The following is a 57,671-nucleotide window of genomic DNA, read 5'->3' on the forward strand; positions in this document are numbered from 1 at the left end:
AAACTCTCTGCGTGACCGCTCCCTGCGTCCGTGCTGCACGCTGTGGAATGCACCCGTTTCCGTACCCGTAAAACGCGCGTCCGCCTTCTCTTTCGGCCCCGCTACGGCTCCCGGACCTTTTGCCGGACGTTGATAATGCGGCCGTGGCCGCCGACCTTATTTTAAAACGGTCAGAAAAGCGGCCGCCGCCGGCCCTCTGCGGCGCGATCCCGTCCCCACGTCTATTCAGCCCCGGCTCAGCGCCAAACTGAACAGTAAAAAGCCCCGGTAAAATACCAGGGCTTCGGTCTTCGCATCAGATTTGCACGGCTAAGCCGGTCGTTGTCAGTATCGGTTTTAATGAATAACCTGCGAAAGAAAAGCCCGGGTTCGCTCCGATTTTGGTGCGGAGAAGAACTCCTGCGGCGGTGCCTGCTCAACGATTTCCCCACGATCCATAAAGATCACCCGATCCGCCACGGTGCGGGCAAAGCCCATCTCATGCGTCACGCAGAGCATGGTCATGCCGTCTTCCGCCAGACCAATCATGGTATCCAGCACTTCTTTTACCATTTCGGGATCCAGCGCGGAAGTCGGCTCATCAAACAACATGATTTTGGGCTTCATGCAAAGCGAACGGGCAATAGCCACACGCTGCTGCTGACCACCAGAAAGCTGGCCGGGAAACTTGTGCGCATGTTCCGCAATGCGTACGCGCTCCAGATAGTGCATCGCCAGCGCTTCAGCCTCTTTCTTTGGCGTTTTGCGTACCCAAATCGGCGCCAGCGTGCAGTTTTGCAGCACGCTCAGGTGCGGAAAAAGGTTAAAGTGTTGAAACACCATGCCGACTTCCGTTCGCACACGCTCAATATTGCGTAAATCATCGTTCAGGTGGATGCCATCCACAACAATACGACCCTGCTGATGCTCTTCCAGATGATTGATACAGCGGATAGTGGTGGATTTTCCGGAGCCGGAAGGGCCGCAAAGAACGATGCGTTCGCGTGCTTTTACCTGCAAATTAATGTCTTTCAGCACATGAAACTGCCCATACCATTTGTTAACTTTTTCCAGCGTAATCATCATCGCTTCATCCGATTGAATCAAAGAATTAGTCATTGTAAGCCTCAGTGCGGCGTGCGCCCGGTGTGAAAACGCCTTTCCAGATACTGGCTGTAGCGCGACATGCTAAAACAGAAAATCCAGTAAACCAGCGCGGCAAAAACGTACCCTTCGGTGGACATACCAAGCCAGGCGGGATCGACCGTAGCCTGCTGGACGCTGCTGAAGAGATCGAAAAGCCCGATGATAATCACCAGGCTGGTATCTTTAAAAAGCGCGATAATCGTATTGACGAGGCCGGGGATGACCATTTTTAGCGCCTGGGGCAGGATAACCAGCCCCTGCGTTTTCCAGTAGCCCAGCGCCAGCGACTCGGCGGCTTCATACTGTCCTTTCGGCAGCGCCTGTAAACCGCCGCGTACCACTTCTGCTACATAAGCCGACTGGAAAAGGATCACGCCTACCAACGCCCGGATTAGTTTATCGATGCTGCTGCCTTCCGCCATAAACAGCGGCAGCATTACCGAGGACATAAACAGCACCGTGATCAGGGGAACACCTCGCCAGAACTCGATAAAGATAATCGACAGAGAGCGCACTACTGGCATCGTGGAGCGGCGTCCCAGCGCAAGCAGGATACCGAGCGGCAGTGCGCCAGCGATACCCACGGAGGCGATAATCAGCGTCAGCGTGAGTCCGCCCCACTGGCGCGTTTCAACGCGTTCAAGCCCAAAGAAGCCGCCATAAAGCAGAACCCATACCACCACAGGATAAACAATTGCCCATACGGCGATATAACTTCCCCGGCGCGGGAGTGACTTAATAAACATCGGGATGATGCTGAGCAGGCCGATAACCAGGGCCAGATTAATGCGCCAGCGCAGCTCATGAGGATAAAGACCATACATAAACTGGCCAAAGCGGGCATGGATAAACACCCAGCAGGCGCCATCTTTGGTACAGTCCGCGCGGGTAGTGCCGATCCAGTTAGCCTGAAAAATCAGCCAGTTCAGCGCTGGCGGTATCACACTCCAGATCACCCACAGGCAGAACAGCGTCAGCAGCGAATTGCCCCAGCTTGAGAACAGATTTTTTCTGGCCCATTTCACGGCTCGCGTAAAAGAACTTACCGGCACAGGCTGCGTATCATGCGTGGCTAAAGTCATAGTTATTCCGTTCTCTTAACGCTCAATCAGCCGTATTTTGCGGTTATAGATATTCATCAACAGCGAAATCAACAGGCTGATAATCAGGTAAACGCCCATAGTGATCGCGATGGTTTCAATGGCCTGTCCCGTCTGGTTCAGCACCGTGCCGGCAAACAGCGACACCATATCGGGATAGCCGATTGCCGCCGCCAGCGAGGAGTTCTTAACAATGTTCAGATACTGGCTGGTCAACGGCGGGATAATGACGCGCATCGCCTGAGGAATAATAACCTGACGTAGCGTGACCGGATTCGGCAGACCAAGCGAGCGAGCTGCTTCACTTTGCCCGTGCGGTACGGACTGGATCCCGGCACGGATCACCTCAGCAATAAAAGAAGAGGTATAGATAGACAGCGCCAGCGTCAGCGCCGCCAGCTCCGGGATCAGCACAAAACCGCCGCGGAAATTGAAGCCGCGCAGCAGCGGTACATCCCAGTGCATCGGCACGCCAAAAGCCAGATGAGCGAGCAAAGGGAAAACAATGAACATGGCCAGGATGGCAGGCCAGCTACGTCTCAGCTGGCCCGTTTTCAACTGATAGCTACGGTTATAACGGAACAGCGCAACGCTGCATGCCGCAGCAAGCAGCAGGGAGAGAAGAAAAGGCCATGTGCCAGGGGCGTATGCCGGCCAGGGAATGTAAAGGCCGCGATTACTGATGAAGGCCAGATCGAAGGCGTTCATCGCCTGGCGTGGGCCCGGCAGGTTGCGCAGCACGGCAAAGTACCAGAAGAAGATTTGCAGCAGCGGCGGAATATTGCGGAAGATTTCGATATAGATGGTTGAAAGCTTGCGCAGCAGCCAGTTATCCGACAGGCGGGCAAGGCCAATGAAAAAGCCCAGCAGAGAGGCGAATACAATACAGAGCGCGGAGACCAGCAGCGTATTGGTCAGGCCGACCAAAAAGACGCGGGCATAGGTATCGGCTTCGCTGTAATCGATAAGATGCTGAACGATGCCGAAGCCCGCACTGCGCTCCAGGAAGCCAAAGCCGGAGGTGATGCCGCGGTTGGCCAGGTTAATCACCGTATTGTGGATAAGATAGCCAGCTACGGCCAGCACCAGCACCACGGCGATAATCTGGTACAGCCAGGCGCGCACCGCAGGATTGCTAAAGGAGATATCCCTTTTTACGGACGGGCGTTGAGACATGTTGAAACCTCAGTCACGAAAATTCTGACGAAGGCGCCGATTGGCGCCCTGTTGCAGCGGGAATTAACGTACCGGTGGCGCGTACTGAATGCCGCCTTTGTTCCACAGCGCATTCTGACCACGTGCGATTTTCAGCTGGCTGTCTTTACCGACGTTACGATCGAATACTTCCTGATAGTTGCCTACCTGTTTAATGATATTGAAAGCCCATTTGTTATTCAGCTTGAGATCCTTGCCGAAATCGCCTTCTGAACCCAGCAGGTGCGCCATATCCGGCGTGGAAGGCTTAGCGGCCATCTGGTCAACGTTCGTTGAGGTGATGCCCATCTCTTCCGCGTTCAGCATCGCAAACAGCGACCACTTAACGATGGTGTACCAGTCATCATCGCCACGGCGAACCACCGGCCCTAAAGGCTCTTTTGAGATCACTTCCGGCAGCACGATAAATTCGTCCGGCTTGCCTAACTTGATGCGCAGGGCATACAGCTGCGACTGGTCAGAGGCCAGCGTATCGCAGCGGCCGGTATCCAGTGCTTTTGCCGATTCGTCAGAGCGATCGAAGGTCACAGGCGTGTACTGCATTTTGTTGGCTTTGAAATAGTCGGCGACGTTCAGTTCGGTATCCGTTCCCGCCTGGATACAAACCGTGGCGCCATCCAGCTCTTTCGCGCTTTTAAGGCCCGCTTTCTGGTGAGTCAAAAAACCAATACCGTCATAGTAATTTACGCCGGCAAAAATAAAGCCCATACCGCCATCGCGCGAGGAGGTCCAGGTAGTATTGCGGGAAAGGATATCGACTTCGCCGGATTGCAGAGCGGTAAAGCGCTCTTTAGCCGTTAACGGGGTGTATTTTACTTTTGTCGCATCGCCAAACACGGCCGCCGCTGCGGCACGGCAAACATCCACATCGATACCGCTAAATTTACCGCTGGCATCCGCAAACGAGAAGCCAGGCAGGCCGTCACTGATCCCGCACTGCACAAACCCTTTCTTTTTAATCGCATCCAGCGTAGCACCGGCATGGGCCTGATTAGCGACTGCAAACAGCGCTGCAGCGGCCACCAAAGTGGAGAGCATCATTTTTTTCATAAAGCATCCTGTGTGGCGTAAGCGTTTTGTTATGTTTTAGTGCACGCTGCGGTGCACTTTTCCTGTCTGTGGCAAGAGCCATCCACGACACTGCAAAGGCAATGCCAGATTTGCAGCATCCTGAATTTCATGGAAAGGTTTGTTAATAATCGGAAGCGTATAGAAAGTTTGCCTAATATTGCGCACCAAACAGAGGCAAAAGCCGCGCGGCTGGTCACAAATGGTGCGAAATGTTTCTTAAAATTTATGCGGTGTGAGCAAAAGCGCGATTATTGTTGCGCCAAGCAGCAAGCAGCAAGCAGCAAGGAGCAAGGAACAAGGAACAAGGAACAAGGAACAAGGAACAAGGAACAAGGAACAAGGAACAAGGAACAAGGAACAAGGAACAAGGAACAAGGAGTAAGCAGCAAGCAGCAAAGAGCAAAGAGCAAAGAGCAAAGAGCAAAGAGCAAAGAGCAAAGAGCAAAGAGCAAAGAGCAAGCAGGAAGGACAAGCCAGAAGCAGGAAGCGGCAAGTTGGTAGCTGCAGGGGAAGGCAGAAACGCAGAAGCAGAAGCAGAAGCAGAAGCAGAAGCATAAGCAAAAGCGGAAGACAGAAGTTGAGGGCAGAAGAAGGCAGAAGGCAGAAGGAAGCAGGCAGAAGAGAGGCAGAAGGCAGAAGGCAGAAGCAGGCAGAAGAGAGGCAGAAGGCAGAAGACGCAAGCAAAAGAGAGGCAAAAAAAACCAGCCGCTGCGGGCTGGTTCATAAACGTTAAGACGCCTCAGTAAAGTGGCTGTGCGCCATCAGGACGCGTTTTAAAGCGGCGGTGCAGCCACATATACTGCTCGGGCGCACGCATGATCTCCGTCTCAATCACCTTATTCATATAGGCAGCAGCCTGCTGCTCATCGGCAATGGGGTAATCTTTCAGTTCAGGTTGGATCACCAGTTCATAACCGCTGCCGTCGTCATTACGGATCAGCACAACGGTGATCATGGCTGGCTTAGCCATGCGGGCCAGCATCCAGGTGCCGCTGGTGGTAGCCGCCTGCGGTACGGCAAACAGCGGCGCGAACACGCTGCCCTTCGGGCCGTAGTCCTGATCGGGCGCAAACCAAACGGCTTCACCCTGTTTCAACGCCTGCACCATGCCACGCAGATCGCGGCGGTTAATCATCGCCTTATTGGAACGCATCCGTCCTTTGGTCTGTACCCATTCCATCAGCTTGTTGTTATGCGGGCGATACATCGCCATCATCGGCTGACACAGGCCCATGGCCCTGCCGCCCAGCTCCAGCGACATAAAATGCACGCCGATAATCAGCGCGCCGCGGCCTTCTTGTTGTGCCGCCTGTAAATTGTGCAGGCCGTTAACGGTAAACCAGCGCTTCACCCGGCGATCGGACCAGAACCAGGCCATACCGGTTTCCAGCAGGCCCATTCCCAGCGATTCAAAATTGCGTACGATACGCTGCTCGATTTGCGCTTCCGGCATATCCGGGAAGCAGAGCTCAAGGTTACGACGGGTAATGCGGATACGGCGCTTTAAAAACCGCATTGAAGTACGGCCCATCCAGGTTCCCAGCTTTTGCAGAAGCGGAAACGGCAGCTGAACCAGTAAAAACAGCAGTCCCAGACCAGCCCAGGTGATCCAGTAACGAGGGTGCATCAGGCTGCGGGTAAAGCGGGGGGATACCTTCATATATCTCTCTTTATGCGTGCATGGAAGATGTAGCGCATAAAGACGTTAATCCGTAGCGGTACAGGGTATAGGACAACGAGATTGGCAGGAAGTTGAGGTAAATGTCTGTTATTTACACAATCAAGACAATTTTGTCTGAACGGCGGCCATTAAAAAAGGCGCTAACAGTACGTAGCGCCTCCGTCACAATGAACCGAAACTTAGTTCATGCCGTATTTTTTCAGTTTCTTACGCAGCGTACCGCGGTTGATACCCATCATCAGGGCTGCACGGGTCTGGTTGCCACGGGTATATTGCATCACCATGTCCAACAGTGGCTGTTCCACTTCAGCCAAAACCAGCTCATACAGGTCATTAACATCCTGACCATTCAGTTGAGCAAAATAGTTCTTCAGTGCCTGTTTGACCGAGTCACGCAGAGGCTTTTGAGTCACCTGATCCTGGGAGTTAACGGTTGAAACGGTCAGTACGTCAGAATTTACGCGTTGTTCGAACATAGTTCTGTCAGCTCTTTATTTCTATTATGCAAGTTTTTCGAAGTATGCCTCCAACGCCTCCAGCTGTTCGCTGGCATCCTCAATGGCGTTGAATGTGCGCCGAAACTGGTCGTTTGGGGCGTGCTCCTGGAGATACCAGGAGACGTGCTTCCGGGCAATACGGTATCCTTTGCGGTGACCATAAAAGTCGTGCAGTTCCCGTAGGTGCCCAATGAGCAAGCGCTTTACTTCAGCCAGTGGCATTGGTGCCAGCAGCTCCCCAGTGTCCAGATAATGCTGGATTTCCCGGAAGATCCACGGTCTTCCCTGAGCCGCGCGTCCTATCATCAGGGCATCTGCCCCCGTATAGTCAAGCACGGCTCTGGCTTTATGCGGGTCAGTAATGTCTCCGTTCGCGATTACGGGGATAGAGACACTCTGCTTAACTGTCCGAATGCTGTCATATTCAGCTTCGCCGTTGAACAAACACGCGCGTGTGCGTCCGTGAATGGTCAGGGCCTGAATGCCACAACGTTCAGCCAATTGGGCAATCTCAACACAATTGCGGTTGTCCACGTCCCAGCCGGTGCGAATCTTTAGCGTAACGGGCACATCCACCGCATTGACCACCGCTGAAAGGATAGACCTTACCAGCTCTGGATGCTGCAGCAGGGCAGAGCCCGCCATTTTCCGATTCACCTTTTTAGCCGGACAGCCCATGTTGATATCGATAACCTGCGCGCCCGATAAAGCGTTAATGCGCGCGGCTTCAGCCATCTCATCAGGATCACAACCGGCAATCTGCACGGTACGAATACCGGGCTCATCACTGTGTACCATACGCAGTCGGGATTTGTCGCTGGCCCAGACTTCCGGGTTTGACGACAGCATCTCCGATACGGTCATACCAGCGCCCATTGCGTAACAAAGCGTCCGGAAAGGCCTGTCGGTAATTCCGGCCATTGGTGCTGCAATCAGGCGATTGCGAAGCTGGTGGTTTCCTATGCGCATGAAAAAAAAGTGACCATAGTGTGTTCGCAAGGCGGCGTATATTACGCATTTTTTTAAGAAGATGAAAGGCCAAACTTTGAACAATTCCCCCTTCAAACCGGCATTGTCGGCCTGCGGAGACGGTGAGACGAATAAATATCCTTATTTAACAATAGATTGAATTTTAACGATTAAATGATGAACAAATATTTTTCTTTTTTTGTGAGGCAGTTAACACTATAAATTGCGGCGCTTCAGGCTCTAAGCGCGACAAGCGCCGCCATACGCCTGCAAAAAAAGGCGAAATAGCGTACTGCTATTCGGCAATTATTCGACCGTGCAGAGGCTGCAAGGGGCGATTATTAGCATGTTTAAGCGCGTGCTCAAAAACCGCCAGCTGGGCCGGAGAGAGCGTAACGGGCTGCTTCAGAATCAGCCAGCGCACGCCTTCCGTGCAGGGCGGCGTAGTCAGCGAACCGCTAAAGCGGTAGTAGTGTTTCCCGGCGGGAAAAAGCGTGGCGAGATCCATGCTTTGCTTCATGGTTTCAACCTGGTTTTGCTGTGCGGGCAGGGACGCGAGCAGCGGCTTAAGCGCGCTGTTTTCAGCGCCGGTTTCAAACATAACGGCCAGCACGGCCAGCTCGCCTTGCTTGTTGGCATGAACAAAATGCGCTTCAAGCGGAAAGCTTTTGCCGAAAAGGTGATTTTCGCTGGGCGCGTGAAAATGGAACTGTTTAAGCACGAATGCGTCATTATCAAGCTGAAAATCGTCGCTGTCCTTCACCGTAACCTGGATAGTGTGGCCATTGTTAACAATGGTTTTGGTATCGGTATGAAAGTTTATGCCCAGCGGCGGCAGCTTGCCGTCAATAACCCGGGTAATATCGACGGGGGACTGATACTGGCCGGTTTTACAGGTTTGAAACTCATCACCCAGCTCGGCCCAGTGTTCAGGCGAGCCCTGGCCTTCATAAGACCAGTGAATAGCCGGTTCAGCCATGACGGGCAAAGCGGCAAGGCAGGAGAACAGCAGAGCATATCTTCTCATCTTCATTATCCCTTGAAGTAGCCGGCACAGGCCGGCGCGATTAAATAACCCTGCTGATAATAAGCCTATGGTAGAGGAAATCTATCTGAATCCGTCCCTGGAAACCGATAGTTTAGCGACGCACGCCGGTAATGCGGCACCACTCTTCTTTTTCCGCCACCGGATCGAGCACGAACTTATCCGCATAGGCTTCGCACACGCCGTCCGCCTGGCTCGCCAGCACGCCGGAAAGACCCAGATGACCGCCGGAAACCGGCAGCACGCTGATAAGCGGCGCCAGCTCACGCAGCGGGCCGGCAAGGATATTAGCGACCACGACATCTGCGCTGAGGTTCTCTGGCTGCTCGTGAGGCAGGTAAAGCGACAGACGTTCCGACACGCCGTTGCGCTCGGCATTGTCACGGCTGGCCTGGATCGCCTGCGGATCGATGTCGATACCAATAGCCTGTGCCGCACCCAGCTTCAGCGCCGCGATAGCGAGAATGCCGGAGCCGCAGCCAAAATCGATCACGGTTTTACCGGCCAGATCCAGGCCGTCCAGCCAGCTCAGGCACATCGCCGTCGTGGGATGGGTGCCGGTGCCAAACGCCAGGCCGGGATCCAGCATCACGTTGACCGCATTCGGATCCGGCACGTCGCGCCAGCTTGGGCAAATCCACAGGCGCTGACCAAAACGCATCGGATGGAAGTTTTCCATCCATTCCCGCTCCCAGTCCTTGTCTTCTATCTGCTCAATTTTGTGGTGGAAGCCGGCGCCCAGCAGCGGATGCTGTTCCAGACTGGCAATCACGTCCTGCATGTCGGTTTCGGCATCAAACAGGCCGATCGCATCGGTATCGCCCCACAGGCGCGTTTCGCCAGGCAGCGGTTCAAACACCGGATTGTCGTGCGTATCCTGAAACGTGACCGAGACAGCCCCGTTCTCGATCAGCGCGTCGCCCAGCTCTTCAGCCTGGTCGCCGGTGGTGTTGATTTTCATTTGTATCCAGGGCATTGCGATTCTCTTTAGTCAAACAAATAAAGGCTAAGGCCGGACAGGGCGGCCAAAACGGTTGCCGATTACGAAGGCAATCAGGCTCAGCAGTAGCGAAGGCACAATCGGGTGAAACCCCCACGGCTGCAGTGAAAAGCTGGCCAGCAGGGTATAGCAGCCCGCGCCGCCGATCATGCTGCTGAGTGCGCCGGCAGCATTGGCTTTCTCCCAGTATAACCCCAGCACCAGCGGCCACAGAAATACCGCTTCCAGACCGCCGAAAGCCAGCAGGTTAAGCCAGATCAGCATATCGGGCGGATTCCAGGCCGCCACCAGCAGCAGCAGGCCCAGCACCAGCGTGACCGTCGCGGAGATCTTTCTGAGCAGCGGCTCGTTATCCAGCTGCTGCGGGCGCACGCGCAAAAAGAGATCCTTGACGATCGTGGCGGAAGACTGCAACAGCTGCGCGTTGATCGTCGACATAATGGCGGCCATCGGCGCGGCCAGGAAGATCCCGGCGGCCAGCGGCGGCAAAACGTGGATCATCAACGTCGGGATCACCAGATCCGGCACGGTCAGGCCCGGCATCACGACGCGACCCAGCGCGCCGGCCAGATGCATGCCGAACATCAGTACGGTCACGACCACGGTGCCCAGCAGGATGCCGCGATGCACGGCCTTGCTGTCTTTATACGAGATACAACGTACGGCGGTATGCGGCAGGCCGATCACGCCAAAACAGACCAGCACCGAGAAAGAGGCCAGAAAGGTCGGGCTGAGGATATTATCCACGCCGCCTGGCGAAATCAGCTGCGGATCGATCTGCTGCAGCTTCTGTACCGCGCTGTGCATCCCGCCTGCGCTATGGATCACCGCAAACAGCAGGATAAAGGTGCCAAGCAGCATAACCACGCCCTGTAAGGCATCGTTCAGCACGCTGGCGCGGAAGCCGCCGAAAGCGGTATAGAGCGCAATAGCGCCGCCGAAAATCAGCAGGCCGCTGCTGTAAGGAATGCCCGCTGCGGTTTCCAGCAGCCGCGCGCCGCCGATAAACTGCACGGTCATCGCGCCAATAAAGGCGATCAGCAGGCTGAGGCTGGCAAACCAGACCAGCAGCGGGCTGCGATAGCGGGCGTAGAGCATATCGTTAAGCGTCAGCGCGTTATAGCGCCGGGCCAGAATAGCGAACTTCTTGCCTAAAACGCCCAGCGACAGCCAGACGGCGGGCACCTGCACCATCGACAGCAGCACCCAGCCCAGCCCATATTTATAGGCGGCGCCAGGCCCGCCGATAAAGGAACTCGCGCTGATATAGGTGGTAGTCAGCGTCATCGCCAGCACAAACCCGCCCATCGAGCGGCTGCCGAGAAAATATTCGGTAAGAAAGTTGCCTTCGCGCCGTTTACGCATCGCGTAGACGGAAAGCGCCGCCACCAGCAGCAGATAGGCGATAAGGGGCAGAATGATCCCGGCCTTCACGGCGTATCCTCCAGCGAAATATCACGAAAGATCCGTTTGATCATCAGCCAGCAGAAAAAGATAAACAGCAGCGGCACCAGCAAACAGGCCATTTCGAACCAGTGGGGCAGGCCGGTGATGCCCGGCTGATTGCCGCCAAAAGCGGCCGTCAGCGACCAGGCGGCCACATAGGCGACCGCCAGCCAGAACGACCAGCGCGCCTCGCGATGCGCCTGCACAAAGCGTTTTTCCATTTTTCCTCCCGTAACAGGCAAAGAAAAAGGCCGGTCAGACCGGCCTTCCTTTATTACCTCTGGCGGATCAGGTTTCCTGAATGCCGAGTTTTTTCTCCAGATAGTGGATGTTGGTGCCACCGATCTGGAAGTTTTCGTCGCTCATGATCTTCATCTGCAGCTCGACGTTAGTCTTGATGCCGTCGATGATCAGTTCCGCCAGTGCGTTCTTCATACGGGCGATAGCCACGTCACGCGTCTCACCGTAGGTGATCAGCTTGCCGATCATGGAGTCATAGTACGGCGGTACGGTATAGCCCGCGTAAATATGAGACTCCCAACGCACGCCGAAGCCGCCAGGGGCATGGAAGCGCGTGATTTTACCCGGGCTTGGCAGGAAGGTGTTCGGATCTTCCGCGTTGATACGGCACTCGACCGCATGGCCGCGAACCACTACGTCTTCCTGTTTGATCGACAGCGGCTGACCGGCAGCGATACGCAGCTGCTCTTTGATCAGATCGACGCCGGTGATCATCTCGGTAACCGGATGCTCAACCTGGATACGGGTGTTCATTTCAATGAAGTAGAACTCGCCGTTCTCGAACAGGAACTCAAAGGTGCCCGCGCCACGGTAGCCGATATCGATACAGGCTTTCGCACAGCGATCGCCGATAAAGCGGCGCTGTTCTTCCGTGATGCCTGGCGCTGGCGCCTCTTCCACCACTTTCTGGTGGCGACGCTGCATGGAGCAGTCGCGCTCGGCCAGATAGATGGCGTGGCCCTGGCCGTCAGCCAGTACCTGAATTTCGATATGGCGCGGGTTCTCGAGGAATTTCTCCATGTAAACCATGTCGTTGTTGAAAGCCGCTTTGGCTTCCGCCTTCGTCATGTTGATGGATTGCTCAAGATCCTTGTCGTGGCGCACAACGCGCATCCCACGACCGCCGCCGCCGCCGGAAGCCTTAACGATAACCGGATAACCGATACGTTGAGCGATGGCGCGGTTTTTTTCCATATCGTCGCCCAGCGAGCCGTCAGAACCTGGTACGGTTGGCACGCCGGTTTTTTTCATCGCGGTGATGGCGGAAACTTTATCGCCCATCAGACGGATGGTGTCGGCTTTAGGGCCGATAAAGATAAAGCCGGAGCGCTCCACCTGTTCGGCAAAATCGGCGTTCTCAGAGAGGAAGCCGTAGCCTGGGTGGATAGCCACCGCGCCGGTGATCTCTGCGGCAGAGATCAGCGCCGGGATGTTCAGATAGCTTTTAACAGATGGCGCAGGCCCGATACAAACGGTCTCATCGGCCAGCAGCACGTGTTTCAGATCGCGGTCGGCGCTTGAATGCACGGCCACGGTCTTGATGCCCAGTTCTTTACAGGCGCGCAGAATACGCAGCGCGATTTCACCACGGTTAGCAATTACAATTTTTTCCAGCATGGTTCGCCTCGTTATTCGATGACTACCAGCGGCTCGTCAAATTCTACTGGCTGACCGCTTTCGACCAGGATCGCTTTTACCACGCCGGACTTATCGGCTTCGATCTGGTTCATCATTTTCATCGCTTCAACGATGCACAGGGTGTCGCCAGCGTTAACTTTCTGGCCGACTTCGACAAAGGCTTTCGCGTCCGGGCTTGGCGTGCGGTAGAAAGTACCGACCATTGGTGAACGTACGATGTGGCCACTGATCTCGGCAGCGGCAGGCGCTTCCATCGCTGGCGTGGTGGCTGGTGCCACGGCGGTTGCCAGCGCTGGCTGCGGCTGCATTGGGGCAGCCCAGGCCTGCTGCATCATTGGGTAGCCTGAATTGGCCGGGGAACGACTGATGCGAACGGACTCTTCACCTTCAGAAATTTCCAGTTCAGCAATGCCTGATTCTTCAACCAGTTCGATCAGTTTTTTAATCTTACGAATATCCATTAGTGTGGTTCCGTACTCTGTTTAATTAGATTGTGACAGGCGTTTAACCGCCGTCTGTAAAGCCCAGGAATAACCGTCGACGCCAAGTCCACAAATTACGCCAGCAGCAATATCAGAAAGATAAGAATGATGGCGGAAAGGCTCGCGGGCATGCACATTGGACAGGTGCACTTCAATAAACGGGATGCTGACTGCAAGCAGGGCATCACGAAGCGCCACGCTGGTATGCGTATAGGCCGCCGGGTTAATGACGATATAATCGACATTGCCTCTCGCCTCATGAATGCGGTCAATTAACGCGTGTTCCGCGTTAGACTGCAGATGACTCAGCTTCACATTGAGCGCGTCAGCCTGCGCAGTTAGCCCGCTGACGAGATCGGGAAGGGTCGTGCTGCCGTACTTCTCCGGCTCGCGAGTGCCAAGGAGGTTCAGGTTGGGACCATTCAAAAGCAGTATGTGAAACTTTTCAGCCATCTTGCTGCTATCTCCTGCGATAATTGAGGCATCGCACAAAATACAATGCGAAAAGCCATTTGTCACCTTTCACGGTGAAATTTGGCCCCTGCACGGGTTTAAAACCGGGCATTATAACGATTTCAACGCAATTCGCAGCTAAATACTGGTCGTATCAGCGAAGATAATCCACCGGACGCCTAAGAAAGCATCCGGTTATGCGCGGCGGCGCACGTTTTATCGCAGCCACTGACGGAATTTCTTATAGCGCCACAGCAGCAGGATCAGCGCCAGAGACGCGTAGATCCAGGGCTGGGGCGAGAACGTTTTAACCGACCACAGATAGTGGACAGGTGCCAGGATCAGGACGAGATAAATGGCGTTGTGCAGCTTTTGCCAGTTTTTGCCCAATTTTCGCTGCGCTTTCTGAAAAGAGGTCAGCGACAGCAGCAGCAGGATAAACCAGCTGATAATCCCCAGCGTCAGGTAGGGACGCGAGATCAGCTCCGAACCCAGCAGGCTGAGGTTAGCGATACCCAGCTCCAGCAGCGAATAGCTGACCAGATGCAGCGTGGCCCAGGCAAAACACCACAGTCCCAGCAGGCGACGGACGCGGATAAGCAGCGGCTGCCTGCCGTAGCGCGCCAGCGGCGTGACCAGCAGCGTGCCGAGCAGGAATTTCAGGGCCATCCGGCCGGTAAAATGCTGGATATCCTTTGCCGGATCGGCGCTCAGCCAGCCCTGGTTAATAGACAGGATCAGCCAGAGAAAAGGTAAAAAACCGGCCAGATGCAGCAGTACTTTCAGGCCGGTGATCTGCTTGCCCGTCAGACGCACTAGAAGTTCTCCCGCAGATCTAATCCCTTATAGAGGGAAGCCACCTGGTCGGCATAGCCGTTAAACAGCAGCGTGGGCTGACGCTTGACGTCCAGAATGCCGCCGGAGCCGATAAAACGCTCCGTAGCCTGCGACCAGCGCGGATGATCGACATGCGGATTCACATTGCCGTAGAAGCCATACTCGTTCGAGGCCAGCAGGTTCCAGGTAGTCGGCGGCTGCGCCTTGACCAGGGTAATTTTCACGATGGACTTGATGCCCTTAAACCCGTATTTCCACGGCACGGTCAGGCGGATCGGCGCACCGTTTTGCGGCGGCAGCGCTTTGCCGTAAACGCCGGTGGTTAACATGGTCAGCGGATGCATCGCTTCATCCAGCCGCAGCCCTTCCACATAGGGATAATCGATGCCGCCGCCGACAAAGCGATCGCGCTGGCCCGGCATCTCTTCCGGCGCGTAAATCGTTTGAAAGGCGACATAGCGCGCATTGCTGGTCGGCTCTGCGGCTTTTAACAGCTTGCCCAGCTCGAACCCAATCCAGGGCACCACCATCGACCAGGCCTCTACGCAGCGCATCCGATAAATACGCTGCTCTAACGGAAACCGCTTAAAGATATCGTCCATATCCAGCGTCATCGGCTTCATTACTTCGCCGCCGATCTCGATTTTCCAGTCGGCGGTTTTCAACGAGCCGGCGTTGGCCGCCGGATCCGCTTTATCCAGGCCGAATTCATAAAAGTTGTTGTAGCCCGTTACCTTATCTTCCGGCGTCAACGCTAAGTCGGCCTGATACTGTGCGGGCTTGCTGAAGTCGAGCGGTTTACCGGCCGGCGCTTTCTGGCTCTCTTTGCCTTTTCCCTGTAGCCAGGAAAGCACGTCGGCGCGGGCCGTCGGCACCGACAGCGCGGCGGCGCTAATCCCCAGCGCTTTCATTACCTGGCGACGCCGGGCGTTGAAAATGCTTTCCGGGGTAACATCGTTTTCAGTGAGTTTATCAACGGGCTTCATGGCTGTGTCTCCAGAGACGGTCACTTTTTAGCATGACCAAAAAAAGCGAATTCAGCGAATAAAAAAGCGGCTGGCGCGCAGAATATCAGCTCCGTAAAACCGTTAAGAGAGCAGGAAGTGTAATCAGTTATGTGAATGTTGAAGAAAGGTAAATATAAGGCGGGTTCGCTACGCCGGGCGGCAAGCGGCGCGCGATAAAAACCACCTGGCGGGATCGGCACGCCAGGTGATATAACGCGCTAGCGAATTTTTACCAGCGTCCGGCCCGTAATCTCGTTATTAAGCAGTTTGGCCGCGCTGGCAGCGGCATCGACCAGCGCAATTTCCGTTGTCGCCTGCTGATAAAACGCGTCTGGCAGCGTTTTAACCAGCCTTTTCCAGGCCGCAAGGCGACGCTCTGCGGGTGCCGTAACGGAATCGACGCCCTGAAGGCGCACGTTGCGCAGAATAAAAGGCATTACGGTGGTTGGCAATGCAAACCCGGCCGCCAGGCCGCAGGCCGCTACCACGCCGCCGTAGTTCATCTGCGCCAGCACGCTCGCCAGTACCTTATCACCAGCGGTATCCACCGCGCCGGCCCAGCGCTGTTTTTCCAGCGGTCGGCTGTCGGCGCTGAAAGCCTCACGCGGCAGGATCTCGCTGGCGCCCAGCTGGTGAAGATAGTCATGGGTGGAGGGTCTGCCGCTTACCGCTGTCACCCGATAGCCGAGCGAGCTGAGCAGGGAAACCGCCGTGCTGCCCACGCCGCCGCTGGCGCCGGTCACTATCACCTCGCCGCTGTCAGGCCGCACGCCGCCTTCCTCCAGCGCCATGATGCACAGCATAGCGGTCAGGCCGGCCGTGCCGATAATCATCGCCCGACGGCCATCAAGCCCTTCCGGCATCGGCGTCAGCCAGTCGCCTTTTACCCTGGCCTGTTCCGCCAGGCCGCCCCAGTGATTTTCCCCTACGCCCCAGCCGGTCAGCAGCACCTGTTGTCCGGTATGAAAGCGCGGATCTTCGCTGTGGCGCACCTGGCCTGCAAAATCGATGCCGGGCACCATCGGAAACTGCCGGACAATTTTCCCTTTGCCGGTAATCGCCAGCGCATCTTTGTAGTTCAGGCCTGACCAGCTGACATCTACCGTCACCTCGCCCGGCGGCAGGGCGTCCGGGCTGAGCTGTTTTACCGTGGCCAGGGTTTTGCCTTCGGACTGTTCGAGAACCAGTGCGTGCATGAGAATCTCCTGAAAATGGAACGGAAAGGTATAATAAAAGTCTGACCTCACTATACTCCCGGCAATCAGTAAAATTTTGTTTAAGATGCATAAAAGCATGAGGAAGGTCTCTGCAAAGCCATTCGCCGTTACTGCTTTTTGCTACGGCGTCTCTTTCACGGTAGCCAAAGAGCACAAGGATGCGATTAACCACCAAACTCTCCGCAATGATTACCTTTGTCAGCGCACTGGTCATGCTTGTCATGCTGGTGGGCGGCGTAATGAGCTTTTATTACCTTAGCGATTTGCGCGCTGAGCATCGTCTGCAGACGATGGCGGACGACATCGACAGGGCACTCGACCATCAATCTCCTGACCAGATAGCCCCGGGGCTGTCGCAGGTGATGGGGCCTTTACAGGTTGTTCGCATCACTTTCATGGTAAATAATCAGCCCGTTAAAACCCTTTCCCGCCATCAGGATGCGCTGATGGAAGATGAGCCTAACCGCTATCGCGACAGCGTTATCCCTCTGAGCAAACATGCCCGGTACGTGCTGCATATCGTCTGGATAGACAGCGCGAAAACCTGGCTGATGTCCTTTATTGGCGCGTCCATCTTAAGCCTGCTGGTGCTGGCGCTCGGCATCCTGCTGCTGATCCTGTTTTTCTCGCATCGCTGGCTGTACCGGCAGCTTGAAGGCATGGAGCGGCTGGAAAATCGCGCGGCAAAAGTGCTGAGGGGCGAAAGAGAAACCGTGCGCCCGGGTTCCGTACTGGAGTGGCCGCCCAAGGCCAGCAGCGCGCTGGATCTGCTGCTCGGCGATTTGCAGGAAGCCTCCGAGCGCCGCAATCGCGTTGATACGCTGATCCGGGCTTTCGCCGCGCAGGATCCCATGACCGGCCTGCATAACCGCCTTTTCTTCGACAACCAGCTGGCCACGCTGCTGGAAGATAGCGAAACCGCCGGCGCGCACGGCATGGTAATGATGATCCGCCTGCCGGATCTCGACACGCTGCGTGACAACTGGGGCCATGCGCCCGTGCAGGATTACCTTTTCGGCCTGGTGAACCTGCTGTCTACCTTCGTGATGCGCTATCCCGGTGCGCTGCTGGCACGCTATTTCCGCAGTGATTTCGCCGTTCTGCTGCCGCATCGCAGCCTGAAGGATGCCGACAGCATCGCCTCCCAGCTGATCAAAGCCGTGGATGCGCTGCCGCCCACGCGCATGCTGGATCGGGAAGATATGATCCATATCGGCATCAGCGCCTGGCAAAGCGGGCAAACCACGCAGCAGGTCATGGAAAACGTCGAGCTGGCCACGCGGCACGCGGCGCTGCTGGGCGGCAATAACTGGTCGGTCAGCGAAAAACCGGCGCCGGAGCTGAGCCGGGGCAGCGTCAAGTGGCGCACGCTGCTGGAAAATACCCTCAGTCGCGGCGGGCCGCGTTTGTATCAGAAACCGGCGGTAACGCGGGAAGGGCGGCTGCACCATCGCGAAATCATGCCGAGGATCTTTGACGGCAAAACCGAGCTGGCGGCGGCTGAATATCTGCCGCTGGTGCAGCAGCTGGGCATGGCCGAAGGTTATGACCGAATTTTAATAAGCCGCATCCTGAGCTTTATCCAGGCCTGGCCGGAGGAAACGCTGGCGATACCGCTGACGATCGATGCGCTCCTGCAGCGTCCTTTCCAGATTTGGCTGCGCGATATGCTGCTGCAATACACTAAATCACAAAGAAACCGTATTTTATTTGAACTTGCGGAAGCGGATGTAGGTCAACATCTCTGCCGCTTGCACGGCGCCTTTCATTTACTGAAAGGTTTTGGCTGCCGTATTGCCATTATCCAGGCAGGGTTAACGCTGGTCAGTACGGTCTACATCAAGGTGGTGTCGCCGGAACTGATCAAGCTGCATCCCGGTCTGGTGCGCAATATTGACCGTCGCAAGGAGAATCAGCTGTTTGTGCAGAGTTTGCTCGAAAGCTGCAAGGGTACGTCAACGCAGGTTTTCGCCGCAGGCGTAAAAACCCGAAGTGAATGGCAAACCTTAACGGAGTCAGGGATAAACGGCGGCCAGGGCGATTTTTTTGCTCCTTCGCAGCTGCTGACAGGCGATATGAAAAAATATTCGCAAAGATATCGAGTTTAGTCTGCCGTTAAGCCGGATTTCACGTAGAATAGCCGCGCAGCTGTGGTGCCGGCTACGTTTGACGGGCGGTAAAGCAGTGCCTAAATATGTAAAAATTCATGTACGTTATGTCCGTAAAACGGCCTTAAAACAGGGGCGATGCGCCTGAACTCAGGCATTCTGCTCGCGTAGTTTTTTGGGTTGTGACTCAGGCGAGAGATAGCGTGATTTTTCACCGAAGTAGAGCGTTTTTGCGCCTTGTCGCTGCTTCGTGTGGTTGGTAAAGTAAGCGGATTTTATTATCCGCCCCCAGCTAGCAGGATTATCCTTCAGTATGTTTAAAAAATTCCGTGGCATGTTTTCCAACGACTTGTCCATCGACCTGGGTACCGCCAATACCCTGATTTATGTGAAAGGACAGGGCATCGTTCTGAATGAGCCTTCCGTCGTTGCTATTCGTCAGGATCGTGCCGGTTCCCCAAAGAGCGTCGCGGCAGTAGGTCATGACGCCAAGCAGATGCTGGGTCGTACCCCCGGCAATATCGCTGCTATCCGTCCAATGAAAGACGGCGTGATCGCCGACTTCTTTGTGACCGAAAAGATGCTGCAACACTTTATCAAACAGGTTCACAGCAACAGCTTTATGCGCCCAAGCCCGCGCGTGCTGGTGTGTGTGCCTGTCGGCGCGACCCAGGTTGAACGCCGTGCGATCCGTGAATCCGCACAGGGCGCAGGCGCGCGTGAAGTTTTCCTGATTGAAGAGCCGATGGCAGCCGCTATCGGTGCTGGCCTGCCGGTTTCGGAAGCGACCGGTTCAATGGTGGTCGATATCGGCGGCGGCACCACGGAAGTTGCGGTGATCTCTCTGAACGGCGTGGTTTACTCCTCTTCCGTGCGCATCGGCGGCGATCGCTTTGACGAAGCCATTATTAATTACGTGCGCCGTAACTACGGCTCGCTGATCGGCGAAGCCACCGCTGAACGAATCAAACATGAGATCGGCTCCGCTTATCCGGGCGACGAAGTGCGTGAGATCGAAGTGCGCGGTCGTAACCTGGCGGAAGGCGTGCCTCGCGGCTTTACGCTGAACTCCAACGAAATTCTGGAGGCGCTCCAGGAGCCGCTGACCGGCATCGTTAGCGCGGTGATGGTTGCGCTGGAACAGTGTCCGCCAGAGCTGGCCTCTGACATCTCCGAGCGCGGCATGGTGCTGACCGGCGGCGGTGCGCTGCTGCGCAACCTTGACCGTCTGCTGATGGAAGAAACCGGTATTCCGGTGGTAGTGGCTGAAGATCCGCTGACCTGCGTCGCACGCGGCGGCGGTAAGGCGTTGGAAATGATCGACATGCACGGCGGCGATTTGTTCAGCGAAGAATAATTTGCCATGAAGGCGCGCGGGTCCCGCGCGTCTTGTTAATGATGTCGAGGAATACGCCGAGTTTATGAAGCCGATCTTCAGCAGGGGCCCATCCCTGCAGTTACGCTTGTTTCTGGCAGTTGTGGTAGCGATAGGCGTGATTATCGCCGACAGCCGTATGGGCGCTTTCAGCCAGATACGCACCTACATGGATACGGCGGTCAGCCCATTCTATTTTCTGGCCAACGGGCCACGTCAGATTCTGGACAGCGTTTCCGACACGCTGGCCTCTCGCCAGCAGCTTGAGCTGGAAAACAAAGCCCTGCATCGCGAGCTGATGCTGAAAAACAGCGAGCTGCTGATGCTGGGGCAATTTAAGCAGGAAAACGCGCGTCTGCGCGAGCTGCTTGGTTCGCCGCTGCGTCAGGACGAGCACAAGATGGTCACCCAGGTCATCTCTACCGGCACGGATCCCTATACCGATCAGGTGGTAATCGACAAAGGCAGCGTAAACGGCGTTTACGAAGGCCAGCCGATTATCAGCGATAAAGGCGTGGTCGGTCAGGTCGTCGCCGTCGGCAAAATCACCAGCCGCGTCATGCTGATTTGCGACTCCTCTCACGCGCTGCCGATTCAGGTATTGCGCAACGATATCCGCGTGATTGCGGCGGGCAACGGCTGTACGGAAGATCTTCAGCTTGAGCACTTGCCGGGCAACACCGATATCCGCGTGGGCGACGTGCTGGTCACTTCCGGCCTCGGCGGTCGCTTCCCGGAAGGCTACCCGGTCGGCGTGGTGTCCTCCGTGAAGCTCGATACGCAGCGCGCCTATACCGTGATCCAGGCGCGTCCGACGGCGGGCCTGCAACGCTTGCGCTATCTGCTACTGCTGTGGGGCGCGGATCGCAACGGCACCATGCCGATGGCGCCGGATGAAGTGCACCGCGTCGCCAACGAGCGCCTGATGCAGATGATGCCGCAGGTGCTGCCGGCCGCCAGCGAAATGATGGGGCCGCCTGCGCCGGATAACGCATCGACAACCGGCCAGACAACGCCTGCGGCTCAGGCCGCGCCTGCCGCTGCCGCGCCCGCCTCGCGCAGAGGCCAGCCTTGAGCAGCTATCGCAGCCATGGTCGCTGGGTTATCTGGTGCTCGTTTCTGGTGGCGCTGGTGCTGCAAATCATGCCGTGGCCCGATCAGCTCTATATGTTCCGGCCTTCCTGGCTGCTGTTGATCCTGATTTACTGGGTGCTGGCGCTGCCGCATCGCGTGAATGTCGGCACGGGTTTTGTGATGGGATCTATAATGGATCTGATTTCAGGCTCGACGCTGGGCGTGCGTGCGCTGGCTTTCAGCATCCTTGCTTACCTGGTGGCGTTTAAATTCCAGCTATTCCGCAATCTGGCGCTCTGGCAGCAGGCGCTGATGGTGATGGTGCTGTCGCTGGCGATGGATGTCATTGTCTTCTGGGCGGAATTTTTAGTTATTAACGTCTCGTTTCGTCCGGAAATCTTCTGGAGCAGCGTAATAGACGGTATTCTGTGGCCCTGGCTGTTCTTGCTGATGAGAAAAATACGTCGCCAGTTTGCCGTACAATAAGGAAGAGTATGATATCCCTTTACCTGGCCTCCGGTTCTCCCCGTCGTCGTGAATTACTTACGCAGCTTGGTCTGCGTTTTGCGCGTTTAAGCACGCAGGTTGAAGAGCGGCAGCAGCCCGGCGAAATGGCGGAAGCCTACGTCCGGCGTCTGGCGCTGGAAAAAGCGCAGGCCGGCGTGGCGGTGGCGGAGCAGGATCTGCCGGTGCTGGGCGCCGATACCATCGTGGTGCTGAACAACGAAGTGCTGGAGAAACCGGCAGACGAGGCCGCCGCCGCCGCGATGCTGGCTAAACTTTCCGGCCAGACGCATCAGGTGATGACGGCCGTCGCGCTGGCCGATCGGCAACGGCAGCTGGCGTGCATGGTGGTAACGGAAGTCACTTTTCGCCTGCTGAGCGAGGAGGACATTGCGGCCTATATCGCCAGCGGCGAGCCGATGGATAAAGCGGGCGCCTATGGCATTCAGGGACTGGGCGGGAATTTCGTCAGAAAAATCAATGGAAGCTATCACGCGGTGGTGGGGCTGCCCCTGGTGGAAACGGCTGAGCTGCTGAGCCAGTTTCACGCGCTGCGTGAGGTAAGGGAACAAGATGACGGCTGAACTTCTGGTAAATATTACCCCTTCGGAAACGCGCGTCGCCTATATTGACGGCGGCATTCTGCAGGAAATTCATATTGAACGCGAAGCGCGCCGGGGCATTGTCGGCAATATCTATAAAGGGCGCGTCAGCCGGGTTCTGCCGGGCATGCAGGCTGCCTTTGTCGATATCGGGCTGGAAAAAGCCGCCTTTCTGCACGCTTCCGACATCATGCCGCATACCGAATGCGTAGCGGGCGACGAGCGTAAAAACTTTTCCGTACGCGATATTTCCGAACTGGTTCGCCAGGGACAGGATCTGATGGTGCAGGTGGTGAAAGATCCGCTGGGCACTAAAGGCGCGCGTCTCACCACCGATATCACGCTGCCTTCGCGCTATCTGGTCTTTATGCCGGGCGCGTCGCACGTTGGCGTTTCGCAACGTATAGAAAGCGAAGCGGAGCGCGAGCGTCTTAAGTCCGTGGTGGCCGCCTACTGCGACGAGCTGGGCGGCTATATTATCCGCACCGCCGCCGAAGGCGTGGGCGAACAGGAGCTGGCTTCCGACGCCGCGTTTCTAAAACGCCTGTGGACTAAGGTCATCGAGCGCAAAAAGCGCAATAAAACCCGCTGTCGTCTTTATGGCGAGGTCGCGCTGTCGCAGCGTATCCTGCGCGATTTCGCCGGGGCCGCCCTGGATCGTATCCGTATCGATTCGCGTCAGACGTGGGAACATCTGGTGGAGTTCACCAGCGAATACATTCCTGAAATGACGGCAAAGCTGGAGCTGTACACCGGCAAGCAGCCGATTTTCGATTTGTTCGATGTGGAAAACGAAATCCAGCGCTCGCTGGATCGCAAGGTGGAGCTGAAATCCGGCGGCTATCTGATCATCGACCAAACCGAGGCGATGACCACCATCGATATCAATACCGGCGCCTTTGTCGGCCATCGCAATCTGGATGAAACCATCTTTAACACCAACGTCGAGGCGACGCAGGCGATCGCCCGCCAGCTGCGTCTGCGCAACCTCGGCGGCATTATCATTATCGACTTTATCGATATGAATAACGAAGATCATCGCCGTCGCGTGCTGCACTCGCTGGAGCAGGCGCTGAGTAAGGATCGGGTCAAAACCGGCATCAATGGTTTCTCGCAGCTTGGGCTGGTAGAGATGACCCGTAAACGCACGCGGGAAAGCATTGAGCATGTGCTGTGTCAGGACTGCCCGGTCTGCAAAGGACGCGGCACGCTGAAAACCGTGGAAACCGTCTGCTATGAGATCATGCGCGAAATAGTCCGCGTTCATCACGCCTACGATTCGGACCGTTTTTTGGTTTACGTTTCGCCTGCGGTTGGCGAGGCGCTGAAAACCGACGAATCCCATGCGCTGGCGGAAGTAGAGATATTCGTCGGCAAGCAGGTGAAAGTACAGATTGAACCGCTCTATACTCAGGAGCAGTTTGACGTGGTGATGATGTAAGCCATCGGCTATCCCGTTCAGAACAAAGCCAGCGCGCCCCACCGGGGATAAATACAGTTATTGCCCGCAGTGACGGGCATCAAGGAGAGGTGTGTGAGGCAATTGCCGAGGATCTTGCTACTGACCGGCGCAATAATCGTCGTTATTATTGCGCTGATAGTCAGCGGCCTGCGTCTGGCGATGCCGCATATCAACAGCTGGCGCACGCCTCTGCTGCAGCGCCTTTCCAGCGCTATCGACATGCCGGTAGAAGCCGCTTCCCTTAACGGGCGTTGGGAGAATTTCGGCCCGGTGCTGGAAATCAAAGCCCTTAATATCGGCCTGAAGGACGGCGGCTCGCTGAAGGTCGATCGCGTTTCGCTGGCCTTTGACGTCTGGCAATCGCTGCTGCATCTGCGCCCGCAGTTTCGCAATCTCGTCTTCTGGCGACTGGATCTCGTCACCAATACGCCGCTCACCGCCGGCGACAGCGGCAAAGTAGAGCTCAAGCCGGGCCAGTTCAGCGATCTCTTTCTGCGTCAGTTTGACCACTTCGATTTGCAACAAAGCCAGATCAGTTTTCTGACGCTTTCCGGGCAGCGCGCCAGGCTGGATATGCCGCAGCTTACCTGGCTGAACGAAAAAAACCGTCACCGTGCGGAAGGGCTGGTCAGTTTGTCCAGCTTTACCGGCCAGCACGGCGTGGTACAGGTGCGTCTCGATCTCAGCGACACCAATGGCTATCTCGATACCGGGCGCGCCTGGATGCAGGCGGACGATGTGGATGTCAAACCCTGGCTGGGCCAGTGGATGCAGGACAACACCACGCTGAAAAGCGCCCGCTTCTCGCTGGCTGCCTGGATGAGCCTTGAAAACGGCGAAATCCACAGCGGCGATATCTTATTAAAGAAAGGCGGCGCGGAATGGCAGGGCGAAAACGAGGCACACCACTTCACCGTGGATAACCTCGCCGCCCATATCAGCCGCGTTGAGCAGGGCTGGCGTGCCGAAATGCCGCGAACCAGCCTGCATACCGACGGCATAGCCTGGCCAAAAGGGCGGGTATCGCTGCTCTGGCTGCCGCAACGTTCGTCCAGCCCGGAAGAGCTACGCATACGCGCCACCCATCTGGCGCTTGAGCGTATCGATGCGCTGCTGCCGCTGTTTTCCAAAGTGACGCCGACGCTGCTGACTAACTGGCGCACGCTGCAGCCGCACGGCGAAGTTCAGGCGCTGGCCGCCGATATTCCTTTACAGCAGCCGGAGAAAACCCGCTTTCAGGCCCGCTGGCAAAATCTGAGCTGGCAGCACTGGGAGCTGCTGCCGGGAATGCAGCATTTTAGCGGCTCGCTTACCGGCAGCGTCACGGACGGCAAGCTGAATTTCAGGCTGAAAGATGCCTCGCTGCCCGATGGCACCATGTTCCGCGCGCCGCTGCAAATCGCGCAGGCCAGCGGCGCCTTCAGCTGGCGGAGCGACGAGCAGGGCGTCACGCTGGCCGGACGGGATCTGGATGTGCAGGCGCGCTCGCTGTGGGCGAAGGGCGACTTCACCTGGGCGCAGGTCAAAGAGCAGGCGCCGCGGCTGGATATTCTGGCCGGCATTAACCTGACCGATGCGGCAGACGCCTGGCGCTACTTCCCGGAACCGCTGATGGGCACCAAACTGGTCGACTATCTCAGCGGCGCCATCAAAGGCGGGCAGGCGCAAAACGCCACGCTGCTGTTTGCGGGCAATCCCCAGCTTTTCCCTTTCAAACACAACGACGGTATGTTCCAGGTTTGGGTGCCGCTGCGTCAGGCGACCTATCGCTTCCAGCCCGGCTGGCCGGATCTGGAAAAGCTGGATATCAACTTGAACTTTATCAACGACGGCCTGTTTATGAAGGCGGATCGGGCAATGCTGGGCAACGTGCAGGGCAAAAACGTTGCCGCCGTTATTCCTGACTATATGAAAGAAAAGCTGATTATCGACAGCGATATCAGCGGGGCGGGCACGGAAATCGGCCGCTACTTTAACCAGACGCCGCTGAAGCCAACGCTGGGCGCGGCGCTGGACGAGCTACAGATCGGTGGCGATGTAAGCGGTCGCTTACATTTGAATATCCCGCTGGATGGGCAGGAAGTTAAAGCCAGCGGCGATGTGGCTCTGCATAATAATTCGCTGTTTATTAAACCGCTTAACAGCACCATCAAACAGCTGAGCGGCCGCTTCACTTACGACAACGGCAATCTGCAAAGCGAGCCGCTGACCGCCAGCTGGTTCGGGCAGCCGATGGGCGTCACGTTTACTACCCAGGAAGGCGAAAAGCATTACGCTATCGGCGTCGATCTTAAAGGCGACTGGCAGCCGGGCAAAATCGACGCGGTGCCGAAGGCGCTGCGCGAAAAACTGAACGGCAGCGCCAGCTGGCAAAGCGCGGTCGCCATTACGCTGCCGCACGGCGGAGGCGCGAACTACAAGGTCTCGCTGACCGGCGATCTGAAAAATGTAAGCAGTAACTTACCTTCGCCGCTGGATAAAGAGCGGGCTGCGCCGATGCCGATCCGCGTTCAGGCGCAGGGCGATCTGTCGGCCTTTACGCTGCATGGCGCGGTAGGTGAAAAGCACCGTTTCAACAGCCGCTGGCTATTGGGTAAGCCACGCGTCGATCGCGGCATCTGGGAAAATGACGCCACGCAAACGCCGCCGCTGCCGGCAACGTCAGGCATGACGCTTAATCTGCCGCCGCTGGATGGTGAAGCCTGGCTGGGGCTGCTGGCGGGCGGCACAGGCGCAGGCGGCGGACAGGCTTATCTGCCGGGCGATATCACGCTGCGCACGCCGGCGCTGACGCTGGGCGGGCAGCGCTGGCACGATCTGGAGGCAACGCTGAGCCAGACGGTAGCGGGCGAAAACGTGGTGCAGGCCAAAGGACGCGAGATCGACGGCAAGTTGGTAATGAGACAGCACGCGCCGTGGCTGGGCCAGCTCAGCTACCTCTATTACAACCCGCAGTGGCCAGCGGCCAGCGGCTCCACGCCGTTTTCCGGCGAGCAGGCCAGCGGAATTGATTTCAGCAGCTGGCCCGCCGTTAATCTGAGCTGCAACGAATGCTGGCTGCGCGGCCAGCGCTTCGGCCGGATGGCGGCGGATCTGAGCCACACCCGCGATACCTTAAAGCTGCAAAACGGCCTGATCGATATCGGCAGCGCAAAACTGAAGGTGGCAGGCGAATGGGTCAACCAGCCGGGCGCGCAGCGCACGGCGCTGAAAGGCTCGCTCAGCGGCAAAAAAGTTGACGATGCCACCAACTGGTTCGGCATGAATTCGCCGCTGCGGGATGCGCCGTTTAACATCGATTACGATCTTCACTGGCAGGCCGCGCCGTGGCAGCCGTCGGTGGCGACGCTGAGCGGTGTGCTGAAATCGCACATGGGCGCCGGACAAATTGCCGATGTGAATACCGGCCGCGCCGGCCAGCTGCTGCGGCTGGTCAGTTTCGATGCGCTACTGCGCAAGCTGCGCCTTGATTTCACCGACACTTTCAGTCAGGGCTTCTATTTTGATTCCATTAACGGCACTGCCTGGATTGAAAAGGGCGTGCTGCGTACCGATAACCTGCTGGTGGATGGCCTGGAAGCCGACATCGCCATGCAGGGCAAAATCGACCTGGTGAAACGGCAAATCGATATGGAAGCGGTAGTCGCGCCGGAAATTTCCGCGACCGTCGGCGTCGCCGCCGCGTTCGCCGTTAATCCGGTGGTCGGCGCAGCGGTCTTTGCCGCCAGCAAGGCGCTGGCGCCGCTGTGGAATAAGATCTCGGTGCTGCGCTACCATCTTTCCGGGCCGCTCGATAAGCCGCAAATTGACGAAGTGCTGCGCAAGCCGCGAGAAAAGAGCGCGAAGTGAATTTGACGTGACCGGGGAATTGCCTCAGGCTATAGAGATTACGACGCCAGCGGCGACTGGCTCCCAAACAGAGCGAGAATACATGAGTCTGAATCTGGTAAGTGAACAGTTACTAACTGCTAATAATATTAACCAACAGGATCTCTTTTCCCTTCTCGGTCAGCTCTCGGAACGCAAGCTGGACTACGCCGACCTCTATTTTCAGTCCGGCTACCACGAATCCTGGGTGCTGGAAGACAGGATTATCAAAGACGGCTCCTGGAACATCGATCAGGGCGTCGGCGTGCGCGCCATCAGCGGCGAAAAAACGGGCTTCGCCTACGCCGATCAGATCACGCTGAACGCTTTGACGCAAAGCGCCACGGCGGCGCGCAGTATTGTGCGCGAGCAGGGCAACGGCAAATCGCACACGCTGGGCGCGGTAATGAACCGCCCGCTTTACCCAACGGCCGATCCGCTGCAAAGCCTGACCCGTGAAGAGAAAATCGCGCTGCTGCATCGCGTGGATTCTGCGGCGCGTGCGGCGGACAAGCGTGTACAGGAAGTCAGCGCCAGCCTGAGCGGCGTTTACGAGATGGTGCTGGTGGCGGCCACCGACGGCACGCTGGCGGCCGACGTGCGTCCGCTGGTTCGCCTGTCGATAAGCGTGCAGGTTGAGGACAACGGCAAGCGCGAGCGCGGCTCCAGCGGCGGCGGCGGCCGTTTCGGCTACGAATTTTTCCTGGCCGACGAGTCTGGCGAAACCCGCGCGGAAGCCTGGGCGCGTGAAGCGGTGCGGATGGCGCTGGTCAACCTGAGCGCCGTCGCGGCGCCGGCGGGCAGCATTCCGGTGGTGCTGGGCGCGGGCTGGCCTGGCGTGCTGCTGCACGAAGCGGTTGGTCACGGTCTGGAAGGCGACTTCAACCGTCGCGGCACCTCGGTGTTCAGCGGCCAGATTGGCCAGAAAGTGGCGTCCGATCTCTGCACCGTGGTCGATGACGGCACCATCGAAGGCCTGCGCGGGTCGCTGGCGGTGGATGACGAAGGCGTGCCGGGCCAGTACAACGTGCTGATCGAAAACGGCGTGCTGAAAGGCTATATGCAGGACAAGCTGAACGCCCGCCTGATGGGCGTTAAGCCTACCGGCAACGGCCGCCGCGAATCCTATGCGCATCTGCCGATGCCGCGCATGACCAACACCTATATGCTGGCAGGCAAGTCGACGCCGGAAGATATCATCGCCAGCGTCGAGTATGGCCTCTATGCGCCAAACTTCGGCGGCGGTCAGGTGGATATCACCTCCGGGAAATTTGTTTTCTCGACCTCGGAAGCCTATCTGATTGAGAACGGCAAAGTGACCAAACCGGTGAAAGGCGCCACGCTGATCGGTTCCGGTATTGAGGCGATGCAGCAAATCTCGATGGTAGGCAACGACCTCGCGCTGGATAAAGGCGTGGGCGTTTGCGGCAAAGAAGGGCAAAGCCTGCCGGTCGGCGTTGGCCAGCCGACCCTGAAGCTGGATAAGCTGACCGTGGGCGGCACCGCCTGACGGATAGCGACCACGAAAAGGCGAGCCATAGCGGCTCGCCTTTTTTATTTCTGCCGGTACTCCTGGTACACGTCCGCCACCTTATGGAAGTAATCCGTCAGATAATTGATACACACCTGTACCTTCAGCGGCAGCTTGTCCTTCTGCGTATAAACCGCATAAACCGGCCGGGGATCGGACTGATAGTGCGCAAACAGGATTTCAATTTTACCGGCGTTGATCTCGTCGATGATCCACATCAGCGGCACGTAGGCGATGCCCGTTCCGGCCACCAGCCAGCGGATTAGCGTTTGCGAATCGTTGGTGGCGAAGCGTCCCTGCGGCGAAAGGCGAATGGCGAGGCCTTCCGGCGACGTCAGCTCAAAATCGTTGTCGGGCCGCACGCTGTACTCCAGCCAGGAAAAGTTGCCGATATCCGAAGGCTTTTCCGGCGTGCCGTGCTGCACCAGATAGCTTTTGGCGGCGCAGACCACCATCGGCATTGAGCCAAGGCGGCGAGAGAACAGGCTGGAATCGCGCAGCGCGCCAACGCGGATCACCAGATCCAGCCCGTCGGCGATCAGGTCGGGCGCAGGGATGCCGGTCACCAGATTCACCGTCAGGCCAGGATATTCTTTCAGCATCTCGGCGGTCATATTCGCCAGCACGTTCTGCGCCATGGTCGAAGAGCTGCCGATGCGCAGCGTGCCGATCGGCGTATTGTTGAAGGCGTACAGCTGCTCGTGCACCTGCTGCGCTTCCGACATCATCCTGCGGCAGCCCTGGAAATAGATTTTTCCGGCTTCGGTCAGGCCCAGGCTGCGCGTGCTGCGGTTCAGCAGCTTGACCTGTAGCTCATCCTCCAGCTTCGCCACGATCTGGCTGACGGCGGAAACGCTCATTTGCAGATGGTTGGCGGCCGCGGTAAAAGAGCCCAGCTCCACCACACGCGCAAACACGGACATGCCCTTCATTCTTTCCATTATTAACTCTGGCTTAAAAGTGATTTAGATCACATTTGGTAGAAAACAGATAGTCAGCCGCGTTACTATAGCATCGCCGGGTTACCATTCCGTAACTCAACTCGCCGAAATGCTGACGCCTGAATACGCTATTATTCATACAGCGCCGGTTTTTGATAAGACCGTCTGCGGTTAATCTGACATCATCATCCGTAGAGCAGCAGCCACCCTGTCCGGGGCGGCCGTTTTTTTGTGGCGGAGCGCCCGGTAAACCCGACAAGGATAAGAGATGAGCGTGCTTCCGGTTATTGTGATATTTGGGCTCTCCTTCCCGCCCATATTTTTTGAGATTATCGTGTCATTGATGCTGTTCTGGCTGGTGCGTCGTTTGCTTACGCCCACCGGGATCTATGACCTGGTCTGGCATCCTGCGTTATTTAATACAGCACTCTACTGCTGCCTGTTCTACCTGGTTTCCCGATTGTTTGTCTGAGGTCACAGTGAAAGCGTTAACAAGAAAAATTTCCCGGTTTGCCATCACCCTTATCCTGGTGGTCATTGCCGTTGTTGGTATTTTCCACGTCTGGGTTTACTACACAGAATCGCCGTGGACGCGCGACGCAAAATTCACGGCGGACGTGGTCGCTATCGCGCCAGATGTCAGCGGCCTGATCACCGACGTGCGCGTGCGGGATAACCAGCTGGTGAAAAAGGATCAGGTGCTGTTCGTGGTCGATCAGCCGCGCTATCAGCAGGCGCTGAACCAGGCGGAAGCGGACGTGGCCTATTACCAGGCGCTGGTCAGTGAAAAACGCCGTGAGGCAGGCCGCCGCAATCAGCTCGGCGTCTCTGCTATGTCGCGTGAGGCTATCGAGCAGGCCAACAGCGATTACCAGACCACGGAACACCAGCTGGCGAAAGCTGTCGCCACGCGCGATACCGCGAAGCTGGATCTGGAGCGTACCGTGGTCAAAGCGCCGGCGGACGGCTGGATCACTAACCTGAACGTCTATCGCGGCGAATTTATCACGCGCGGCTCTACCGCCGTGGCGCTGGTGCAGCAGCACACCTTCTACGTGCTGGCCTATATGGAAGAAACCAAGCTGGAAGGCGTGCGTCCCGGCTATCGCGTGGAGATCACGCCGCTGGGCAGCAACCGCGTGCTGCAGGGCACCGTTGACAGCGTGGCCGCTGGCGTGACCAACAGCAGCAGCACCGTCGACAGCAAAGGCATGGCGACCATCGATTCCAACCTGGAGTGGGTGCGTCTGGCGCAGCGCGTGCCGGTACGTATTCATCTCGACCAGCAGCAGGGCAATCTTTATCCTGCCGGCACGACGGCAACCGTGATTGTGACGGGCGCTCAGGATCGTCAGCCGCAGGAGATGTCGCCGGCGATGAAGCTGATGCACCGCCTGCGTGAGTTCGGCTAAGCGCCATGTGGTATCAACTGCGGTTTCCGATCAAGCTGACCTTCGCCATTCTGCTGGCGTTGCTGATCGGCTTTCACTTTAATCTGGAAACGCCGCGCTGGGCGGTAATGACCGCCTGTATCGTCGCAGGCGGCACGGCCTTTGCCGCAGGCGGCGATCCTTTCTCCGGCGCGCTGCGCCATCGCGGGATGCTGCGTATTATCGGCACCTTTATCGGCTGCCTGGCCGCGCTGACGATTATGATCGCCACCATCCGCGCGCCGGTGGTGATGCTGCTGCTGTGCTGTCTGTGGGCCGGTTTCTGCGTCTGGCTTTCCTCCTTAATCAAAGTTGAAAACTCCTATGCGCTGGGCCTGGCGGGCTATACGGCGCTGATTATCGTGGTCAGCCTGGACGCTAACGGCTCGGTGCTGCTGGCGCCGCAGTTTGCCGTCGAGCGCTGTAGCGAAATCATTATCGGCATCGTCTGCGCCATTCTGGCCGACATGCTGTTTTCGCCGCGCTCCATCAAACAGGATATCGATCGCGCTATCGACGGGCTGCTGGTGGATCAGTACAAGCTGATGCAGCTTTGCGTGGCGCACGGCGACAAAGAAGAGGTCGACAAAGCCTGGACCGATCTGGTGCGTCGCACCACCGCGCTGAACGGAATGCGTACCCATCTGATGATGGAGTCAGGCCACTGGCAGCGAGCGGACAGGCGACTGCGCGCGTTAAATACGCTGTCGCTGACCTTGATTACCCAGGCCTGCGAAACTTTTCTGATCCAGAATACTCGTCAGGAATATGTGCCGCCGCAGTTTCACCTTTTCTTTGAAAAGCCGGTTGAGAACGTCGCCGATATCCATAAGCGCATGAAAATTATGCGCCGCGTGATCACCGCCAGCGGCAGCAAAAATACGCCGGTCACCGTCAGCAACTGGGTCGGCGCGGCTTCACGCTATTTGCTGCTGCTGAAAGGCATAAAAACCAACAGCAGCATCAGCGGCATGGAAGAAGAAGTGCTGGATGGCGAGCCGGTGGTAAAAATGCGCTCGGCGGAAACGCGCCACGCGCTGATCAACGGCGTGCGCACTTTTGTCGCCACGGCGGTCGGTTCGCTGTTCTGGCTGTGGAGCGGCTGGACATCGGGCAGCGGCGCAATGGTGATGCTCGCGGTGATCACCGCGCTGGCGATGAGGATGCCGAACCCGCTGATGATGGCGAAGGATTTTCTGTACGGCATGATGGTGGCGATCCCCTTAGGGGCGCTCTATTACATGGTGCTGATGCCCGCCACGCAGCAAAGTATGCTGCTGCTCTGCCTCTGCCTGGGCGTGATGGCCTTTATCGGCGGCATCCTTATTCAGCGCCGTCAGATCGGCACGCTGGGCGCGCTGGTCGGCACCATCAATATCCTGACGCTGGACAATCCCATGACCTTTAACGTCAGCGCCTTTCTGGATAACGCGCTCGGTCAGGCGATCGGCTGTTTCCTGGCGCTGCTGGTCATTTTGCTTATTCGCGACACCTCAAAAGCGCGGACCGGACGCACGCTGCTGAACCGCTTTATGTATTCCGCCGTGGCGGCCATGACCACCAATCAGGCCCGCCGTCGCGAGAACCATCTGCCGGCGCTGTACCAGCAGCTGTTTATGTTGCTGAATCTTTTTCCGGGCGATATCAACAAGTTTCGTATCGCGCTGACGTTGATTATCGGACACCAGCGCCTGCGCGATGCCGATATCCCGGTTAACAGCGATCTTTCTGCTTTCCACAAGCAGCTGCGGCATACGGCGGATCGGGTTATTTCGGCAGGCAGCGACGCCAAACGACGCCACTACTTCGAGCGGCTGCTGGCGGAACTGGCTATCTATCAGGAAAAGCTGGTGCATTACGAGGCGCCGCTAAGCGTCACCGAGCCCGTGCAGCGCCTGGCGAGCATGTTGAAAAAATATCAGACCACGCTGCTGCAAATCTGATTAAGAGATCTCCGCTTCTTGCCCTTCTTGCGGCCTGTCATGCAGGCCGCCATCTATACTTATCCCAACGGTAATCCAATGGGAGAACAGTATGAGCAACTCGCTTCAGGACAACGACTTATTTCAGACCGGCTTTTTTATCGACGGTCAGTGGCAGCAGGGCGGCGCAACCTTTGACGTACTGAACCCGGCCACCGGTGAAGTCATTACTCAGGTCGCGCGCGCCGGTAAAGACGAAACCGAACGGGCGATTGCCGCCGCCGCCAAAGCCTTTCCCGCCTGGCGGGCGAAAACCGCTAAAGAGCGTAGCGAAATCCTTTACCGCTGGTATCAGCTGATTATCGACAACAAAGCCTGGCTGGGCAAACTGATGACGGCGGAGCAGGGTAAGCCCGTAAAAGAAGCCGAGGGTGAAGTCGAGTACGCCGCCAGCTTTATTCAGTGGTTTGCCGAGCAGGCAAAGCGCGCTAACGGTGAAATCATTCCGCCGGCCAAAGCGGGATCGCGCATTCTGGCGACGCGCGAACCCATCGGCGTGGTCGCTGCTATTACGCCCTGGAATTTCCCGATGGCGATGCTGACGCGCAAGCTTGGCCCCGCGCTGGCCGCAGGCTGCACCGGCATTATCAAACCCGCTAATAACACGCCGCTGTCGGCTTTTGCTCTGGTGGCGCTGGCGAAAAAAGCGGGCGTGCCGGACGGCGTGCTGAACGCGGTGGCGGGCGATACCAAAGCCATCAGCGAAGCCATTATGGCCAGTTCGACGGTCAGGAAAATCTCTTTCACCGGTTCAACGGAAGTCGGCAAGCTGCTGATGCGTAACGCCGCTGAGACGATGAAAAAAGTGTCGATGGAGCTGGGCGGCAACGCGCCCTATATCGTCTTTGAGGATGCGGATATCGACGCCGCCGTTAAAGGCGCCATCGCCAACAAGTTCCGCAACGCGGGCCAGGTTTGCGTCAGCGTTAACCGCTTCTTTATTCACAACAGCGTTTACGACCGCTTTGTCAGCCAGCTGGCGGAAGAGGTAGGCAAGCTGAAGGTGGGTAACGGCATGGAAGAAGGGGTGATTGTCGGGCCGCTGATTGAGGCTTCTGCCGTAGATAAGGTGGAAGAGCATGTTAAAGACGCCAAAGCGAAAGGCGGCAAGATTGTCGTCGGCGGCGACCGGCACGCGCTCGGCGGCAATTTCTGGCAGCCGACGGTGATTGCCGAAGCCAATGAAAACATGAAGCTGGCCAAAGAGGAAACGTTCGGCCCGGTCGCCGCCTGTTTCCGCTTTGACAGCGAAGAAGAGGTAATCCGCCGCGCCAACGATACCGAATTTGGTCTGGCAGCCTATTTCTATACCCGTGATGTCCAGCGCATCTTCCGCGTAGCGGCGGCGCTGGAAAGCGGCATGATCGGCATCAATGAGTGCGCGGTATCCACCGAGCTGGCGCCTTTTGGCGGCGTGAAAGAGTCCGGGCTGGGACGGGAAGGATCGGTGCTGGGACTGGAAGAGTTTTTAGAGGTCAAAGCCCTGCATATCGGGGGACTGTAACTCACCGGGCGGCCACGCGTCGCCCGACCGTTTTCCTGTGGAGCGGCAGTATGAGAACAGAAATTTTTGATTTTAATGAAATCGTGGATCAGGCGCATTTCTTCCGACAGTTCAGCGATCGTTTTTCACTGGGCGATCGGCTTATTACCGATTTGGACAGCCTGTGGGAAGTGGTGAGCGACAGATCGCTGCCGTTACCGCTGGAGATCGAATTTGTGCATCTTGGCACAGGCCAGAGACGGCGCTACGGCGCGTTGATCCTGCTGTTTGACGAAGCGGAGGAAGAGCTGGAAGGGCAGCTACGATTTAATGTGCGCTGAAACGAAAAAAGGCCCCGGCGAACGGGGCCAAAAGGTTCGTCATATAACCGTCAGGGTAACGGTGACGAGGAATTACTTATACAGCTCGGCGGTGACGTGCCAGGTGTTGTCGTTGCGCGCTTCGATAACGCGATAGGCGCTGGCGCCTTGTTCATCCGCTTTCTGCGACAGCTGCTGACGAATATCCATCGGTGCGCCCGCCACGCCGCCTAATGAAATGGTGCCGGCGGATTGTAGATGCTGCGATTGCTCTGCGTTAACCAGCTGTGCAGCTGAAGCGCCGAAGGAAAGTACGGAGAGCAGGCTTAATACGGCTAAAGTTGTTTTCATGATTTTCTTCCTCATTGTCCTCAACAACCCGCGTCTGAAACCTGTCAGGTCGTCGATATAGCGGCAGGCTTTACGCCTGCCCGTCGCCCATCTTATTTATAAAGTTCTGCGGTCGCGTGATAGTTGCCGTTGTTGTAGGCCTCAATCACCCGATACGATTTCGCGCCCTGTTCGTCGGCTTTCTGTGAAAGCTGCTGACGGATGGTGGTTGGCGCGCCGTCGATGCCGCTAACGCTGATGGTACCCATAGACTGCAGATTTTCGTTGGCAACCTGCTGATCGGTTACCAGGTTGGCAGCGCTGGCGCCGAAAGAGAGAACGGAAGCCAGGCTTAGTGCGGCGATAGTAAATTTCGTGTTCATAACAGATGCTCCAGAAGTAGGGCGATAACCGAAAGGGCTAAAAAACTTTTATTATTCTTGGGGTTATCGTCAGAGTTAGGTTGATTATTTGTACAGCTCAGCCGTAGCGTGATAGTTGCCGTTTAAATAGGCCTCGACCACACGGTAGGCTTTAGCGCCCTGAGCGTCGGCTTTCTGGCTCAGCTGGGCATTGATATCCATAGGGGATGCGCTGACGCCGCTCACGCTAACGGTGCCGATCGATTGCATGTTTTGCGCCTGATCCGCGTTAACAGATTCAGCTGCAAAAGCACCAAAAGAGAGCAGAGAGAGCAGGCTGGCGGCAGCCACGGTAGTTTTTACGTTCATGAAAATTTTCCTCGTCATTATTTTTATCGTGTTGTTAGTGTGATTCACATCACGAAAAGGATTATAGATCTGATAACGTAAAATATTAATAGCAGGCTAATAATGTTTTGTTGCGATATTTAAGCCGTTAACCACTTTTTAATAACGTTCAGTTATAAAAAACGCTTATAAGTTGCTCTGGCTGCGTTAAATATGCGTAAAAACATTGAGATAGATCAATTTAACTATTTGTGCGCTTCTTTGTGGCAGATCACACTGCGAGACGGGAGTCCATAAAGTTTAACGGCGATGTCAGCGCAATAAGCCAGTGGATTATGCTGTTTTTAACGGAGTGGAGAGAGAAAAGACAACGCGCCAACGGTCGCCGGCGCGCGGGGAAAACGATAAAGAACTGCATAAAAACCGGCGGCTTATAGTTCCTGATCGAATAATTTCAGGACGGAATCACGCAGGTGTCTGATGGTAACGTGGCGGGCTGGGGTAATGAAAATCGTGTCGTCACCGGCGATGGTGCCGAGGATGCCTTCGGGCTTGCCCAGCGAGTCCAGCATGCGGGCAATCAGCTGCGCCGCGCCAGGGCTGGTATGGATCACAATCAGCGCGTCATTATAATCGATATCAAGCACCAGATTCTTGAGCGGGCTGCTGGTGGTCGGCACGCCCAGCTCGGCAGGCAGACAGTAAACCATTTCCATTTTGGCGTTGCGCGTGCGCACGGCGCCAAAGCGGGTCAGCATCCGCGAAACCTTGGACTGGTTGATATTATCAAAGCCCTGTTCCTGGAGCGCAGTGACGATCTCGCCCTGCGAGCTAAATTTTTCTTCTTTTAATAAGGCCTTAAACGCCTTAATCAGATCTTCTTGTTTTGCTGGATTACGCATAGTTTTTCGCTAAAGGTCGCAAGAGAATTCCCGGCTGGGATAACTTCTTATTATGCACTTTTTTGCATTTTTATGCAAATTAAGCCTCTTTTTTACACCCTGTTAACGTTCGTTGCCAGATCGCGGCCGTGAAAAATTCGCCTTATTCCGCGACGTCGCGCACAATAAGTGAACAGATTGTTATAAAATTGATGTTGTTTGGCTAAGTATTAACGGTGTAGTGTAACGTTGACCGCGTTGCCTGCAGCCTCGAATGGCCTTACCGGGCATATTGCGGTCAGTCTCTGTCGCTTTATCCTGTATGATGCGCCGTCGTGCATGAGGGTAAATGCTGTCGCTCAGGCCTCGCAGGTCAGATATGCTCATAAGCAAATGATTCCACGGCACTTCCCCCTCAAAATAATAAGGAGTTTAGGATGAAAGTTGCAGTTCTCGGCGCGGCTGGCGGCATTGGCCAGGCCCTTGCTCTTCTGCTTAAAACCCAGCTTCCGGCAGGTTCAGATCTCTCACTGTACGATATCGCTCCCGTGACGCCCGGCGTGGCTGTCGATCTGAGCCACATCCCTACTGCGGTGAAAATCAAAGGCTTTAGCGGTGAAGACGCGACGCCAGCCTTGCAGGGCGCTGACGTAGTCCTGATCTCCGCAGGCGTAGCGCGTAAGCCTGGTATGGACCGCGCAGACCTGTTTAATGTTAACGCCGGTATCGTGCGCAATCTGATTGAGCAGGTCGCCGCTACCTGTCCAAAAGCGCTGATCGGCATCATTACTAACCCCGTTAACACCACCGTGGCTATCGCCGCCGAGGTGCTGAAAAAAGCGGGCGTCTATGACAAGAACAAACTGTTCGGCGTGACCACGCTGGATATTATCCGCTCCAATACCTTTGTCGCCGAGCTGAAGGGCAAAGATCCGGCGGCGCTGAACGTGCCGGTGATTGGCGGCCATTCCGGCGTCACTATCCTGCCGCTGCTGTCGCAGGTGCCGGGCGTAAGCTTTACGGATCAGGAAGTGGCCGATCTGACTAAACGTATCCAGAACGCGGGTACAGAAGTGGTTGAGGCAAAAGCCGGCGGCGGCTCTGCCACGCTGTCAATGGGCCAGGCCGCAGCGAAATTTGGTCTGTCGCTGGTGCGTGCCCTACAGGGTGAAAGCAACGTGGTGGAGTGCGCCTACGTTGAAGGCGACGGCGCGCATGCTCGCTTTTTCGCTCAGCCGCTGCTGCTGGGGAAAAACGGCGTTGCGGAGCGTAAGCCCATCGGCGCTTTAAGTACGTTTGAAGAGCAGGCGCTACAGAACATGCTGGAGACGCTGAAGAAAGATATCGCTCAGGGCGAAGAGTTCGTGAAGTAAGCCACTCAGGGCCAGCTTTCGCTGGCCCTTGCCGTTTAGCTGCCCGGATATTCCAGTACGGTAATTTGCAGCGTCATCTTGCGATCGTTACGCAAAATATCCACATCAATCGCCGTTCCCGGACGGATTTCCGCCACCTGGTCCATGGTTTCCAGCGCGGAAACCGCAGGCTTATGGTTCACGCTGACGATGACGTCGTTCACCTGCAGGCCTGCTTTCGCCGCCGGCCCGCCCTGCGCCACGTTGGTCACCACAATGCCCTGAACGTGATCGATGCTGCCGTTCTGGCCATGCATTTGCGGAATTTCACGTCCGCTGATGCCGATAAACCCACGGATAACGCGGCCGTCGCGGATAAGCTTGTCCATGATTTTCGCCGCCAGCGCGGTAGGGATGGCAAAACCGATGCCTTCCGGCGTTTCGCCATCGTTGCTTTTATCGAACGACAGCGTGTTAATGCCCATCAGTTCGCCCAGTGAGTTAATCAGCGCGCCGCCGGAGTTGCCTTTATTAATAGAGGCATCGGTTTGCAGGAAGTTCTGATAGCGGGAAGGGCTGAGGCCTACGCGGCCGGTCGCGCTGATGATGCCCTGCGTAACCGTCTGGCCAATGTTGTAAGGGTTGCCTATCGCCATCACCAGATCGCCGATATGCGCCACTCGCTTAGGATTAACAGGAATAACCGGCAGGCCGGAAGCGGTGATCTTCAGCACGGCCAGATCGGTCAGGCTGTCCGAGCCTACCAGCATGGCTTCAAAAATTCGGCCATCCTGCAGCGCGACGATAATCTGATCGGCATCGTTAATCACATGCTTGTTGGTCAGGATATAGCCCCGCCCGTCCATAATCACGCCCGAGCCCAGCGTGCGGATTTCCAGGTTATGGGCCGACGCGTTGGCGCTGCGATTATAGACGTTCACCACCGCAGGCGCGGCGCGGCGCACGGCGTCGTTATAGCTGACGGGCTTCTGGCTGGCGCTGTCATCTTTTAGCGTAAAAAAATTATTGCCGATGCGCAGCGCGGGCAGCGCGACCAGCAGCAGGCCCGCTACCACCAGGCCAAGAAGCACTGAACGCATAAGTTTAGGAAACATGGCTTTAACTGATGAATGAATAGACGATGGGCAGGATAACATGAGTCGGGCGGACGCGCAGGTGTCCGCCCGAAGTTTTAGCGTAAAAGCAGGTAGAGGCTTTCGCCGTTGCGGATAACATTCAGCGCCAGCAGCGAAGGTTTTGCCGCCAGCTGCTTGCGCAGGTCGGCAAGATTTTCAACGCGGGTGCGGTTAAGCCCGACGATAATATCGTCTTTTTGCAGGCCGAACTGCGCGGCCGGCGTGCCTTTATCGACGCTGTCCACGCTGACGCCTTTGGTGCCGTCTTTCGCCGCGCCGTCGCTCAAGGTCGCGCCCTGTAGCGCAGGGTTCAGCAGCTCTGTGCTGGCGGTTTGGGTGCTGTTATCCAGCTTCACGGTCAGCGTCTGCGGCTTGCCGTCGCGCAACAGGCCTACCTTCACCTCTTTGCCCGGCGCGGTGGTGCCAATTTTCACCCGCAGCGCGGCAAAGCTTTCCACCGGCTTGTCATCCAGCGAGGTAATAATATCGCCCGCTTTGATGCCGGCTTTAGCCGCCGCCGAGCCTGGCAGCACTTCATTGACGAAAGCGCCGCGCTGGGCGTCAACGTTAAAGGCTTTCGCCATCTCCGCCGTCATCTCCGTGCCTTTAATACCCAGCTGGCCGCGTTTCACCTCGCCAAACTCGATCAGCTGCTGCGCCAGATTCATCGCCATATTGCCCGGAATAGCGAAGCCGATACCGATATTGCCGCCGGCAGAAGAGAGAATAGCGGTGTTAATGCCGATCAGTTCGCCGTTAAGATTAACCAGCGCGCCGCCGGAGTTGCCGCGATTGATCGCCGCATCGGTCTGAATAAAGTTTTCCAGCCCTTCCAGATTCAGCCCGCTGCGTCCCAGCGCCGACACGATGCCGGATGTGGCCGTCTGGCCAAGGCCGAACGGATTGCCGATCGCCACCGCGAAGTCGCCGACCTTCAGCTGGTCGGAATCGGCCACTTTCACCTGCGTCAGGCCTTTGGCGCCGCTGACCTGGATCAGCGCGATATCGGTCTGTTCGTCGTGGCCAATAAGCTTAGCGTCAAATTCCCGGCCGTCGCTCAGCTGGACGCTGATTTTATCCGCGCCGTTAACCACATGATTATTGGTAAGGATATAGCCCTTTTCGGCGTTAATGACCACGCCGGACGCCAGGCCTTCAAAAGGCTGGCTGCTGTCGCCGCCGTCCTGACCTTCCTGCCCGAAAAAGCGTTTCAGCTGCTCGGGAATTTCCTGCGTTTGCGTCGGCTGCGTGCCCGCCACGTGGACGCTGACCACCGCAGGCAGCACTTTTTCCAGCATCGGCGCCAGGCTGGGCAGCGGCTGCCCCTGAATTTGTGCCGGCAGCGTGGCCTGCGCCGCCGGAGCTGAACCCATGCTGATACTCAGGGCTAATGCGCTCAACAGTAATGATTTCTTCATCGCTAAGACTCGCAAAAAGTGGGGGAGAGCATCCGGGACGAAGCCAGGACACAAGGGTCAGAAGAGTAAAAAGGGGCGATTAACGCCCCCTTTACCACAGGACGCGTCCGTTCTATTTCTCGTGCGCCGTACGCTCGCCGCGCAGCAGGCCGGTAGCGCTGTCAGGGTAATCACGCGGCATCTGCACCGGCACCTGATCGTTATCCGCTTCCGATTCGGTCAGCTGATAAGCAAACGGATTTTTTTCGCCCGGCAGGTTCGGCAGCAGGTCGTTGGAACCTTTCGCCATATGCTGATAAAGCTGGCGGTAGTCGCGCGCCATATTATCCAGCAGCTCGGCGCTCTGCGCGAAGTGGCTGGTCAGCTCTTCGCGATAATCAGCCAGTTCGGCTTTGGTTTTTTCCAGTTCGTACTGCTGGCTGCGCTGCTCGCGCAGTTTCTTGTTACCAAAACGCATCGCCAGCGCACCGATAATTACTCCCGCTACCAGGCCAATAAGCGCGTATTCCCAGGTCATAATAACTCCCGTGTTGTCTTCATCGTTCCGTAAAAACCTCTGGCCTTATGCCAGTCCGTTAACAGCCACTATAACCGCTAATCTCATGGAAGTGGAATCCTGCGGCTGCATCGCTTAGTGTAGAACGGCCTTTTTTTCGACAATCAATCACCTGACGCACCGAATAATTCAGGGAATGGGAATCTATGCAAACGAAGTCTCCTCTTGCGCTTTACCAACGGGCGCTGGAAAACGGCGAGTATCAACCTGATGATATTCAACGTGAAGCCGTTACCCGCCTGGATGGGATTTATCAGGCGCTGAGCCGGCGCGAACCTGCCGCCGCCGCCCCAACCAAAGGGCTGTTTGGCCGGCTGAATAAGCTAATGGGAAAAGGCAAAAACGAGCCGCAGACGCCTGTTCGCGGCCTCTATATGTGGGGCGGCGTCGGCCGGGGCAAAACCTGGCTGATGGACATGTTTTTTCAGGCAATTCCTGGCGAGCGCAAGCAGCGGCTGCACTTCCATCGCTTTATGTTGCGCGTGCATGAAGAGCTGACGGGCCTTCAGGGCCACAGCGATCCTTTACAGATCGTGGCTGACCGCTTTAAAAGCGAAACGGATCTGCTCTGTTTCGATGAGTTCTTCGTTTCCGATATCACTGATGCCATGCTGCTGGGCACGCTGATGGAGGCGCTGTTCGCCAGAGGGATCACGCTGGTCGCCACCTCTAACATTCCGCCGGACGATCTGTATCGCAACGGCCTGCAGCGGGCACGCTTTCTGCCAGCCATAGAGATGATAAAGCAACACTGTGACGTGATGAATGTGGATGCGGGCATCGACTATCGCCTGCGCACGCTGACGTCTGCCCATCTGTGGATGATGCCGCTGAATGAGGCGACCACGAAAGAGATGGACCGCATGTTTGTTGCGCTGGCCGGCAGCGATCGCAGCGATAAGCCCGTGCTGGAGATCAACCATCGTAAGATGCCGACGCTGGGCGTGGCAGAAGGCGTGGTGGCGATGGATTTCCTGACGCTGTGCGGCGAAGGGCGCAGCCAGCACGACTATATTGAGCTGTCGCGCCGTTTTCACAGCGTGCTGCTGTTTAACGTGCCGGTGATGATCTACAAAACCGAAGACCAGGCGCGACGTTTTTTAGCGTTGGTGGATGAGTTTTACGAACGGCATGTTAAGCTGGTCGTCTCGGCGGAGGCTACGCTGTACGAAATCTATCAGGGCGCGCGGCTGAAGTTTGAATATCAGCGCTGCGTTTCGCGGCTGCAGGAGATGCAAAGCGAAGAGTATCTCCGACTGCCGCACCTGCCATGAGTCGTTAAATTTCCCGGCGTCGGGACGCATTTAATTGTAAAAAGGGGTCGCGCTTTGCGGGCGACTTCTCTATAATCTTGCGACCCCACGTTACAGCAAAGGTTTTTTTCCCAAAACTCTTTGTGTTCCAGTAACTCTATCCGAAGGGGTGGGCTTGCTGGTCGAGATGGTCGTGTGAGCCTCAACCGTTTATTCAAGCGTTTGGGATTTCACCAACGTGTAACTTAATTTGGGTAAGCTTTTAGATGAAAACTTTTACAGCTAAACCAGAATCCGTCCAACGTGACTGGTATGTTGTTGACGCAACGGGCAAAACTTTAGGTCGTTTAGCGACTGAGCTGGCTCGTCGTCTGCGCGGTAAGCATAAAGCGGAATATACTCCGCACGTAGATACCGGTGATTACATTATCGTTCTGAACGCTGACAAAGTTGCTGTAACCGGCAACAAGCGTACCGATAAGATTTACTATCATCACACTGGCCACATCGGTGGTATCAAGCAAGCGACCTTCGAAGAGATGATTGCTCGCCGTCCTGAGCGTGTGATTGAAATCGCGGTTAAAGGCATGCTGCCAAAGGGCCCGCTGGGTCGTGCTATGTACCGTAAACTGAAAGTTTACGCGGGCAACGAGCACAACCATGCGGCACAGCAACCGCAAGTTCTTGACATTTAATCGGGATTACAGGCAATGGCTGAGAATCAAAACTACGGCACTGGTCGCCGCAAAAGCTCTACCGCTCGCGTATTTATCAAGCCGGGCAGTGGTAACATCGTTATCAACCAGCGTTCTCTGGAACAGTACTTCGGTCGCGAAACTGCCCGCATGGTAGTTCGCCAGCCGCTGGAACTGCTGGACCTGGTCGGTAAATTCGATCTGTACGTCACCGTTAAAGGTGGTGGTATTTCTGGTCAGGCTGGTGCGATCCGTCACGGTATCACCCGCGCGCTGATGGAATATGACGAGTCACTGCGTGGCGAACTGCGTAAAGCAGGCTTCGTTACCCGTGATGCCCGTCAGGTTGAACGTAAGAAAGTCGGTCTGCGTAAAGCACGTCGTCGTCCACAGTTCTCCAAGCGTTAATTTATTCTGCGCTTGCAGAATCGATTATCGAAAAACCCGGTGCCTGCACCGGGTTTTTTCTTGCCTGATTTTCGGCCTGGCTCGTAAAAACGCGACGGGCTCTGTCATTTTCCCGTCAAATCCGTATTCCTGCCCCACAAGCTGGCTAAAATCTGGTAAACTGAGTGACACTTTGTGCCTATTAGCCGGGCGGCTGCACAGACGAAGCGTCGTCCGGGTTAGCCGGGGCAATTTAGCCGTCTGGTCGCCGTGTGGCGGGCTTGCGCAGTAATTTTCTGGATAAACTTGGAGGTTTACATGGCTGTCGCTGCCAACAAACGTTCGGTAATGACGCTGTTTTCTGGTCCGACTGACATTTTTAGCCATCAGGTGCGTATTGTGCTGGCGGAGAAGGGTGTCAGCGTAGAGATCGAGCAGGTAGAAATGGATAGCCTGCCCCAGGATCTGATTGACCTCAATCCGTACCGTACCGTTCCTACGTTAGTCGATCGTGAACTGACGCTGTATGAATCCCGCATCATCATGGAATACCTTGATGAGCGTTTCCCGCATCCGCCGCTGATGCCTGTCTACCCGGTCGCACGTGGCGAAAGCCGCCTGATGATGCATCGCGTCGAGCAGGACTGGTACAGCCTGATGCGTAAAGTGGAAAACGGCACGGCGCAGGAAGCGGAAGCCGCGCGCAAACAGCTGCGCGAAGAGCTGCTGGCGATTGCGCCGCTGTTCTCTCGTACGCCTTTCTTTATGAGCGAAGAATTCAGCCTGGTAGACTGCTACCTGGCGCCGCTGCTGTGGCGTCTGCCGCAGATGGGCATCGAGCTGATCGGCGCCGGCTCGAAAGAGCTGAAAGGCTATATGACGCGCGTGTTCGAACGTGATTCCTTCCTGGCTTCTCTGACGGAAGCAGAACGGGAAATGCGCCTGCATACGCGGGGCTGATATGGAAATGTCGCAACTTACCGCACGTCGTCCCTATCTGCTGCGAGCCTTTTACGAGTGGCTGCTGGACAACCAGCTGACGCCTCATCTGGTGGTGGATATCAACCTCCCCGGCGTGCTGGTGCCGCTGGAGTATGCACGCGACGGTCAAATCGTGCTGAACATTGCGCCTCGTGCCGTAGGCAATCTGGAGCTGGGTAACGACGAGGTGACGTTTAACGCGCGCTTTGGCGGCGTCCCGCGTCAGGTTTCGGTGCCGCTGGCGGCCGTGATGGCTATCTACGCGCGTGAAAACGGCGCGGGCACGATGTTCGAGCCTGAACCGGCCTACGAAGAGGCGGGCGAATATAACCCGGCTACGGCGCAGGATGAGTCACCGGAAACGGTGATGTCGGTTATTGACGGCGATCGCCCTGACGACAGTGGTCAGGATGATGACGGCAATGACGAGCCGCCGCCGCGTGGCGGACGCCCGGCGCTGCGCGTGGTGAAGTAGACGTAACAGCGAAACCGGCCCCGAACAGGGCCGGTTTTTTTATGCCTGGTAATCAACAATAAATTAAATTTCGCTCCAGCATTTTCTGAAAATATTCTCTTTTTTTATCTTGTTGAGAAACGATTATTCAGAAAATAAATTACAGTAGTTTCCTTAATTACTCTTTTCTGTGTTCCTTATGCGTTATTACTTTTATTATTCAATTGATCATTATCAAAAAACAGCAATAAATATTATTTCCTTTAATTAACATTATTGAAATAGACGGAAAGGTTAATTATTGTTTATGTTTTCTGACTGACTCACTGTCAGGTGATTTGTGGCGCGCTAAGGAATACAGCGAATGGAAATAGCCGTAAGCGTAGTTATACCCACCTATAACCGAGAAGCATTGCTGAATAAAACGCTACAGGCGCTGACGCGGCAAACGCTGGATAAACGTTTTTTTGAAGTTATCGTCGTGGATGACGGCGGTAGCGATAATACCGGTCAGCTTTGTCAGGACTATCAGGACTGCCTGAATATTCGCTATTACTGGCAGTACGACAACGGTTTTCGCGCGGGAAAGGCGCGGAACATCGGTATTACGGCGGCGGAAGGCGACTATATCGTGCTGATTGATTCCGGCGTGCTGCTGCGGCAGGACGCGCTGGAAAAGCACCTCGGCATTCATCGGAAAAGCCGCACGCCGGGCGTCTGCATCGGCTACGTCTACGGTTTTGAAATGCCGGACGCCATGCTGGCCGATCTGGATGCTTTTATTCGTGCAGAGGATGTCGGCGCTTCCGTAAACTTTTTTAAAGAGATGAAGGCAGAAGATATTCGACAACAGCAGTATAACGAGCTGGGCTATAATATTTCTTCATGGCCTGCACCCTTTGATATTTTCTGGACGTGCCACGTCTCGGCGGAGCGCCAGGCGCTGATAAAAGCCGGGCTGTTTGATGAGGATTTTAACGGTTGGGGCGGTGAAGATGTGGATTTAGGCGTACGGCTGTTTTTACAAAACAACCGATTTATCGTTGACCGGGAAATATGTTCGGTACACTGCCCGCATCAAAAACAGATTGCGGACCATAAAAACGAATCGGAAATTGCTGGCAAGAAAATTCATCAGAAATATCAGCTCTGGCAGACCGCTTTTTATGGCTGCGATCTGGGCGAAAGCAAGTTTTCGCTAAATAAAGTTATCCGCCACTATGCCGATCAAAACCGGGAAGAAAACGATGCCTTTATACGAAAATATCTCTATCACGCCTGAATCGACCGCTTTTAAACACTGTTCTTCGGTAGCTAAAGGGGTGAGTTTCTCTGGCGAGCCTGATATTACGCTCACCTGGGTAAAAGATAAAACGTACCACAAAGACTATATCGATCTGGCGGATTTTTCCCGCTGCATTTCGCTGGGCGAGGGCGCTTATCTGGAGTCGCTGGACCGGGTAGCCTTTCACTGCGGGCGGGTTAAGCTGACGCTGGTGAAGCGTAACGGCTTTGAGGCGGGGAAAATTATTATCGGTGCCGGCTGCGTGCTGCAGGGAACCGCCATTATCGCCTGGCAGAACGTGACGGTTGAGGATCATGTAACCTTTGGGCCAGGCGTCACGCTGATGGACAGCAGCGGTCATCCGCTGCTTGCTCGCGGGACGGACGACGAGGCGGCGAGAACGCCCGTCAGGCCGGTACTGATCAAGGAACACAGCTGGATCGGCATGAATGCCATTATTCTGCCTGGCGTCACGGTGGGGCGACATGCGGTGATTGGCGCGGGCAGCGTGGTAAGAACCAGCGTCCCGGACTACGCGGTTGCAGCAGGTAATCCCGCTGTCGTGGTGAGATATCTTACGGAAGAGCAGAGAGAAACGGCTGGCTGAGCGGCTGCCCAGCCAGCCGTGGGGATCAATAGACGTCGCGCAGGTAGCGTTTCTCTTTCTTCAGCTGATCGATATAGTCCGCCGCGCGCTCTGCCGACAGGCCGCCGAACTGGGCAATAACCTCGTACAGCGCTTTATCCACATCTTTGGCCATTCGTGACGCATCGCCGCAGACGTAAAAACAGGCGCCTTCCTGTAGCCACGCATACAGCTCCGCGCCCTGTTCCATCATACGGTTCTGCACGTAGATTTTTTTCGCCTGATCGCGCGAGAAGGCCAGATCCAGACGGTTCAACACGCCTTTTTCCTGCCAGTTCAGCAGCTCGTCGCGATAGATAAAGTCATGCTCAAGGCGCTGGTCGCCAAAGAACAGCCAGTTTTTACCTTTAGCGCCGGTTGCCTCACGCTCCTGCAAAAAGGCGCGGAAGGGCGCGATGCCGGTGCCGGGGCCAACCATAATCAGCGGCGTATTGCCGTCTGCGGGAACGCGAAAAGCTTTGTTAGGCGAAATAAAGATCGATGGTTTTTCGCCCCGACCCACGCGTTCCGCCAGATAGGTGGAACAGACGCCGCTGCGCGCGCGACCCGCGCTGTGATAGCGCACCGAAGCGATAGTGAGATGCACCTGGTTTGGATGCGCCTTCGAGCTGGACGAGATGGAATAGGCGCGATGCTGCAACGGACGCAGCAGCGCCACAAACTCAGGAATGCCGATGGAACGCGCCAGCTCCAGCTGCAGCAGATCCAGCGAATCTTTGCCCCACAGCCAGACGCCCATGGCATCTTTATCGTCATGCTGCAGCACGTGACGCAGCTCCTGGTTGGTGGTGTTCTGGCCTACCCACTCAATCAGCTTGCGTGAAGGTTCGGAAATTTCAAACTGATAGGTCAGCAGATCGCCCAGGCTGCGGTCATAGCCGGATACCGGCGTATCGTAGTCTGCCTTCAGCTGTGCCAGCAGCAGGCTAACCAGCGTCGGGTCGTTAACCGGGATAACGCCCAGCGCATCGCCCGCTTCATATTTCAGGCCGCTATCGGTGAGATCGAACTCATAGTGGCGGATATCTTTATCAGAATCCGGCCCCGACAGGCGTCGGTTGGTAACCAGCGCGGCCGCATAAGGATTCTGCTTGTTGCTGCCCGGAATAACCGGCGCTTCGGGACGGTTTTCCAGCGCTTTGCCGCTGCTGCCCGCGCTGGCGGCAAACTGCGGCATAGAGGCGGTCAGCCACTGGTGCGAAGGCTCTTCATAGTCAATATCGCAGTCAATGCGATCGTAAAGACGCTTCGCGCCCAGCTGCTCCAGACGCATATCGATAAATTTACCCGCCTGGCAGAAGCCGTCATAACCGGTATCGCCAATAGCCAGCACGGCGAAGTTCATCTGCTCAAGACGCGGCGCGGTGCTGGCGGAGATAGCCTGCCAGAACAGCTGGGCGTTATCCGGCATTTCGCCTTCGCCATAGGTTGAGGTGATCACCAGCACGTGCCGCATCGAGGCGAAAATCTCAATGTCCACTTCGCCCAGCGCCTGTACCACCGGCACCAGCCCGCTGTCGCGGGCGGCTTTCGCCGCGCTCTGCGCCAGCGCTTCCGCATTGCCGGTTTGCGAGCCGAACAGAATATGCAGCTGCGTGGTGGCCGCCGCGCCGGTGCCGCTGTCGGCCTGCGGGCGCTCTTCCAGCACCAGCAGACGTGAATGTAATCCGGCAAGGAAACCCGCCAGCCAGTATTTCTGCTCGCCGTTAAACGGCGCGTCTTCAGGAATGTAAGGAATTTTCATCTGTTTTCTTTACTCGATCCGTCATATAAACAGGAGCCGGTCGTCAGGAGAGTTTCCCGACGGCAGCAGCAATCTCCGGCAGCGCGGCGCGGGCGAACAGCTCCTCAAAGTCCGGCAGTCCTCCCAACACTTCGCGGTTGCGCGCATCCTGATAGATAATCCAGCCATAGGTCGCCAGGCTATCCATCGAGCGGATATTGCGCTGCGTCAGCGCCGCTTTGTAATCCGCCATGCGTTTGGCGGCAATCAGACAGGCCAGCTCGTCATCGCTGTAGTTTTCAATTGCCGAGCGCGCATGACGCTGTAGCTTGCTGACCAGCGCGAAATCTTCCGTCATCAGCAGGTTGCGTACCGCTTTTTCCACGGCGACGTTATTCACCGAGGTGCCTTTCGGCAGGCGAGAGAGCGCGAGCTGTTGCGCAAAGCTGAGCACGGTGTAGTTGTTCAGCAGGACAAACATCTCCGGCGTATCGGTCGCGCCGTAAGCGGGTACCGCGCCGTTGGCGATAGCGGATTTGTTCCGCCAGGCGGCTTTAAACTTCGCCACCTGGTGGGCGGCCATCGCGGTAGACAGCTCTTCCAGCAGATCCTTACGCGCTTTCGCCTTGAGGATTTCCTTGCTGTCCTGATAAAGCAGCAGCGAACGCGGCATCACGTAGACAAAGTGCTGGCACTCGGTTTCCCAGTGCGCCAGCAGCCAGGCCGCACGCGGCGAACCGGTCGCCGCAAGATGCCAGCGCAGCATGGTCAGCACCGCATCTTTGTGGGTTCTGGCCATCTCGTCGTTATCCGCGATCGAGCCGAACAGCACGGAGTCGCCTGCCGCATGGCTCGCCAGCTTGCGGTACGGGTCGTACTGATAAGCGAAGCCGCCGCTCATGCCGTTGCCGAAGCCGGTGCCGAAGGTGCCCAGGTTCAGCACCGCGCCGTTGGTCATATATTCGCAGCAGAAATCGCCCACGCCTTCGACTACCGCCGTGGCGCCGGAGTTACGCACGGCGAAGCGGTCGCCCGCCTGTCCCTGAACGAACAGTCGGCCGCCGGTGGCGCCGAACAGCGCGAAGTTACCGATTAATACGTTGCCTTCCGCATCCTGCGAGCCGCCGCCTGGCGACATCACCACGATTTCGCCGCCGCACTGGCCTTTGCCCACGCCGTCGTTACAGGTGCCGCGATGGCGCAGCTGCATGCCGTCGTTGCAGAAGACGCCGTAGGACTGCCCGGCCGAGCCGGACGTGGCGATCTTCACCGTTTCCGGCGCCAGATAGTGGCGGCCCCGATCGTCGGCCAGCGCGGCAGGCATCGCCGCCAGTTCCGCTTTGCTCAGCTTATGGTTCAGCAGGCGTTCGATATCGATAGCCAGCTGGCCGCCGACGCTCTTGTTACGGTTGTTCAGCGTGACGCCGTTGCCCAGTTCGATAACGCTTGCCGTTGCCAGCGCGCGCTCTACCTGTGCGATCCAGCCATCGTCCAGCTCGTAATCTTTTTCCAGATAGACCGGCTGCATGATTTTGATTTCCGGCACCACGGTAAGCATGGCGCGCAGATCCAGCTTGCCGACTTCAAGCGGGTGATCCATCAGGTGCAGCAGATCGGAACGGCCGCGCGCTTCGCGCAGCGAACGCAGGCCAAGACGCGCCAGGATCTCACGCACTTCATGCGCCACGTTCATAAAATACTGCGCCAGCTGGCGAGGATCGCCGTCAAAGGCTTCGGCGTTGGTGGTCAGACCGGCCGGGCATTTCACGTTGCAGTTTTTCGCCATTACGCACTTCAGCATCATCAGCGCCGTGGTGCCGAATTCGAAGCTGTCGCTGCCCAACAGCGCGGATTTCACCACGTCGCTGCCGGTTTGCTGCGCGCCGGAGCTGCGGAGCAGCACTTTGTCACGCAGGCCGTTGGCGCACAGCGCCTGATGCACTTCCGCGATGCCGATTTCCGCCACGCGGCCGGTATATTTCAGGCTGGTGACCGAAGCCGCGCCGGTGCCGCCGGTGTTGCCCGCCACGTTAATCACGTCCGCGCCCGCTTTCGCCACGCCGACGGCGATGGTGCCGATGCCTTCAGACGACACCAGCTTGACGATAACGCGCACGCGCGCCGCTTTACAGTCGTGGATCAGCTGCGCCAAATCCTCGATGGAATAGGTGTCATGGTGTGGCGGCGGCGAAACCAGCTCCACGCCAGGCGTGCCGCCGCGCGCTGCCGCGATCTCCACGGTGACTTTGGCCGCAGGCAGCTGACCGCCTTCGCCGGGCTTGGCGCCCTGGCCGATTTTGATTTCCAGCTCTTCCAGCATCGGATCCGCCAGATAGGCTGCCCAAACGCCGAAACGACCGGAGGCCAGCTGCTTGATGCGCGAAGCGCGGATAGTGCCGTGACGCGAATAGTGCTCGCCGCCTTCGCCGCAGTTGCTCATGCCGCCGACCATATTGGTGCCGTGCGCCACCGCCTCATGGGCCGGGGCCACCAGCGCGCCGTGGCTCATTGCGCCGGAAGCAAAGGTGCGGGTGATTTCGCTGGCCGGCTGCACTTCGCTTAACGGCAGCGAAGGCGACGTGGTAAACATACGCGACAGATAGTCCGCCGCTTTGCCGCTGGCAATAATATGCAGACCGTTCGCCGTGACTTCACCGCTGGCGATCTCGTCGGCGAAACGGCCTTTCAGCGCGCCCAGCAGGGCGGAAAGACGTTCCACCTCGGTTTTCAGCCCCTTGATGGTGTCGGAAAGCCGCAGCGTAAAGCGGCCTTCGCTGCCGTCAGTGGCTTCGCACAGCAGGCCGCGCACGGCAAACCCGTTGTTGATCAGCGAGTAACGGCCCAGCTTGCGCGAAAACTCCGCTTCGCTGTCCACGTGGGTCAGATCCGCCGGGAAGGTCAGGATATCGCGCAGCGCCGCCGGACGACGTTTACGCTCTTCCTGCATCTGGCTGGAGAACTCACGGTAGTCCTGCGTGATGGTAAAGCTGTCGATGGTCGCATTCGGGATACGCTTAAAGCTGCTGTCGGCGAAGGAGTCCGGCTTGATATTAAAAGCGTTATCCAGACGGGCCAGCGTCAGCAGACGAATAAACTCATCTTCTTCACGCGGCTTGTCGACAAAGCGCAGCGGCTGCTCCGTCATATCGATAAACGTCCGCACCGCGATAGTGCCGTAAGAGTGACCCGCGCCTTCGGCACGCTCTTTAAACAGGCCCAGCAGCGGCACCTCTGATTCGCCCTGAATTCTCAGCGCGCTCTGGTGCCAGTCCACGGCCATTTGCGCGATAGTGGCGAAGCCCGCGCCGCCGACCGGCGTTTTGATATTCGGGAAATATTTCTTCAGCACCCGATCTTCCGTATCCAGGAAGTTAGGCTCGAAGAATTCGCCGCAGCTGTAGCTTTCAACCGTACAGAGGCCAACCTTGCCCATGGTTTTCATCAGCGCTTTTTCAGCGGCTTTGGCATAGCGCTTAAAGGCTTTGTTGCCTTCTTCGCCTTCGCCATATTTCTCCTCGGCGCGCATTTGCACGCCAAGTGGATAGATAGCGGACGCGCCAAAGCCCAGCGCGGCGGCGATATGGTGCGAAGAGATGCTCTGTCCGCTCTCGACCACCAGCGACACGTCCAGACGCAGGCCTTCCTGTACCAGACGCTGGTTAATGGCGGAAACCACCAGCAGCATCGGTATGGCGGCGCGCTCGCTCGAGATATGACGGTCGGTCAGCACCGCGATCCCGCCCTGTTCGCGGGCAAAATCCACCACCTGCTGCGCCAGATCGTCAATGGCCTGCTCCAGCGCGGCGGCGTTATCGGCACGGCTTTGCGCATCGCTGCCCACGACCGGACGATAAAGCATATCGAAACGGGCGTATGGCGCCACGTTCTGCTCGCGCAGCTGCAACATATCCAGATGCGTCAGGATCGGCGTCGGCACGATAATCTGCCGGCCTTTGCTGCGGCCCAGATGCGGCTTGGCGCCCAGCGCGACGCGCAGCGTCATGCCGTCCACTTCGCGGATGGAGTCCAGCGGCGGGTTGGTTACCTGCGCAAAACGCTGCGAGAAGTAGTGCGCCATGCCGCCTTCATGATCGGAAAGCCCGTTGATGGCGTTGCCGTAGCCCATGGCGGAAATTTTCTCCGCGCCGGTCGCCAGCATCGGATCCATCATGAACTTGAAGCTTTCCTGGTTGTAGTAGTAGGCCACAAAGCGCTGATAGGTTTTCAGGTCGCCGCCGTAGCGTAAAGGCGAACCCTGAATTTCCGCCGGCACCACCGGCAGATCGCTCAGCGTTACGCGCGCCTGCGCCAGCAGCGTCGGATAATCTTTTTCCGCCGCCAGTTTTTCCAGCGCCTCCAGGGTGGTGTAGCTGCGCTTTTCGCTGTGATCGTAATAGAGCATCCCGCCCGCTTCGATACGGCCGCGACGCAGCACGCTCTCCGGCGGGAAGGCGATCTGGCCGGCTTCGGACATCGCGCCGATATACTCGGCGGTTTCCACCGAGCGCAGCGGACGCAGGCCAAGACGATCCAGACGCGCGCCGATGACGTCGCCGTTGCCGAAAATCAGCGCGGCCGGGCCGTCGTTTTTCTCTTCGTACAGCGAGAAATACTCCAGCATGGCGCGCACTTCCGGCGACAGCGTATCGTCGTTTTCCCACGCGGGCGGCATCATTGAAACCACGGCGTTGATTAAATCGAGGTTATCTTCCATCAGACGGCTGTGGATGCTTTGATCCAGACGCGAGCTGTCGGACTGCCCCTTCGGCCGGACGATCTTCTTGCCGCGAGCCAGCGCCAGCGCGGCTTCGGCGATGCGGTTTTTACGATCGGTGTTCAGCTCGCCGTTGTGCGCCATCAGGCGGAACGGCTGAGCCATCGTGGTATGCGGATCGGTATTGGTCGAGAAACGGGTATGGAAAAACAGGCCGCGCACCTGGTGATCCGGATCGGTCAGATCTTTGAAATAGGGGATCACTTCATTGGAGTTCAGGCGCGCTTTGAACACCTGGGTACGTGACGAAAGAGAAAGCGGGTAAAGCCCGCCGAATTCGCTTTCGGTAAAGGCGCGCGCTTCGATAGCCAGCAGGGCGCGATAAATACGTTTTTCAAAGGCGGTCTGGTCTGCCACATCGGCAGGCGCGTTAAAAATCCACTGTACGATAGGCAGCTGGAACTGAAGGGCGGCCGGACGCAATACGCTGGTATCCAGCGGCAGCTCGCGCTTAAGGATCACCTCCAGCCCGTGTGCGGCCAGCGTCTCTTCTACCAGCCCTTCGGCGTTGGCGCGCAGCGCATCGTCTTTCGGCACGAAAAAGTTACCGACGCCAAAGCGACCGGAATTGAGCGGCATGCCGGTAATTTTGCGGAAAAAGTGCAGTGAAATATCAACGTTAACACCTGCGCCGTCGCCTACGCCCTCGGCAGACATGCCGCCGCGATGCGGCACGGTGCAGAGCGCGCTGTGCGCCATCTGAAGAATTTCATGGGTCTGCTCGCCGTCCTTACGGGTAATGAAACCGACGCCGCAGCTGTCGTTTTCTTTCGATGGGTCATACAGACCATAGGGAAACGCTTTTGGATTGGACATGGCAGACCTCCTGACTTCTTTGACATTACCTACGTTATTTCAGGCACAGAATGCAATGGAGAAGACTCCCCTGGCTCTGTATCGTTTTTTTCCTGACTGCTTTTAAGTGGGCGACTGTGCGCCGGGCATGTTCTCTTCAGGCCATGCTGAAGGGAGCTGCTCGTTATTTTCCGGGTCTCTGAGAGGAGAAAGCCTGGGGAGTCTTCTTGCTGCATAGATATGCCGAGACACTGGCCCGTCAGGAACGCTTCCAGCGAAATTCCAACTTATCGGGAAAGCGTACTCAGGTCAAATAGCGCGCTTAGGGGGGCTTTGTGGAGGTGTCTTTTAGGTAAGTTATTGTTTTTATATATTTTATACCGATTTTTTCTGTGTATAGTTTCGTCATTTACCCCCCAGGAAGTGTGAACTGTCTCACTGTAGTGCAGGGCGCAAATCTCTGCACCATGCTGGTGCTGGGGGTATTGCCAGCAGAAAATGCTAATAAAGTAGCCTTAATCATTGAAAGCGGCTGTTTTTAACGGGGAGGCTTATTTGAATTAAACCCCCGTGCATCATTAGTAAAATTAATCAGGCTGGTTTTGATTGCATCCACGTTTAATGTGAATTTTTATTCATTGCGTTTCAGGCGAAAGCGCGGCGGCAGGCGCTTATCGCTATGAATTGCAAAAACGGATAATGCACTTAAGGCAAAACGGACTATGCACAGGTTAAACATCACTTTTCGCGTACCGATGGTGCTCAACCGCGTATACCCTGTACCGCTGTTACAAAGTCTGTTGGTAACCAAAGTCAACGGCCGCGCGGGTCGCGGTCACGCTTAATAGCGCAAAACAGCGGCGGTGTTCGCCAGACGGTCATGCTTCCCCAGCGCTAAACGGCGGCAGGCTTAGCGGATGGCCGGAGACGATACTGACCTGTCTTTTGACAGGCGCGCGGAACGTCAATCGTGGCATTGCTTTCAGGCTGCACCGCAGTGGTGCAGCCTGCGCAGGGGGCCGTAACCTTTGTCTTTTAAGCTTTTGCGGTATGATTGACGGTATTGCTCTCGAAGGGACCTTTTATGAAACAAATTCGTCTGTTAGCCCAGTACTACGTCGATTTAATGGTGAAGCTGGGGCTGGTGCGTTTTTCTTTGCTGCTGGCTTCTGCGCTGGTGGTGCTGGCAATGATCGTGCAGATGGCGGTCACGATGGTGCTGCGCGGACATGTAGAAAGCATCGATATGGTTCGCTCGGTCTTTTTCGGGTTGTTGATAACGCCATGGGCCGTCTATTTCCTGTCGGTGGTGGTTGAGCAGCTGGAGGAGTCGCGGCAGCGCCTGGCGCGCCTGGTGGATAAGCTTGAAGAGATGCGCCATCGCGATCTGGAGCTAAACCAGCAGATGAAGGAGAACATTACCCAGCTTAATCAGGAGATCGCCGATCGTATCAAGGCGGAAAAAGCGCGCCTGCAGGTGATGGACAAACTGACGGAAGAGATGACCAGGCGCGAGCAGGCGCAGATTGAGCTGGAGCAGCAGTCTTCTTTCCTGCGTTCGTTTCTGGACGCCTCGCCCGATCTGGTGTTCTACCGCAATATCGATCAGCAGTTTTCCGGCTGCAACCGGGCCATGGAGCTGCTGACGGGCAAAAGCGAGAAGCAGCTTATCGGCCTGACGCCGCACGATGTCTACGATCGTGATGCCGCCACCAAAGTGCTGGAAACGGACGAGAAGGTCTTTCGCCACAATGTTTCGCTGACCTACGAGCAGTGGCTGCAGTATCCCGATGGCCGCAAGGCCTGCTTTGAGATCCGTAAAGTGCCTTATTACGACCGCGTAGGTAAACGCAGCGGGCTGATGGGCTTTGGACGCGATATAACCGAGCGTAAACGCTATCAGGACGCTTTAGAGAACGCGAGCAGGGAAAAGACCACCTTTATCTCTACGATCAGCCACGAGCTTCGTACGCCGCTTAACGGCATCGTCGGTCTGAGCCGTATCCTGCTGGATACCGAGCTGAATCCGGAGCAGTTGAAATACCTGAAAACCATCCACGTCTCGGCCATCACGCTGGGCAATATTTTCAATGACGTTATCGAAATGGACAAGATCGAGCGCCGCAAGGTGCAGCTGGATAACCAGCCGGTTGATTTTACCGGCTTCCTGGCGGATCTGGAGAATCTCTCCGGCCTGCTGGCCCAGCCGAAAGGACTGAAGTTCGTGCTCGACGCCCATCCGCCGCTGCCGCATAAAATTATCACCGACGGCACGCGGCTGCGTCAGATCCTGTGGAACCTGATCGGTAACGCAGTGAAATTTACCCAGCAGGGCAGCATTATCGTGCGGGTGGCCTATCAGGGCGAGGATTGTCTGCGCTTTGAGGTGGAAGATTCCGGCATGGGGATCCCGCAGGATGAGCAGGACAAAATCTTCGCCATGTATTATCAGGTGAAAGATCAGCATGGCGGCAAACCGGCGACCGGCACCGGCATTGGGCTGGCGGTTTCGCGTCGTCTGGCGCAGAGCATGGGCGGAGATATCAGCGTGCGCAGCGCGCCCGGTAAGGGCTCCTGCTTTACGCTGACGGTTAATGCGCCGCGCGTCGTGACGCAGCATGAAGCCGAGCAGCCTGCGGACGATATGCCGCTACCGGCGCTGCACGTCCTGCTGGTTGAGGATATCGAGCTGAACGTGGTCGTAGCGCGTTCGGTACTGGAGAAGCTGGGCAACAGCGTTGAAGTGGCCATGACGGGCGCAGAAGCGCTGACGATGTTCGATCCCGAAGAGTTTGATCTGGTGCTGCTGGAT

Annotated in this window: 50 protein-coding genes (1 of these 50 running past the window's edge); 23 read left to right on the forward strand and 27 right to left on the reverse strand. The window is 56.8% G+C overall.

Annotation, left to right across the window (positions count from 1 at the left end):
- Nucleotides 1–336: 336 nt before the first annotated feature.
- The 4 genes from AB6T85_RS18655 to AB6T85_RS18670 all read right to left on the reverse strand — a co-directional run bounded on the left by AB6T85_RS18655 (nt 337) and on the right by AB6T85_RS18670 (nt 4,490).
- Nucleotides 337–1,098, reverse strand: a complete 762-nt coding sequence (locus AB6T85_RS18655; RefSeq protein ID WP_301250750.1) for an amino acid ABC transporter ATP-binding protein — start codon at nt 1,096–1,098, stop codon at nt 337–339.
- Between the two features lie 8 nt (nt 1,099–1,106).
- Entirely contained in the window at nt 1,107–2,207 is a 1,101-nt protein-coding gene (locus AB6T85_RS18660) for an amino acid ABC transporter permease (RefSeq protein ID WP_253457773.1), read from the reverse strand.
- A 15-nt stretch (nt 2,208–2,222) separates the two neighbouring features.
- A complete protein-coding gene (locus tag AB6T85_RS18665) occupies nt 2,223–3,401 on the reverse strand; it encodes an amino acid ABC transporter permease (protein ID WP_253457775.1) in 1,179 nt (392 codons plus the stop codon).
- Nucleotides 3,402–3,464: 63 nt separating this feature from the next.
- The gene (locus AB6T85_RS18670; protein WP_125287040.1) at nt 3,465–4,490 is read right to left on the reverse strand and encodes an amino acid ABC transporter substrate-binding protein; all 1,026 of its coding nucleotides are present in this window, start codon (nt 4,488–4,490) and stop codon (nt 3,465–3,467) included.
- Between the two features lie 272 nt (nt 4,491–4,762).
- Between AB6T85_RS18670 and AB6T85_RS18675 the strand changes: the two genes are divergently transcribed.
- Nucleotides 4,763–5,068: a hypothetical protein gene (locus AB6T85_RS18675; RefSeq protein ID WP_369896355.1), complete on the forward strand. Its 306-nt coding sequence runs from the start codon at nt 4,763–4,765 to the stop codon at nt 5,066–5,068.
- 182 nt (nt 5,069–5,250) lie between these two features.
- On the opposite strand, the gene lpxP is transcribed toward AB6T85_RS18675, so the two are convergent.
- From lpxP to acuI, 13 genes are all read right to left on the reverse strand, one after another.
- Entirely contained in the window at nt 5,251–6,171 is a 921-nt protein-coding gene (gene lpxP / locus AB6T85_RS18680) for a kdo(2)-lipid IV(A) palmitoleoyltransferase (protein ID WP_253457781.1), read from the reverse strand.
- 200 nt (nt 6,172–6,371) lie between these two features.
- Complete coding sequence (gene fis, locus AB6T85_RS18685; RefSeq protein WP_000462905.1) at nt 6,372–6,668, reverse strand: DNA-binding transcriptional regulator Fis; 297 nt, start codon at nt 6,666–6,668, stop codon at nt 6,372–6,374.
- Between the two features lie 24 nt (nt 6,669–6,692).
- Complete coding sequence (gene dusB / locus AB6T85_RS18690; protein ID WP_125287483.1) at nt 6,693–7,658, reverse strand: tRNA dihydrouridine synthase DusB; 966 nt, start codon at nt 7,656–7,658, stop codon at nt 6,693–6,695.
- Nucleotides 7,659–7,953: 295 nt separating this feature from the next.
- Nucleotides 7,954–8,685 (reverse strand): carbonic anhydrase, encoded by a 732-nt coding sequence (locus AB6T85_RS18695; RefSeq protein WP_367317853.1) that lies wholly within the window; start codon nt 8,683–8,685, stop codon nt 7,954–7,956.
- Between the two features lie 112 nt (nt 8,686–8,797).
- Nucleotides 8,798–9,679 (reverse strand): 50S ribosomal protein L11 methyltransferase, encoded by an 882-nt coding sequence (prmA, locus tag AB6T85_RS18700; RefSeq protein WP_301250744.1) that lies wholly within the window; start codon nt 9,677–9,679, stop codon nt 8,798–8,800.
- A 30-nt stretch (nt 9,680–9,709) separates the two neighbouring features.
- On the reverse strand, nt 9,710–11,137 hold the full coding sequence (gene panF / locus AB6T85_RS18705) for a sodium/pantothenate symporter (RefSeq protein ID WP_369896356.1): 1,428 nt from the start codon (nt 11,135–11,137) through the stop codon (nt 9,710–9,712).
- Entirely contained in the window at nt 11,134–11,370 is a 237-nt protein-coding gene (locus AB6T85_RS18710; RefSeq protein ID WP_125287046.1) for a YhdT family protein, read from the reverse strand. The genes panF and AB6T85_RS18710 overlap by 4 nt, the downstream gene beginning before the upstream one ends.
- Before the next feature lie 67 nt (nt 11,371–11,437).
- Nucleotides 11,438–12,787, reverse strand: a complete 1,350-nt coding sequence (accC, locus tag AB6T85_RS18715) for an acetyl-CoA carboxylase biotin carboxylase subunit (RefSeq protein ID WP_253457793.1) — start codon at nt 12,785–12,787, stop codon at nt 11,438–11,440.
- Between the two features lie 11 nt (nt 12,788–12,798).
- Nucleotides 12,799–13,269 (reverse strand): acetyl-CoA carboxylase biotin carboxyl carrier protein, encoded by a 471-nt coding sequence (accB, locus tag AB6T85_RS18720; protein ID WP_125287048.1) that lies wholly within the window; start codon nt 13,267–13,269, stop codon nt 12,799–12,801.
- Nucleotides 13,270–13,290: 21 nt separating this feature from the next.
- A complete protein-coding gene (gene aroQ, locus AB6T85_RS18725; protein WP_199746318.1) occupies nt 13,291–13,743 on the reverse strand; it encodes a type II 3-dehydroquinate dehydratase in 453 nt (150 codons plus the stop codon).
- A 216-nt stretch (nt 13,744–13,959) separates the two neighbouring features.
- The gene (gene msrQ / locus AB6T85_RS18730; protein ID WP_253457796.1) at nt 13,960–14,559 is read right to left on the reverse strand and encodes a protein-methionine-sulfoxide reductase heme-binding subunit MsrQ; all 600 of its coding nucleotides are present in this window, start codon (nt 14,557–14,559) and stop codon (nt 13,960–13,962) included.
- The gene (msrP, locus tag AB6T85_RS18735; RefSeq protein ID WP_253457798.1) at nt 14,559–15,566 is read right to left on the reverse strand and encodes a protein-methionine-sulfoxide reductase catalytic subunit MsrP; all 1,008 of its coding nucleotides are present in this window, start codon (nt 15,564–15,566) and stop codon (nt 14,559–14,561) included. The genes msrQ and msrP overlap by 1 nt, the downstream gene beginning before the upstream one ends.
- 239 nt (nt 15,567–15,805) lie before the next feature.
- On the reverse strand, nt 15,806–16,783 hold the full coding sequence (gene acuI, locus AB6T85_RS18740; RefSeq protein ID WP_369896357.1) for an acrylyl-CoA reductase (NADPH): 978 nt from the start codon (nt 16,781–16,783) through the stop codon (nt 15,806–15,808).
- Nucleotides 16,784–16,962: 179 nt separating this feature from the next.
- On the opposite strand from acuI, the gene csrD reads away from it, so the two are divergent.
- The 8 genes from csrD (at nt 16,963) to tldD (ending at nt 29,306) form a co-directional block, all read left to right on the forward strand.
- Complete coding sequence (gene csrD / locus AB6T85_RS18745; protein WP_369896358.1) at nt 16,963–18,912, forward strand: RNase E specificity factor CsrD; 1,950 nt, start codon at nt 16,963–16,965, stop codon at nt 18,910–18,912.
- A gap of 313 nt (nt 18,913–19,225) precedes the next feature.
- Entirely contained in the window at nt 19,226–20,269 is a 1,044-nt protein-coding gene (gene mreB / locus AB6T85_RS18750) for a rod shape-determining protein MreB (protein ID WP_003855260.1), read from the forward strand.
- A gap of 64 nt (nt 20,270–20,333) precedes the next feature.
- Entirely contained in the window at nt 20,334–21,362 is a 1,029-nt protein-coding gene (mreC, locus tag AB6T85_RS18755; protein ID WP_369896359.1) for a rod shape-determining protein MreC, read from the forward strand.
- Nucleotides 21,359–21,847: a rod shape-determining protein MreD gene (gene mreD, locus AB6T85_RS18760; protein ID WP_253457811.1), complete on the forward strand. Its 489-nt coding sequence runs from the start codon at nt 21,359–21,361 to the stop codon at nt 21,845–21,847. Before mreC ends, mreD begins: the two co-directional genes overlap by 4 nt.
- A gap of 8 nt (nt 21,848–21,855) precedes the next feature.
- A complete protein-coding gene (locus AB6T85_RS18765; RefSeq protein ID WP_253457814.1) occupies nt 21,856–22,449 on the forward strand; it encodes a Maf family protein in 594 nt (197 codons plus the stop codon).
- Nucleotides 22,439–23,908 (forward strand): ribonuclease G, encoded by a 1,470-nt coding sequence (gene rng, locus AB6T85_RS18770; RefSeq protein WP_253457817.1) that lies wholly within the window; start codon nt 22,439–22,441, stop codon nt 23,906–23,908. The genes AB6T85_RS18765 and rng overlap by 11 nt, the downstream gene beginning before the upstream one ends.
- A gap of 93 nt (nt 23,909–24,001) precedes the next feature.
- Complete coding sequence (gene yhdP, locus AB6T85_RS18775) at nt 24,002–27,778, forward strand: AsmA2 domain-containing protein YhdP (protein WP_301250737.1); 3,777 nt, start codon at nt 24,002–24,004, stop codon at nt 27,776–27,778.
- A gap of 82 nt (nt 27,779–27,860) precedes the next feature.
- The gene (gene tldD, locus AB6T85_RS18780) at nt 27,861–29,306 is read left to right on the forward strand and encodes a metalloprotease TldD (RefSeq protein WP_125287058.1); all 1,446 of its coding nucleotides are present in this window, start codon (nt 27,861–27,863) and stop codon (nt 29,304–29,306) included.
- Nucleotides 29,307–29,350: 44 nt separating this feature from the next.
- Here tldD and aaeR read toward each other — a convergent pair whose 3' ends face one another.
- Entirely contained in the window at nt 29,351–30,268 is a 918-nt protein-coding gene (gene aaeR / locus AB6T85_RS18785; RefSeq protein WP_369896360.1) for an HTH-type transcriptional activator AaeR, read from the reverse strand.
- Between the two features lie 268 nt (nt 30,269–30,536).
- Here aaeR and aaeX point away from each other — a divergent pair, with 268 nt between their 5' ends.
- The 5 genes from aaeX to AB6T85_RS18810 all read left to right on the forward strand — a co-directional run bounded on the left by aaeX (nt 30,537) and on the right by AB6T85_RS18810 (nt 35,504).
- Nucleotides 30,537–30,740 (forward strand): p-hydroxybenzoic acid efflux pump operon protein AaeX, encoded by a 204-nt coding sequence (aaeX, locus tag AB6T85_RS18790; protein WP_034890367.1) that lies wholly within the window; start codon nt 30,537–30,539, stop codon nt 30,738–30,740.
- Between the two features lie 7 nt (nt 30,741–30,747).
- Complete coding sequence (gene aaeA, locus AB6T85_RS18795) at nt 30,748–31,680, forward strand: p-hydroxybenzoic acid efflux pump subunit AaeA (RefSeq protein WP_253457821.1); 933 nt, start codon at nt 30,748–30,750, stop codon at nt 31,678–31,680.
- Between the two features lie 5 nt (nt 31,681–31,685).
- On the forward strand, nt 31,686–33,641 hold the full coding sequence (gene aaeB / locus AB6T85_RS18800; RefSeq protein WP_253457823.1) for a p-hydroxybenzoic acid efflux pump subunit AaeB: 1,956 nt from the start codon (nt 31,686–31,688) through the stop codon (nt 33,639–33,641).
- Nucleotides 33,642–33,732: 91 nt separating this feature from the next.
- Nucleotides 33,733–35,184, forward strand: coding sequence for an NAD-dependent succinate-semialdehyde dehydrogenase (locus AB6T85_RS18805; RefSeq protein WP_301250735.1), 1,452 nt, complete (start codon nt 33,733–33,735; stop codon nt 35,182–35,184).
- A gap of 50 nt (nt 35,185–35,234) precedes the next feature.
- Nucleotides 35,235–35,504 carry a barstar family protein gene (locus AB6T85_RS18810; RefSeq protein ID WP_253457826.1) on the forward strand — a complete coding sequence of 90 codons (270 nt, stop codon included), beginning with the start codon at nt 35,235–35,237 and terminating at the stop codon, nt 35,502–35,504.
- A 72-nt stretch (nt 35,505–35,576) separates the two neighbouring features.
- Here the strand turns inward: AB6T85_RS18810 and yhcN (AB6T85_RS18815) are convergent, their stop codons facing one another.
- The 4 genes from yhcN (AB6T85_RS18815) to argR all read right to left on the reverse strand — a co-directional run bounded on the left by yhcN (AB6T85_RS18815) (nt 35,577) and on the right by argR (nt 37,425).
- Complete coding sequence (gene yhcN / locus AB6T85_RS18815) at nt 35,577–35,834, reverse strand: peroxide/acid stress response protein YhcN (RefSeq protein WP_253457828.1); 258 nt, start codon at nt 35,832–35,834, stop codon at nt 35,577–35,579.
- 92 nt (nt 35,835–35,926) lie between these two features.
- Nucleotides 35,927–36,196 (reverse strand): peroxide/acid stress response protein YhcN, encoded by a 270-nt coding sequence (yhcN, locus tag AB6T85_RS18820; RefSeq protein ID WP_253457830.1) that lies wholly within the window; start codon nt 36,194–36,196, stop codon nt 35,927–35,929.
- A gap of 84 nt (nt 36,197–36,280) precedes the next feature.
- Nucleotides 36,281–36,544, reverse strand: coding sequence for a peroxide/acid stress response protein YhcN (gene yhcN / locus AB6T85_RS18825; protein WP_253457832.1), 264 nt, complete (start codon nt 36,542–36,544; stop codon nt 36,281–36,283).
- 410 nt (nt 36,545–36,954) lie between these two features.
- Nucleotides 36,955–37,425, reverse strand: a complete 471-nt coding sequence (gene argR / locus AB6T85_RS18830; protein WP_125287067.1) for a transcriptional regulator ArgR — start codon at nt 37,423–37,425, stop codon at nt 36,955–36,957.
- 416 nt (nt 37,426–37,841) lie between these two features.
- On the opposite strand from argR, the gene mdh reads away from it, so the two are divergent.
- Nucleotides 37,842–38,777: a malate dehydrogenase gene (gene mdh, locus AB6T85_RS18835; RefSeq protein ID WP_253457834.1), complete on the forward strand. Its 936-nt coding sequence runs from the start codon at nt 37,842–37,844 to the stop codon at nt 38,775–38,777.
- Nucleotides 38,778–38,812: 35 nt separating this feature from the next.
- Here the strand turns inward: mdh and degS are convergent, their stop codons facing one another.
- The 3 genes from degS to zapG all read right to left on the reverse strand — a co-directional run bounded on the left by degS (nt 38,813) and on the right by zapG (nt 41,827).
- A complete protein-coding gene (gene degS, locus AB6T85_RS18840; RefSeq protein ID WP_253457837.1) occupies nt 38,813–39,871 on the reverse strand; it encodes an outer membrane-stress sensor serine endopeptidase DegS in 1,059 nt (352 codons plus the stop codon).
- Between the two features lie 77 nt (nt 39,872–39,948).
- Nucleotides 39,949–41,310: a serine endoprotease DegQ gene (gene degQ / locus AB6T85_RS18845; RefSeq protein ID WP_253457839.1), complete on the reverse strand. Its 1,362-nt coding sequence runs from the start codon at nt 41,308–41,310 to the stop codon at nt 39,949–39,951.
- Between the two features lie 112 nt (nt 41,311–41,422).
- A complete protein-coding gene (gene zapG / locus AB6T85_RS18850) occupies nt 41,423–41,827 on the reverse strand; it encodes a Z-ring associated protein ZapG (protein ID WP_125287071.1) in 405 nt (134 codons plus the stop codon).
- A 185-nt stretch (nt 41,828–42,012) separates the two neighbouring features.
- Here zapG and zapE point away from each other — a divergent pair, with 185 nt between their 5' ends.
- From zapE to AB6T85_RS18885, 7 genes are all read left to right on the forward strand, one after another.
- Nucleotides 42,013–43,140 (forward strand): cell division protein ZapE, encoded by a 1,128-nt coding sequence (gene zapE, locus AB6T85_RS18855; RefSeq protein ID WP_369896361.1) that lies wholly within the window; start codon nt 42,013–42,015, stop codon nt 43,138–43,140.
- Between the two features lie 245 nt (nt 43,141–43,385).
- A complete protein-coding gene (rplM, locus tag AB6T85_RS18860; RefSeq protein ID WP_125287073.1) occupies nt 43,386–43,814 on the forward strand; it encodes a 50S ribosomal protein L13 in 429 nt (142 codons plus the stop codon).
- 15 nt (nt 43,815–43,829) lie between these two features.
- Entirely contained in the window at nt 43,830–44,222 is a 393-nt protein-coding gene (gene rpsI / locus AB6T85_RS18865; RefSeq protein WP_125287074.1) for a 30S ribosomal protein S9, read from the forward strand.
- Between the two features lie 297 nt (nt 44,223–44,519).
- Entirely contained in the window at nt 44,520–45,161 is a 642-nt protein-coding gene (sspA, locus tag AB6T85_RS18870) for a stringent starvation protein SspA (RefSeq protein ID WP_125287075.1), read from the forward strand.
- Nucleotide 45,162: 1 nt separating this feature from the next.
- On the forward strand, nt 45,163–45,657 hold the full coding sequence (sspB, locus tag AB6T85_RS18875) for a ClpXP protease specificity-enhancing factor (RefSeq protein WP_253457846.1): 495 nt from the start codon (nt 45,163–45,165) through the stop codon (nt 45,655–45,657).
- Between the two features lie 343 nt (nt 45,658–46,000).
- Nucleotides 46,001–46,918 carry a glycosyltransferase gene (locus AB6T85_RS18880; RefSeq protein WP_253457849.1) on the forward strand — a complete coding sequence of 306 codons (918 nt, stop codon included), beginning with the start codon at nt 46,001–46,003 and terminating at the stop codon, nt 46,916–46,918.
- Complete coding sequence (locus tag AB6T85_RS18885) at nt 46,884–47,528, forward strand: acyltransferase (RefSeq protein WP_369896362.1); 645 nt, start codon at nt 46,884–46,886, stop codon at nt 47,526–47,528. Before AB6T85_RS18880 ends, AB6T85_RS18885 begins: the two co-directional genes overlap by 35 nt.
- A 25-nt stretch (nt 47,529–47,553) precedes the next feature.
- On the opposite strand, the gene AB6T85_RS18890 is transcribed toward AB6T85_RS18885, so the two are convergent.
- Nucleotides 47,554–49,311 (reverse strand): sulfite reductase subunit alpha, encoded by a 1,758-nt coding sequence (locus AB6T85_RS18890; RefSeq protein WP_253457853.1) that lies wholly within the window; start codon nt 49,309–49,311, stop codon nt 47,554–47,556.
- A gap of 43 nt (nt 49,312–49,354) precedes the next feature.
- The gene (locus AB6T85_RS18895; RefSeq protein WP_369896363.1) at nt 49,355–54,880 is read right to left on the reverse strand and encodes a glutamate synthase-related protein; all 5,526 of its coding nucleotides are present in this window, start codon (nt 54,878–54,880) and stop codon (nt 49,355–49,357) included.
- A 1,063-nt stretch (nt 54,881–55,943) separates the two neighbouring features.
- On the opposite strand from AB6T85_RS18895, the gene arcB reads away from it, so the two are divergent.
- A protein-coding gene (gene arcB, locus AB6T85_RS18900; protein ID WP_253457859.1) for an aerobic respiration two-component sensor histidine kinase ArcB crosses the window boundary here: on the forward strand, nt 55,944–57,671 show its 5' portion. 606 nt of this gene lie beyond the right edge of the window; only the first 1,728 of its 2,334 coding nucleotides appear in the window; the start codon lies at nt 55,944–55,946; the stop codon falls past the right edge of the window.

The organism is Erwinia aeris, assembly GCF_041224955.1.
GTDB lineage: Bacteria > Pseudomonadota > Gammaproteobacteria > Enterobacterales > Enterobacteriaceae > Erwinia > Erwinia aeris.

Bases quoted from the DNA above. Each gene is read 5' to 3' on its own strand.
- AB6T85_RS18655 (WP_301250750.1), bottom strand. From the start codon at position 1,098: ATGACTAATTCTTTGATTCAATCGGATGAAGCGATGATGATTACGCTG.
- AB6T85_RS18660 (WP_253457773.1), bottom strand. From the start codon at position 2,207: ATGACTTTAGCCACGCATGATACGCAGCCTGTGCCGGTAAGTTCTTTT.
- AB6T85_RS18665 (WP_253457775.1), bottom strand. From the start codon at position 3,401: ATGTCTCAACGCCCGTCCGTAAAAAGGGATATCTCCTTTAGCAATCCT.
- AB6T85_RS18670 (WP_125287040.1), bottom strand. From the start codon at position 4,490: ATGAAAAAAATGATGCTCTCCACTTTGGTGGCCGCTGCAGCGCTGTTT.
- lpxP (WP_253457781.1), bottom strand. From the start codon at position 6,171: ATGAAGGTATCCCCCCGCTTTACCCGCAGCCTGATGCACCCTCGTTAC.
- fis (WP_000462905.1), bottom strand. From the start codon at position 6,668: ATGTTCGAACAACGCGTAAATTCTGACGTACTGACCGTTTCAACCGTT.
- dusB (WP_125287483.1), bottom strand. From the start codon at position 7,658: ATGCGCATAGGAAACCACCAGCTTCGCAATCGCCTGATTGCAGCACCA.
- AB6T85_RS18695 (WP_367317853.1), bottom strand. From the start codon at position 8,685: ATGAGAAGATATGCTCTGCTGTTCTCCTGCCTTGCCGCTTTGCCCGTC.
- prmA (WP_301250744.1), bottom strand. From the start codon at position 9,679: ATGCCCTGGATACAAATGAAAATCAACACCACCGGCGACCAGGCTGAA.
- AB6T85_RS18710 (WP_125287046.1), bottom strand. From the start codon at position 11,370: ATGGAAAAACGCTTTGTGCAGGCGCATCGCGAGGCGCGCTGGTCGTTC.
- accC (WP_253457793.1), bottom strand. From the start codon at position 12,787: ATGCTGGAAAAAATTGTAATTGCTAACCGTGGTGAAATCGCGCTGCGT.
- accB (WP_125287048.1), bottom strand. From the start codon at position 13,269: ATGGATATTCGTAAGATTAAAAAACTGATCGAACTGGTTGAAGAATCA.
- aroQ (WP_199746318.1), bottom strand. From the start codon at position 13,743: ATGGCTGAAAAGTTTCACATACTGCTTTTGAATGGTCCCAACCTGAAC.
- msrP (WP_253457798.1), bottom strand. From the start codon at position 15,566: ATGAAGCCCGTTGATAAACTCACTGAAAACGATGTTACCCCGGAAAGC.
- acuI (WP_369896357.1), bottom strand. From the start codon at position 16,783: ATGCACGCACTGGTTCTCGAACAGTCCGAAGGCAAAACCCTGGCCACG.
- csrD (WP_369896358.1), top strand. From the start codon at position 16,963: ATGCGATTAACCACCAAACTCTCCGCAATGATTACCTTTGTCAGCGCA.
- mreB (WP_003855260.1), top strand. From the start codon at position 19,226: ATGTTTAAAAAATTCCGTGGCATGTTTTCCAACGACTTGTCCATCGAC.
- mreC (WP_369896359.1), top strand. From the start codon at position 20,334: ATGAAGCCGATCTTCAGCAGGGGCCCATCCCTGCAGTTACGCTTGTTT.
- AB6T85_RS18765 (WP_253457814.1), top strand. From the start codon at position 21,856: ATGATATCCCTTTACCTGGCCTCCGGTTCTCCCCGTCGTCGTGAATTA.
- rng (WP_253457817.1), top strand. From the start codon at position 22,439: ATGACGGCTGAACTTCTGGTAAATATTACCCCTTCGGAAACGCGCGTC.
- tldD (WP_125287058.1), top strand. From the start codon at position 27,861: ATGAGTCTGAATCTGGTAAGTGAACAGTTACTAACTGCTAATAATATT.
- aaeR (WP_369896360.1), bottom strand. From the start codon at position 30,268: ATGGAAAGAATGAAGGGCATGTCCGTGTTTGCGCGTGTGGTGGAGCTG.
- aaeX (WP_034890367.1), top strand. From the start codon at position 30,537: ATGAGCGTGCTTCCGGTTATTGTGATATTTGGGCTCTCCTTCCCGCCC.
- aaeB (WP_253457823.1), top strand. From the start codon at position 31,686: ATGTGGTATCAACTGCGGTTTCCGATCAAGCTGACCTTCGCCATTCTG.
- AB6T85_RS18805 (WP_301250735.1), top strand. From the start codon at position 33,733: ATGAGCAACTCGCTTCAGGACAACGACTTATTTCAGACCGGCTTTTTT.
- AB6T85_RS18810 (WP_253457826.1), top strand. From the start codon at position 35,235: ATGAGAACAGAAATTTTTGATTTTAATGAAATCGTGGATCAGGCGCAT.
- yhcN (WP_253457828.1), bottom strand. From the start codon at position 35,834: ATGAAAACAACTTTAGCCGTATTAAGCCTGCTCTCCGTACTTTCCTTC.
- yhcN (WP_253457830.1), bottom strand. From the start codon at position 36,196: ATGAACACGAAATTTACTATCGCCGCACTAAGCCTGGCTTCCGTTCTC.
- yhcN (WP_253457832.1), bottom strand. From the start codon at position 36,544: ATGAACGTAAAAACTACCGTGGCTGCCGCCAGCCTGCTCTCTCTGCTC.
- argR (WP_125287067.1), bottom strand. From the start codon at position 37,425: ATGCGTAATCCAGCAAAACAAGAAGATCTGATTAAGGCGTTTAAGGCC.
- mdh (WP_253457834.1), top strand. From the start codon at position 37,842: ATGAAAGTTGCAGTTCTCGGCGCGGCTGGCGGCATTGGCCAGGCCCTT.
- degS (WP_253457837.1), bottom strand. From the start codon at position 39,871: ATGTTTCCTAAACTTATGCGTTCAGTGCTTCTTGGCCTGGTGGTAGCG.
- degQ (WP_253457839.1), bottom strand. From the start codon at position 41,310: ATGAAGAAATCATTACTGTTGAGCGCATTAGCCCTGAGTATCAGCATG.
- zapG (WP_125287071.1), bottom strand. From the start codon at position 41,827: ATGACCTGGGAATACGCGCTTATTGGCCTGGTAGCGGGAGTAATTATC.
- zapE (WP_369896361.1), top strand. From the start codon at position 42,013: ATGCAAACGAAGTCTCCTCTTGCGCTTTACCAACGGGCGCTGGAAAAC.
- rplM (WP_125287073.1), top strand. From the start codon at position 43,386: ATGAAAACTTTTACAGCTAAACCAGAATCCGTCCAACGTGACTGGTAT.
- rpsI (WP_125287074.1), top strand. From the start codon at position 43,830: ATGGCTGAGAATCAAAACTACGGCACTGGTCGCCGCAAAAGCTCTACC.
- sspA (WP_125287075.1), top strand. From the start codon at position 44,520: ATGGCTGTCGCTGCCAACAAACGTTCGGTAATGACGCTGTTTTCTGGT.
- sspB (WP_253457846.1), top strand. From the start codon at position 45,163: ATGGAAATGTCGCAACTTACCGCACGTCGTCCCTATCTGCTGCGAGCC.
- AB6T85_RS18880 (WP_253457849.1), top strand. From the start codon at position 46,001: ATGGAAATAGCCGTAAGCGTAGTTATACCCACCTATAACCGAGAAGCA.
- AB6T85_RS18885 (WP_369896362.1), top strand. From the start codon at position 46,884: ATGCCTTTATACGAAAATATCTCTATCACGCCTGAATCGACCGCTTTT.
- AB6T85_RS18890 (WP_253457853.1), bottom strand. From the start codon at position 49,311: ATGAAAATTCCTTACATTCCTGAAGACGCGCCGTTTAACGGCGAGCAG.
- AB6T85_RS18895 (WP_369896363.1), bottom strand. From the start codon at position 54,880: ATGTCCAATCCAAAAGCGTTTCCCTATGGTCTGTATGACCCATCGAAA.